This is a genomic window from Paenibacillus uliginis N3/975, assembly GCF_900177425.1.
Classification (GTDB): Bacteria; Bacillota; Bacilli; order Paenibacillales; family Paenibacillaceae; genus Paenibacillus_AQ; species Paenibacillus_AQ uliginis.
On record NZ_LT840184.1, the window covers coordinates 5755129 to 5812799 of the forward strand.

50 protein-coding genes and 1 pseudogene (2 of these 51 only partly in view) are annotated in these 57671 nt (G+C 45.2%); 15 read left to right on the forward strand and 36 right to left on the reverse strand.

From position 1 onward, the window contains the following. The 9 genes from B9N86_RS26865 to B9N86_RS26905 form a co-directional block, all read left to right on the forward strand. On the forward strand, positions 1-1210 hold the 3' end of the coding sequence (locus tag B9N86_RS26865) for a hybrid sensor histidine kinase/response regulator (protein WP_208916112.1). It extends 1820 nt beyond the left edge of the window; 1210 of the gene's 3030 nt are visible here — the last part of the coding sequence; the start codon falls outside the window, past its left edge; the stop codon is at positions 1208-1210. 285 nt (positions 1211-1495) lie between these two features. Continuing rightward, entirely contained in the window at positions 1496-2224 is a 729-nt protein-coding gene (locus B9N86_RS26870) for an amino acid ABC transporter ATP-binding protein (protein ID WP_210190620.1), read from the forward strand. Positions 2225-2255: 31 nt separating this feature from the next. After that, on the forward strand, positions 2256-3062 hold the full coding sequence (locus B9N86_RS26875; RefSeq protein ID WP_208916113.1) for an ABC transporter substrate-binding protein: 807 nt from the start codon (positions 2256-2258) through the stop codon (positions 3060-3062). Positions 3063-3168: 106 nt separating this feature from the next. Further along, positions 3169-3831 carry an amino acid ABC transporter permease gene (locus B9N86_RS26880; protein ID WP_244562860.1) on the forward strand — a complete coding sequence of 221 codons (663 nt, stop codon included), beginning with the start codon at positions 3169-3171 and terminating at the stop codon, positions 3829-3831. Positions 3832-3910: 79 nt separating this feature from the next. After that, on the forward strand, positions 3911-4561 hold the full coding sequence (locus B9N86_RS26885) for an amino acid ABC transporter permease (protein ID WP_208916114.1): 651 nt from the start codon (positions 3911-3913) through the stop codon (positions 4559-4561). A gap of 125 nt (positions 4562-4686) precedes the next feature. Beyond that, positions 4687-5802, forward strand: a complete 1116-nt coding sequence (locus tag B9N86_RS26890; RefSeq protein WP_208916115.1) for a GGDEF domain-containing protein — start codon at positions 4687-4689, stop codon at positions 5800-5802. Positions 5803-5876: 74 nt separating this feature from the next. Further along, positions 5877-6917: a serine hydrolase domain-containing protein gene (locus B9N86_RS26895; protein ID WP_208916116.1), complete on the forward strand. Its 1041-nt coding sequence runs from the start codon at positions 5877-5879 to the stop codon at positions 6915-6917. A gap of 47 nt (positions 6918-6964) precedes the next feature. After that, positions 6965-7462: a hypothetical protein gene (locus B9N86_RS26900; protein WP_208916117.1), complete on the forward strand. Its 498-nt coding sequence runs from the start codon at positions 6965-6967 to the stop codon at positions 7460-7462. A gap of 143 nt (positions 7463-7605) precedes the next feature. After that, entirely contained in the window at positions 7606-8040 is a 435-nt protein-coding gene (locus B9N86_RS26905) for a DUF6376 family protein (RefSeq protein ID WP_208916118.1), read from the forward strand. A gap of 43 nt (positions 8041-8083) precedes the next feature. Here B9N86_RS26905 and B9N86_RS26910 read toward each other — a convergent pair whose 3' ends face one another. The 5 genes from B9N86_RS26910 to B9N86_RS26925 form a co-directional block, all read right to left on the reverse strand. After that, positions 8084-8506 carry a DUF1801 domain-containing protein gene (locus tag B9N86_RS26910; RefSeq protein WP_208916119.1) on the reverse strand — a complete coding sequence of 141 codons (423 nt, stop codon included), beginning with the start codon at positions 8504-8506 and terminating at the stop codon, positions 8084-8086. Between the two features lie 35 nt (positions 8507-8541). Continuing rightward, complete coding sequence (locus tag B9N86_RS26915; protein WP_208916120.1) at positions 8542-8880, reverse strand: hypothetical protein; 339 nt, start codon at positions 8878-8880, stop codon at positions 8542-8544. Between the two features lie 29 nt (positions 8881-8909). Next, complete coding sequence (locus tag B9N86_RS26920; protein WP_342193422.1) at positions 8910-9707, reverse strand: phosphotransferase enzyme family protein; 798 nt, start codon at positions 9705-9707, stop codon at positions 8910-8912. Next, complete coding sequence (locus tag B9N86_RS30510; RefSeq protein WP_244562861.1) at positions 9704-9952, reverse strand: hypothetical protein; 249 nt, start codon at positions 9950-9952, stop codon at positions 9704-9706. Before B9N86_RS30510 ends, B9N86_RS26920 begins: the two co-directional genes overlap by 4 nt. Before the next feature lie 136 nt (positions 9953-10088). Then, entirely contained in the window at positions 10089-10358 is a 270-nt protein-coding gene (locus tag B9N86_RS26925; RefSeq protein WP_208916121.1) for a CD3324 family protein, read from the reverse strand. A gap of 313 nt (positions 10359-10671) precedes the next feature. Between B9N86_RS26925 and B9N86_RS26930 the strand changes: the two genes are divergently transcribed. Both B9N86_RS26930 and B9N86_RS26935 read left to right on the forward strand, forming a co-directional pair. Then, positions 10672-11205: a sigma-70 family RNA polymerase sigma factor gene (locus tag B9N86_RS26930; RefSeq protein ID WP_208916122.1), complete on the forward strand. Its 534-nt coding sequence runs from the start codon at positions 10672-10674 to the stop codon at positions 11203-11205. Then, positions 11202-12290, forward strand: coding sequence for a DUF4179 domain-containing protein (locus tag B9N86_RS26935; RefSeq protein ID WP_208916123.1), 1089 nt, complete (start codon positions 11202-11204; stop codon positions 12288-12290). Before B9N86_RS26930 ends, B9N86_RS26935 begins: the two co-directional genes overlap by 4 nt. Positions 12291-12363: 73 nt before the next feature. On the opposite strand, the gene B9N86_RS26940 is transcribed toward B9N86_RS26935, so the two are convergent. The 28 genes and pseudogenes from B9N86_RS26940 to B9N86_RS27075 form a co-directional block, all read right to left on the reverse strand. Then, positions 12364-14271, reverse strand: a complete 1908-nt coding sequence (locus B9N86_RS26940; protein ID WP_208916124.1) for a M56 family metallopeptidase — start codon at positions 14269-14271, stop codon at positions 12364-12366. Continuing rightward, complete coding sequence (locus tag B9N86_RS26945) at positions 14268-14681, reverse strand: BlaI/MecI/CopY family transcriptional regulator (protein WP_208916125.1); 414 nt, start codon at positions 14679-14681, stop codon at positions 14268-14270. Before B9N86_RS26945 ends, B9N86_RS26940 begins: the two co-directional genes overlap by 4 nt. A gap of 185 nt (positions 14682-14866) precedes the next feature. Then, positions 14867-15604: a hypothetical protein gene (locus tag B9N86_RS26950; protein ID WP_208916126.1), complete on the reverse strand. Its 738-nt coding sequence runs from the start codon at positions 15602-15604 to the stop codon at positions 14867-14869. Positions 15605-15867: 263 nt separating this feature from the next. Next, the gene (locus B9N86_RS26955; RefSeq protein WP_208916127.1) at positions 15868-16692 is read right to left on the reverse strand and encodes a class I SAM-dependent methyltransferase; all 825 of its coding nucleotides are present in this window, start codon (positions 16690-16692) and stop codon (positions 15868-15870) included. Between the two features lie 174 nt (positions 16693-16866). Next, entirely contained in the window at positions 16867-17271 is a 405-nt protein-coding gene (locus B9N86_RS26960; protein WP_208916128.1) for a DoxX family protein, read from the reverse strand. Positions 17272-17632: 361 nt separating this feature from the next. Further along, positions 17633-18424 carry an SDR family oxidoreductase UcpA gene (ucpA, locus tag B9N86_RS26965; RefSeq protein WP_208916129.1) on the reverse strand — a complete coding sequence of 264 codons (792 nt, stop codon included), beginning with the start codon at positions 18422-18424 and terminating at the stop codon, positions 17633-17635. Positions 18425-18516: 92 nt separating this feature from the next. Continuing rightward, positions 18517-19068 (reverse strand): DinB family protein, encoded by a 552-nt coding sequence (locus B9N86_RS26970; protein WP_208916130.1) that lies wholly within the window; start codon positions 19066-19068, stop codon positions 18517-18519. 302 nt (positions 19069-19370) lie between these two features. Then, a complete protein-coding gene (locus B9N86_RS26975) occupies positions 19371-22013 on the reverse strand; it encodes an RCC1 domain-containing protein (protein ID WP_208916131.1) in 2643 nt (880 codons plus the stop codon). Between the two features lie 270 nt (positions 22014-22283). Beyond that, positions 22284-23174, reverse strand: a complete 891-nt coding sequence (locus tag B9N86_RS26980) for an AraC family transcriptional regulator (protein WP_208920840.1) — start codon at positions 23172-23174, stop codon at positions 22284-22286. A 183-nt stretch (positions 23175-23357) separates the two neighbouring features. Beyond that, positions 23358-24500 (reverse strand): serine hydrolase domain-containing protein, encoded by a 1143-nt coding sequence (locus tag B9N86_RS26985; protein WP_208916132.1) that lies wholly within the window; start codon positions 24498-24500, stop codon positions 23358-23360. Positions 24501-24697: 197 nt separating this feature from the next. Beyond that, on the reverse strand, positions 24698-25921 hold the full coding sequence (locus B9N86_RS26990; RefSeq protein ID WP_208916133.1) for a family 8 glycosyl hydrolase: 1224 nt from the start codon (positions 25919-25921) through the stop codon (positions 24698-24700). A gap of 335 nt (positions 25922-26256) precedes the next feature. Next, positions 26257-26493: a DUF6953 family protein gene (locus B9N86_RS26995; RefSeq protein WP_208916134.1), complete on the reverse strand. Its 237-nt coding sequence runs from the start codon at positions 26491-26493 to the stop codon at positions 26257-26259. A gap of 337 nt (positions 26494-26830) precedes the next feature. Then, positions 26831-28382: pseudogene (locus B9N86_RS27000) on the reverse strand (FAD-dependent oxidoreductase). 298 nt (positions 28383-28680) lie between these two features. Further along, the gene (locus B9N86_RS27005) at positions 28681-29679 is read right to left on the reverse strand and encodes a zinc-dependent alcohol dehydrogenase (RefSeq protein ID WP_208916135.1); all 999 of its coding nucleotides are present in this window, start codon (positions 29677-29679) and stop codon (positions 28681-28683) included. 22 nt (positions 29680-29701) lie between these two features. After that, complete coding sequence (locus tag B9N86_RS27010; RefSeq protein ID WP_244562862.1) at positions 29702-31930, reverse strand: helix-turn-helix domain-containing protein; 2229 nt, start codon at positions 31928-31930, stop codon at positions 29702-29704. Between the two features lie 71 nt (positions 31931-32001). Beyond that, positions 32002-32874 carry a carbohydrate ABC transporter permease gene (locus B9N86_RS27015; protein ID WP_208916137.1) on the reverse strand — a complete coding sequence of 291 codons (873 nt, stop codon included), beginning with the start codon at positions 32872-32874 and terminating at the stop codon, positions 32002-32004. After that, complete coding sequence (locus B9N86_RS27020; RefSeq protein ID WP_208916138.1) at positions 32868-33836, reverse strand: ABC transporter permease; 969 nt, start codon at positions 33834-33836, stop codon at positions 32868-32870. The genes B9N86_RS27015 and B9N86_RS27020 overlap by 7 nt, the downstream gene beginning before the upstream one ends. 97 nt (positions 33837-33933) lie before the next feature. Beyond that, positions 33934-35544 (reverse strand): extracellular solute-binding protein, encoded by a 1611-nt coding sequence (locus B9N86_RS27025; RefSeq protein WP_208916139.1) that lies wholly within the window; start codon positions 35542-35544, stop codon positions 33934-33936. Between the two features lie 539 nt (positions 35545-36083). After that, the gene (locus tag B9N86_RS27030; protein WP_244563175.1) at positions 36084-36962 is read right to left on the reverse strand and encodes a sugar phosphate isomerase/epimerase family protein; all 879 of its coding nucleotides are present in this window, start codon (positions 36960-36962) and stop codon (positions 36084-36086) included. Positions 36963-36999: 37 nt separating this feature from the next. Then, a complete protein-coding gene (locus B9N86_RS27035) occupies positions 37000-38061 on the reverse strand; it encodes a Gfo/Idh/MocA family protein (RefSeq protein ID WP_208916141.1) in 1062 nt (353 codons plus the stop codon). A 36-nt stretch (positions 38062-38097) separates the two neighbouring features. Then, a complete protein-coding gene (locus B9N86_RS27040) occupies positions 38098-39000 on the reverse strand; it encodes a Gfo/Idh/MocA family protein (RefSeq protein WP_208916142.1) in 903 nt (300 codons plus the stop codon). Continuing rightward, positions 38997-39935 (reverse strand): L-serine ammonia-lyase, iron-sulfur-dependent, subunit alpha, encoded by a 939-nt coding sequence (gene sdaAA / locus B9N86_RS27045; protein ID WP_208916143.1) that lies wholly within the window; start codon positions 39933-39935, stop codon positions 38997-38999. The genes B9N86_RS27040 and sdaAA overlap by 4 nt, the downstream gene beginning before the upstream one ends. Continuing rightward, complete coding sequence (gene sdaAB / locus B9N86_RS27050; protein ID WP_208916144.1) at positions 39932-40618, reverse strand: L-serine ammonia-lyase, iron-sulfur-dependent subunit beta; 687 nt, start codon at positions 40616-40618, stop codon at positions 39932-39934. The genes sdaAA and sdaAB overlap by 4 nt, the downstream gene beginning before the upstream one ends. 41 nt (positions 40619-40659) lie before the next feature. Beyond that, a complete protein-coding gene (locus B9N86_RS27055) occupies positions 40660-41727 on the reverse strand; it encodes a dihydrodipicolinate synthase family protein (RefSeq protein ID WP_208916145.1) in 1068 nt (355 codons plus the stop codon). Beyond that, the gene (locus B9N86_RS27060; protein WP_208916146.1) at positions 41728-42744 is read right to left on the reverse strand and encodes an NAD-dependent epimerase/dehydratase family protein; all 1017 of its coding nucleotides are present in this window, start codon (positions 42742-42744) and stop codon (positions 41728-41730) included. Between the two features lie 165 nt (positions 42745-42909). Beyond that, a complete protein-coding gene (locus tag B9N86_RS27065) occupies positions 42910-44247 on the reverse strand; it encodes a hypothetical protein (RefSeq protein ID WP_208916147.1) in 1338 nt (445 codons plus the stop codon). Positions 44248-44519: 272 nt separating this feature from the next. Beyond that, a complete protein-coding gene (locus tag B9N86_RS27070; protein WP_208916148.1) occupies positions 44520-45506 on the reverse strand; it encodes a 3-oxoacyl-[acyl-carrier-protein] synthase III C-terminal domain-containing protein in 987 nt (328 codons plus the stop codon). A gap of 25 nt (positions 45507-45531) precedes the next feature. After that, complete coding sequence (locus B9N86_RS27075; RefSeq protein ID WP_208916149.1) at positions 45532-45882, reverse strand: hypothetical protein; 351 nt, start codon at positions 45880-45882, stop codon at positions 45532-45534. Between the two features lie 264 nt (positions 45883-46146). Between B9N86_RS27075 and B9N86_RS27080 the strand changes: the two genes are divergently transcribed. Both B9N86_RS27080 and B9N86_RS27085 read left to right on the forward strand, forming a co-directional pair. Then, positions 46147-47019: an AraC family transcriptional regulator gene (locus B9N86_RS27080; RefSeq protein ID WP_208916150.1), complete on the forward strand. Its 873-nt coding sequence runs from the start codon at positions 46147-46149 to the stop codon at positions 47017-47019. Positions 47020-47397: 378 nt separating this feature from the next. Next, the gene (locus B9N86_RS27085; protein WP_208916151.1) at positions 47398-50160 is read left to right on the forward strand and encodes an S-layer homology domain-containing protein; all 2763 of its coding nucleotides are present in this window, start codon (positions 47398-47400) and stop codon (positions 50158-50160) included. Between the two features lie 154 nt (positions 50161-50314). On the opposite strand, the gene B9N86_RS27090 is transcribed toward B9N86_RS27085, so the two are convergent. Continuing rightward, entirely contained in the window at positions 50315-52123 is a 1809-nt protein-coding gene (locus B9N86_RS27090; RefSeq protein WP_208916152.1) for a LamG-like jellyroll fold domain-containing protein, read from the reverse strand. A 192-nt stretch (positions 52124-52315) separates the two neighbouring features. Between B9N86_RS27090 and B9N86_RS27095 the strand changes: the two genes are divergently transcribed. Then, entirely contained in the window at positions 52316-53254 is a 939-nt protein-coding gene (locus tag B9N86_RS27095; RefSeq protein ID WP_208916153.1) for a cation diffusion facilitator family transporter, read from the forward strand. Positions 53255-53313: 59 nt separating this feature from the next. On the opposite strand, the gene B9N86_RS27100 is transcribed toward B9N86_RS27095, so the two are convergent. Both B9N86_RS27100 and B9N86_RS27105 read right to left on the reverse strand, forming a co-directional pair. After that, positions 53314-54942: an ATP-binding protein gene (locus tag B9N86_RS27100; protein WP_208916154.1), complete on the reverse strand. Its 1629-nt coding sequence runs from the start codon at positions 54940-54942 to the stop codon at positions 53314-53316. A gap of 116 nt (positions 54943-55058) precedes the next feature. Further along, positions 55059-56162, reverse strand: coding sequence for a glycosyltransferase (locus B9N86_RS27105; protein ID WP_208920842.1), 1104 nt, complete (start codon positions 56160-56162; stop codon positions 55059-55061). A gap of 603 nt (positions 56163-56765) precedes the next feature. On the opposite strand from B9N86_RS27105, the gene B9N86_RS27110 reads away from it, so the two are divergent. Continuing rightward, positions 56766-57671, forward strand: the 5' portion of a protein-coding gene (locus tag B9N86_RS27110) for a hypothetical protein (protein ID WP_208916155.1). It continues 81 nt past the right edge of the window; only the first 906 of its 987 coding nucleotides appear in the window; it begins with the start codon at positions 56766-56768; its stop codon lies off the right edge, out of view.

Below are 57671 nucleotides of genomic sequence, written 5' to 3' on the forward strand. Positions count from 1 at the left end.
AGGATTAGGATTGAATGTTTCTGAACAGCTGATTGAATTGCATGGAGGCAGTTTACAGATCAAGTCGGAAGTAGGCATAGGTACCAAGTATATTTTTACACTTCCCTTAGTGAACGAACAGGATCAAAAAAGTGAAGAAATAAAAATGGATTTACATGAGAACGTTGATGATGAACAAGATGAACACCTAATCTCAAAAAAGACACGTCATATTTTGGTAGTTGACGATGACCCAAGTAATTTAAAAATGATAAGTGGTATCTTTCCAGCTGCTCAATATAAAGTTGTGACTGTGACTAGCGGAACAGCGGCATTGAAATTATTAGATGTTACGGAATGGGATTTATTAATTGTAGATGTGACGATGCCATATATATCAGGCTATGAGTTAACAGCGTTGATTAGAGATCGCTATTCGATCATTGAACTCCCAATTTTACTATTAACATCGAGAAACTATACTGAGGATGTCAATGTTGGATTTACTTTGGGTGCCAATGATTACGTTGCGAAGCCGATCAATGCACTTGAGTTAAAATCACGTAGTATTGCACTAATTAATCTAAAACAGTCCATAAATGAAAAACATTATATGGAATCAGCATGGCTTCAGGCACAGATTCGTCCCCATTTTATATTCAATACATTAAATGCAATTTCATCTCTTAGTACAATAGATTCGGATAGGATGGATATTTTAATAGAAAAGTTCGGAGAGTACTTGTATGGCAGCTTTAAAGAAGAAAATTTAAAACGTGTAATTCCCATTGAAAATGAACTTAATCTCGTAAAATCCTATCTATATATAGAAAGTGAAAGATTTGGAGATCGCATACAGGTTAAATGGGAAGTAGATGACCCTATTACTGTAGAGATTCCGCCGCTCTGTATTCAAACGTTAGTAGAAAATGCGGTTCGTCATGGAATCCTTAGCAAGGGTGGTGGAACCATTTGTATAAGGATTGCAAATTATAAGGATTTCACCAAAATAGAAATTATTGATGATGGCGTAGGTATGGACAGTAAACAAGTAAGTAAAGTCTATGATGATGAAAATACGTTTGGAAAAGGTATTGGCTTGATCAATACGAATAGACGTCTTAAAAGGCTATATGGTACGGGCTTAAAAATTAAAAGTACCCCCAATATAGGTACAACTGTAGAATTCATAGTCCCCAAAAATACGACATCCGCAACAATACATGTATGAATCGACGGATATTTCATAACAAAGGCGCCCTCCTGAACTTGGAGGGCGCTTTTGTTAATCTCGTTAAAATCGCTGAACCAGCCCGGTTAATCTGACACTAGTTCTCATAAACAGAACGCTTTAATTACTCCAAACGACCTTATGCAACTTATTTTTTCACGGCAAAAGGTTATGGAACAAGCTACGTCAACCATACCAGTGTTAAAAGGGCCTGGCACCCGATTTGATCATGCTTGCGCCTTTAGAACAGCCATATTTAGCTTAGCCGTTAAGGGGGGATTACCATTGATTGAATTCACCGGTGTTCAAAAATACTTCGGCCGGTTCCATGTGCTGCAAGACATTAACCTGACGATCCAGCATGGCGAAGTTGTTGTTATTATTGGTCCTTCGGGCTCCGGCAAGAGTACCCTGCTTCGATGTATTAATCGGCTAGAGCAGATTACCGAGGGTAGCTTGGTCGTGAACGGAATATCTCTTCTTGACAAAAAGATCGACATCAACCGCTTCCGCCGTGAAATCGGCATGGTCTTTCAGCATTTCAACCTTTATCCGCACATGAAGGTGATTGACAACATTGTTTTGGCACCGGTGAAGGTTCTCGGAATGACAAAGGAAAAAGCGACGGAGACGGCCATGTCGTACTTGAAAAGAGTCGGCATTGCCGACAAAGCGGACAGCTATCCGTCCCAGTTGTCCGGAGGCCAGCAGCAGCGAGTAGCGATTGCGAGAGGACTCGCGATGAACCCTAAAATCATGCTGTTTGACGAGCCGACCTCAGCCCTAGATCCTGAAATGATCGGTGAGGTGCTGGATGTTATGCGTTCTCTGGCGCATCAAGGAATGACGATGGTTATCGTCACGCATGAAATGGGCTTTGCACGCGAGGTAGCGGACCGCGTCATCTTTATGGATGAAGGCAGAATTGTGGAAGACACCGCATCCGGCTCCTTCTTCGACAACCCGGAAGAAGAACGGGCACGGGCATTTCTCAGCCGGTTGATTCACCACTAACACACATGATTTTTGAAAGGGGACATGAAGAATGAGTATATACAAAAGGCGAGGTATTCGGTGGGCGGCCGCCATTCTATCACTGCTCGTGGCACTGGCTATTTCAGGATGTGGAGATAAGGCACCGGATACACTGGACGCGATTAAGAAACGGGGAAAAGTGATCGCTGGCGTCAAATATGACACCAAGCTGTTCGGTTTGCAGGATCCCGCGACCGGAAAAGTAGAAGGTTTTGATATTGATATTGCCAAAGCATTAGCCAAAAAAGTACTCGGTGACGAAACCAAAGTAGAACTCAAGGAAGTGACGTCCAAAACTCGAATCCCTCTGCTCCAAAATGGTGACATTGATCTTATAATCGCCACGATGACCATTAATGAGGAACGAAAAAAGCAGGTCGACTTCAGCGACGTATATTTCGAAGCCGGGCAATCACTGCTTGTGAAGAAAGGAAGCCCGATTCAAGGACTAGAGAGCTTGACGAAGGACTCCAAGGTACTCGCTGTTAAAGGGTCCACCTCGGCGAAAAACATCCGCGAGAAAGCCCCGGATGCTACCGTTCTGGAATTCGAGAACTATCAGGATGCCTTTACTGCGCTTAAGGCCGGCCAAGGTGATGCGCTCACCACAGATAATTCCATCCTGCTTGGCATGCAGCAGCAGGACTCCAATTATGTGCTTGTGGGAGGCAACTTTACCGATGAACCGTATGGCATTGCGATCCGGAAGGGAGATACTGAGTTCGTAAACACCGTCAATGAGCTGCTCAAGGAAATGAAGGACAGCGGTGAATATGACAAGTTATACGAGCAATGGATGGGTATAAAGCCTGAATAATTTTTAGCACACACGCATCCATATTGTATTAAATAATCGCGGGAGCCGGGTGTTCCCGTGATGTTCCTTCCTATGAGTTAGAGACGGAAAGGAGGTTGCCTGGACCTTGAGTCGTTTATGGGATATTAATGTGTTGTTCAATCATTGGGACCGGTTCATTGAAGGCTTCGGAAATACGATCTGGATCAGCTTAATGGCACTCGTCGGCAGCCTGGTGCTTGGTACAATTATAGCCGTCATGCGAATTTCACCAATACGGTTGCTTAATATTGTTGGAACCACCTATGTGGAGTTTATCCGCAACATACCGCTGCTCATCGTGGTCTTCTTTTTCTATCTTGGCCTTCCTTCTCTCGGTATTCCACTGGGCGGCTTCATCTCCGGCACGCTGGGATTAACCGTCTATACATCCTCTTTTATAGCTGAATCCATCCGTGCAGGCATTCAAGCTGTTCCTGCTGGACAATCGGAAGCCGCCCGTTCATCCGGGCTGAGTTACCTCCAAAACATGCACCATATCGTACTTCCTCAAGCGATCAAAATCGTCCTCCCAGCCATTGGCAACCAACTCATCAATTTGGTGAAAAACTCATCCATATTGAGTGTAGTTGCAGGTCTCGATCTCATGTACTATGCCGATCTTATCAATTCCGACACCTTCCTCCCAATCACGGTTTATATCATTGTCGCCCTATTCTATCTCGTACTTACCGTGCCTCTCAGCTTTGCTGTTCATTATTTGGAACGCCGATTTGCCAGAAGCTCCTAGGTTTCGTTAATACCGTCTGCAACCCAAGAAACCTACTATCAAATCATCGGCCTACATTTAAAAAGGAGGCAACAAGCAAATGGATTTTATCGGTGCATATTCCTGGCCCAACCTGCGTTATCTTCTGCATGGGTTTCTGATTACGCTGCAGGTTGCCGGCTTGTCTATTGTGTTCAGCTTCGTGATCGGAACCTTGCTTGGCACTGTACGATATACCCGTGCACCTGTCATTTCTCGCCTCACCGCGTTTGTTGTAGACATCATTCGTAACCTTCCGCTCCTGTTAATCATCTTCTTCATCGGAATTGTTCTGCCACAAACGGGTATAAAGATTCCCGTGTTCTGGGCTGCAGTGATCGGTCTTAGTATCTTTGAAGGGGCCATGGTGGCAGAAATTGTCCGTAGTGGTCTGGTGTCTGTCGATAAGGGACAGATTGAAGCTGCCAGGTCTTCTGGTCTAAGTTATTTTCAGACACTGCGGCACGTCGTGATGCCTCTTGCCTTGCGCCGTATGTCTCCTCCACTGGTGAGTCAATTTATCTCTCTGCTGAAGGATTCGTCCCTTGCAGTCATCATCTCCTTACCGGAATTGATGCATAATATACAGATTCTGAGCGGATCAAACTATAGGTACGTCATCCCCGCGCTCCTTCTGGCTTCCGTGTTGTATTTCACTGTTAATTATTTGCTGTCCATTGCCGCAAGACGCTTAGAGGCCAGACAACCTTAGAGCCTTAGTAAATTATATAGATTATTCTCAGACCCTATATTACAATGAATATATCAGTGGTCATATTTTACAATAATTAACAATTTATTTCCGTTAACCGAGCGGTGAGGGTGGTGAGATCAACAATGAGCGAGGTCCAGTGGAAGGATGACCGTCGGAGCGTGTGGAACCGCAAAATCATGAATTTTTATTGGGCTATCGTCCTTGTTTCACTGCTTGCGGATTTTGTGGCCTTGTTCATTACGACGCGCTATCAGGTGTTCGATCTGAGCGATATCCTCGTCCTTAATATGATGATCCCCTTCGTGATTCAGCTTGTGATTATGGGAAGCAGTGAATTTATTATCCGATGGTTGAAAAGGGAGAGCCCCTACCTCATTATTTTGACCGGCACCGCCCTCTCAACCGTCCTGATTATCTGTAACGAAACGGTGGATGGAATCAAATATTTACTCTTGCTTCCCATGATCATATCTCTGTTCTTCGATAAGCAGCGGAAACTAGTCTTTGCACTGGTTGCCAATGCTGTAGTTACCACTGCGTTCTATACAATTAAACCAGTGCTTCTTAAACTAGATGATATTTACGGGCTTATCTCTTATATATTTGTTATGCTGGGGGCCTTTGTTATTCTATACGAGCTTCTGAATCGTGGAAAAGAAATTAACAGACATTTAAGCAAATCCATGAAGTCAGAACAGGATTTGCTCATCCGGACGGTGATCATGGACCGACAGACCAAGTATGACGCCCTGACGGATATGTATAATCATAAGACGTTTCATGAATATCTGGACAATCTGATTGTCCAAAGCGATAAATATGAGCTGCCACTGCAATTGGCCATTATCGACATCGACAATTTCAAACATGTAAACGATACGTTCGGACATGCCGTAGGTGATGTGATCCTTGGGCGCGTGTCCAGGGTCATAAAGCAGGCGATTCTGTCTCCAGACGATATTACAGCAAGATTTGGCGGGGAGGAATTCGCCGTGATTTTTACGGACAAGACCCCTCAGCAAGCGTTCGATACGATCGAACGCATCCGGACACAGATTGAGACCCTGAGCCATCATGAGATGAACGGCAAGAACGTAACTGTTAGCATCGGCCTGGCGTCTTACCGCTACGGCACAGGCAAGGCCGCTATTTTCTCGGAAGCCGATTCCATGCTGTATGCAGCCAAACGTAGCGGAAAAAACCAGACAATCACACAATTGCAGCATACAGCTGTATAACCCGCAAGTCGATCCTTAAGTCGTAGGAGGACATCCTTGCGGGTTTTTAATTACATACTGAGGAGGTAAAATCCATGACTAATCGTTTAATGTCACGTATCGAAAATGTTCAAAAGAACAATTCATTCTCCGGAACGATCCTTGTTAAACATAAGAATGACGCTCTTGTCCACGCCGGCTATGGTCATGCCAATCGGGCAGAACAATTGAACAATCATACAGGTACACGTTACGGTATTGCATCCGGATGCAAAATTTTCACAGCCACTGCCATTTGCCAGCTTGTAGAAGAAGGTAAACTTTCTTTGGCTACCAGGCTGAGTGAATGCCTTGACGTAGAGTTTCCTCACTTCAACGAGAACATCACGATACACCACCTTCTGACGCACACATCCGGTGTACCTGATTATTTTGATGAAGAAGTAATGGATGACTTTGAGGAATTATGGATTGAGAGGCCTATGTACCATATGCGCCGATTGCACGATTTCCTGCCGCTGTTTCAAGATGGGCATATGAAGTTTGCGCCGGGCGAACGGTTTCACTACAACAACGCAGGGTTCATCCTGCTTGGATTAATCATCGAGAACGTCAGTGGTTTGAAGTTTACAGACTATGTACAATCACATATTTTTGATAAGGCAGGAATGACGGATTCCGGTTATTTCGCACTCGATGCCCTTCCAGGAAATACGGCAACCGGTTACGTTGATCTTGAAGACGGTACGTGGAAAACAAATATGTATTCGCTGCCGGTACAAGGTGGTTCTGACGGTGGGGCTTTTGTTACAGCGGAAGATATGCTCCGATTCTGGGACGCGCTTATGAACCGCAAGCTATTAGGAGAAACACTTACTACAAAATTACTTACACCTCATGCCGAAAGCGAAGACGGTGATTTCTACGGTTACGGCGTATGGATTGGAAAGAAAGACGAAAGTGTGTTTAAGTATCATGTGATGGGCTATGATCCTGGAGTGTGCTTTCATTCGGCTTACTATCCTGCTTCAGACATCAAGCTTGCGGTATGCGCCAATATCTCTATGGGCGCCTTCGATATGATGAGGGAAATAGAAGATGAACTGCTGAATTATCGTTCCTACTGCAACCCTTGAATTACATTTTTCGTCAGAAAAGAAAATGGATTCATAAAGGGGAGTTAATGATGAAAAGGGGAATAAAGTTACTAGCTGCTGCATGTGCTTTAAGTCTGATGTTTGCTTTTCGTGTGCCGGAAGCTTCAGCCTTGAAGTGTGCTGCTCCGCCGAAACCTGTGACGGAAGAAATGGCTTATTCCGCACTGACATTTAAAGGCACACTCGTCTCCGAAACGTCTAATTCTTCAACCTTCCGGGTGTCCACGTGGTGGAAAGGTGATTCCTCACAAGCAACGGTTACGCTGAAGGCAAATATATGGATCAAATTTGAACTAGGAGAGGAATATATTGTATTTGTAGGTAAACAAAACGGAGAGCTGAGTCCTAACTTGTGCGGCAACACGGCTCTTTCCTCAGATTTAGATGTCAAACCATTGGGTCCGGGAACTCCCGTCTTATCTCCTCCTGAATTAGAAAACCTTGCGTTAGAAGCTACCACCTTAGGGACCATCATCGTGAGTATCATGGGCTTAATTGGCGTGATCCGCAGCCGATTGTTCTGACAATAGCAAGCCACTTTAAGCCTTATGTCATTTTCAACAAACGGTTAAACTGGGTAACCATTAGGGATTGGGTCGAACCAATCCTTCTTTCTTACGTAGTAGAAGATTAAGAAACATCATTTTTGTGACCAGGAGGTTTTCGCATGAAATTAAGATGGCTCGGCATTACACTTGCGCTCATTCTGTTATCCGGTTGTTCCTTGGTAGAGGAAGTGAACAATTCTTTGGACTACACAGAGCAAGCCACCTCGTTTATTAACGAAGCGTCTCAGTTTGCAGGCAGCATCCCTGATCTGGCACAAGAGGCCGTGAGCAATAGCAATGCTATGGAAAAGCTAACCGAGCAGTTGGACAACATGAAGGCCCGCATCTCTGAATTTAACGGGCTGGAAGCTCCTGCGTTTGCCAAGGACATTCACGAGCAGCTTGCAGGCTACAATGAAACGCTAAGCCAACAAATTGACGACTACAAAGAACAAATCCAAAATGGCGTGACCGATTTCAAAAACACGGAAATGTCCCAAACACTGGACAAAATTCAAGAGACGATGGACCAGATACGCAGCTTAGCTCCCTAATCCTTAGCGCCTCCTGCGACCAGCATTTCTACGGATGTTCTATCTATTGATTCGGATACGTTTTTTTCAGGAAATCTACGGACTGGTTAATCAACGCTTTTAAAACTTCCGTATCAATATCCGCAACCTTGTTAATGTACACGCACGCTTTTCCAGCTGTATGCTTTCCGAAATCCTTCAACAAAGCCTCACGCTCTGTATTACCGGTTGCGAAGTATAAGCTGATTTTGGCCTTACGGGGTGAAAAACCTACCAACGGCGCATCGCCTTCGTGACCGGATTCATATTTATAATGATAGGCACCAAATCCAATAATGGTCGGTCCCCACATCTTCGCCTCATAACCTGTTGTGTCCGTAAAAATATCCAGCAATTTGTACGCGTCCTCACGTTTTTTGGGATTATCGACATTTTCAATAAACTCAAGAACACTGTTGTCTGTTTGCTTCGTCTTTAACTCGTACATGATTAACCTCTTCTCTTCATTTCGTAGTAAGTATTTCAGCATTCAAATGACGGGAAGTCATATCTAGATAACTGCCGATGAAACATCCGCTCCCACATTTCCCATTGTTCAGCAGACAAATCCCCGACGATCTGAAGTCCTGATGGTTCAACCGATGCATATAAGTATACGGCTGAGCCCTCTTCTTCTCCATACCACATTGGACACGCATTGTCTTTTACAATATATTGCGGCAAGGAACGGTATACTTCTCCGAGATGTTGCCAGGTCACATCTTTAAAGTCATGAAATTCTAAGCAATATACACGATCTATCGAGACGTTTCCATTCTCATCTGGCGTAATTTCACGATTGTCATAAAAACATATATTCACATCAAACACCTCAGCTATACCCTATTTTCTTACGTATTCCTATCCATAACAGATGGAATCCCCGGCATGACGGGTTCAATCCCTTCAAACAAAAATGAAATGTCATTCAAATATTGTCTAATGTACGCCTGGGCGTAAGGTTGTTCATGAATCAGACTGGACGTCTCCCTCGGATCTGAGGAATGGTGGCAGTAGTTCTCAATCATAACCATGACAAAGAAACATTCCAGATGCCGGACATAGCCTCTTTCAAGTCTCCTTATACTCTCATAGCCTTGGATATACTTCCTTCGAAGCTTCGGATTAAGCTCTAATAACGCACCTGCTATATCGTACAAAAAATATCCATATCCACACATTCCAAAATCAATCGGTGCAGGCAGTTCTTCGCTGAACACGATATTCCCCGAGTGCAAATCACCGTGAATGAGGCCGTAGTTATCATCGTTTGAACTCATGGCAGAGAGATCCGATCGTATCTTCTCAGCCGCCACTTGATATAAACCCCATCCTTCACTTGATAAAAAACAAGAATAATACCGTTCCAGCCTCGCCATCTTTGTCCTGAAACTGTCAATATCCCATGCAGGCCGAACAAAATCGGCCGGAGGATTGAAATCCATCGTAGCTTGATGAAGCTTCCCCATCAACAGCCCCATTTGAAAAGCGTGATCATCCGTTATCTCCTTCAGATGCTCTCCCTCAACCCAGTGCATTATCGTGACATAGGGACGATGGTATCCCTCATCGGTGTCCACTTCCAACACATAAGAGCCATCACGGCTGGCCACTCCAACAGGCACACTCAGATCCTCCAACTTGTTCAATTCTTGAAGAAATACAAGCTCGGAACGAATTTCCTCTTGCTCATCCGATCCGAATGAATCCGCAGCAAATAGACTTGCGTGGGACTTGCCTCTATTTTATACGTAATCGTGTCCGATAGGCCAATAAATTGAATCTTTTCCCATGCCACGTCATACTGCTGAAGTGCCGTTAAAGCGATTTTCCCCGCCCGAATTAACAAATCTCTTCGGTGATCATCCGTATCATATTGAAAAAATGGTTTCATCTGTTCTCCTCCTTAGGTAGTTTACCTGCTACCATTGTGAGGTCATTGTATTCCGAAAAATATATAGCAAACGGTTTAAAAAATGTTTTACACAAAAAAGCCACGTCAGAATAATTCCAACGTGACCTCTGAACACTTATTTTTTGGAATAAATGATTTTCTTAATGCTGTCGATGGACAGGCAAAATTGATCCGACAATTGATTCATCGTAACACCGTAAGAATATTGCTGGCGGATCTTATCGTTCCTATGGTTCAGGTATGTTCTGCTTCCTGTATTTTCGCCCCACTTCTTGCGTAATCCTTTCGGCTTAGGGACGTATACGATACCGCCGCCATGGACATATTTCTGAATTTCCTTCAGCAACTCTGCCGGAAATATTTCATCTGCATTGATATACTTCATTCTAGACTCTGCTCCTTAAGAAAATAGTTGATTTTCAAGGCAGCAAAGTTTGCAAAATAAATCAAAATCACCCTATGTGAATTCAGCGGTCATTTTTAATCAGCTCCATACAAACAACCGCCGTTGTTTATATTGCAAACCTGCATGGAGCAAACCTTAAACCTTCCCATAACGATCCTCCTTTTGTGGAATTATCTCTCAATTATATAATACAGACAGGGTTTGTAACCTTCTGGAAGATCCGGCCATCTAATTAATGAATTTAATCATTAAATATATCGATCATTAACCCTTTGAAGGGAGGTTTTTACTTTTGGAATTTGAGCAGGAATTAGAGGTTGAGCGCGCTCAGAAAGGAAGTCATGAGGCGTTTATCCATCTCACAAAGCCACTAGAGTTACAGATGTACAACATAGCGAAGGCGATTGTCAGACAGGATGAGGATTGTGCCGATGCAATGCAAGAAGCCATATTGAAAGCCTACAAATCGATTGCTAATTTAAGAAATCCGTCTTTTTTCAAAACATGGCTGTTCCGCATCCTCATTAACGAATGCAATACGATTCTCCGCAAACGCAGTAATGTGGTATCCCTGTTCGGCCATGAGGACGCACAAAGCTCTACACCGAACACAGATTTGAACATAGACCTACGCGAAGCCGTGTACAGATTGGAAGAAGTGTCTCGAACAATCGTTATTTTACACTATTTTCGTGATTTACCTTTACGTCAGATTGCAGAAATGCTCGATTTGAATGAAAGCACTGTTAAAACACGTCTCCATAGAGCCCGGACAACGTTGTCACAGTGGCTGGCTAATCACAGGGAAAGGAAGATTAACGTATGAACAATGACCTTACTCACGAGCTTGAGCAGTTAAAACAAGAAGTGCAGGAATTGCCTAAAATGATCCGGTCACGTCTCGACAGTACTTATCAAAGCTTGGAAGAAGGTTCGCACCTTAATCAGAAAAAACAATCCGTACGAAAAAAACGGCGTTTCGCTGGCATCCTGGCCGCAACTGCCGCATCAACATTGCTTATTATCGGATCGGGTTTCATCTCCCCTGTGATGGCCGAAACGCTTAAAAATATACCGGTTGTTGGTAGTCTTTTCATAAAGGCAGGGGATGAAGGCCTTAAAAAAGCAAGCAAGCAGGGACTAACAACGCATGCAAATCAGAGTGTAACTCATGAAGGAACTACACTAAGCATTTCAGAGCTGCTGTACGACGGAAGCCGCATTTCCATGGTCCTGACGCGAGAAACTAGTGATGGTAAGAATGAAACGTTTAGAGATTGGTGGGACCATATCGATGATAAAAATCAAGCGAGTTATATACGATTCTTTGTAGATGACAAAGAATTAAATGTTGGCTATACAATGTCTTACACAGGCGAGGATGCAAAGAATTCTACCATCATAACCTTGTCTCCAGACAGCTTGCCTGATGAATTCAAATGGAATGTCGTGATCTGGGATATAAAAACCGAGCAGCAGTTCAAACTCATCATTCCGGTTAAAAAGAATACAACGAATAATGTGATTCTGAAGCCGGAAGAACTAAAATCACATGACAATATTAATATGACGATCAAGAAGCTCGAGATAACCCCGGCTACGATGCGGTTGGAACTAACGATTACAGGTAAACCAGGACAGGACATCAAAGAAATTGAAGAAGCGATTCCTAGTCAATATAAAATAATGGGTTCCATTGATATTAATTATGATGTAATGAATGATAAAGGCGAACTTGCCGGATCCATCGGTGGAAATGGATACGGATCCGATGGTATTTATGAATACACCTTCATGTTTGAGCCATTCCGGGCTCTACCGCAATCGATCACCATTAAACCGTACGTTCAAAAGGGTGAGCAGAAAGAATATATACCAGAACTTGAATTCCAGTTGTCTGTTCCAAAATAAATAAAACAAGCAGCCTGTCACTTTGAATATGACAGGCTGCTTTGCGTTTAATCGATTCGGTTATTCAAAAATATTATTCCTTTACCGCTGCTTTCAGAATTTCAATTTTTTGTTCCTTAGGCATATCTGTGGTGGTTGAAATACTGTATTCGAATTTGTCGGTGTGCCAAAAAACATATTTTGGATAGATATGCGCCGGGAAGTCATCTTCAAAGAAACCTTTCTTCTTGCTTCCCTCTGAATCCAATGTATATTTAGAAATGGCTAATATGTCTTTTCCGTTCGTATACTCAAGACGGATGGTTGCCGCCTCTTTCCAATCTATCTTTTTCACGTAGATCGGTTTTCCGCTCTTTTTACCTTCGGCTCTTACTTCATCAATGAACTTTCCTTCTGTTGGACCTTCAATTCTCGCTTTGGAGAATTTATATCCCTCTGGGAGATTTGAAGGGTGCTCCAAGATGGAGCCCTCCAAAGTAGAAGCTTTTTTCAAGTAGTCCTCGTATGAGGTGTAATGATCTATCCCTCCCCAATAGCTTAGATCAAGTCCGCTGTTCAAGTCTTTATATTTATGATACAAGACATACATATCACCCGACTCTTGGGTTAGCTCCTTAACTCGATTGATCTCACTTTCGATAAGCTTTTTTTCCTCTGCAGGTATAGCTTTGGCTGCTTCCGCTGCTTTTTTAACAGCTTTTTCGTGTTCTTTCTTGTAGCTCTCAAGATTCTCCGAAGAAGCCATGATTTCCTTAGGAAGGCTATAATTCAGCTGATTATTCACAGCGGATTTTGAATCCTGTTCCAATTGAACGGAAGCCGCTTGTGGATCGCTCTTTGCATCGCTTTCCTTAGCATTAACCAGCGTCACGCTGCCAAGCGCCAGAATCATCGTCATCCCCAAAATGGACAGGCGATAAGATTTTTTGTTAAAGTGTTTGATCATTGTAAGTCTCCTTTTCATTTGTTTATGCGTGGCGGACAGGCCGGCAAGCCCCGGCTGATGATGGTTTCCTGAAAAATATTCCAGCACATGGATGATCGTTTGCCCGTATGCATTGTTTTGCTCCGAGCTCATCCGATCCAGCATGCATGCATCGCAGGCCATCTCTTGATCCTGCCTTGCTTTATGTACGGCAAGCCATAATAATGGATTAAACCAATGAAGGATCAGAATAATGTGCATGATCCAATTCACCGCCACATCCCAGCGCCGTATATGGGCGAACTCATGTGCCAAAATATATTGAATTTGTTCCTTTTTCAACGTGACAAGCAAATTAGGGGAAATAACAACCGCAGGTTTATAAAAACCGACCACGGCAGGTCCGGGAATGCTCTCCGACGCCACAAACCGCACTTTACGCTTCACGCCCAATAGCTGCTTCGTCTCATGAAACAATGCCGATAAAAGAGGCGTTTCAATAGAGCGGCCTGCGCGCAGGGCTTGTTTCAATCGAAGGTGGTCGTATACCGTTTTCGCTGCAAGAAGCAGCACACCCGCAAGCCAAACCGACATCAGTATACTGGTGAAGCCTATTTGCTTGAACCCGCTCCACCAGAAGTACGTTTTCTGCGTGTTTCCTGATTCACGAGGCGGAATTGGCGCTTCCCCCGTTTCCCTTATAAGGCTGTTTCTCTCTACTATGAAAGATTGCTCTACATGAGCTGCGCTCTCGGCCCCTGATCCTTTCCACAAATTATGCCAGAACGACGAACCTTGAGTTTGCTGATGAATACTGGGTACTATGCCCTCAAGAGAAAAAACATTATACAGGCTAAGCGAAGATTCCGGTGCCCAAGGAAGCAGCAAGCGGATTACTACAGGAACCCAAAGCAAATACTTCCATCTGGCTTCGAGCTTGTTTTTCATTAAAAATTGCAGGATGAGGACAAGGACAATCAGGATACCGGCCATGAATGATCCACGGATTATCCATTCAAAAAAAGATAATAAACTTGCATGCAATGAAGGACTCATCTCGTATCTCTCTTTTCCGGTTCACCGTAGCTGCCGTTTTCGTCAAATAGAGCCTTCAGATCTTCGATTTCCTGCGCATTCAGCTTTTTATCCTCTAAGAAATTGGCCAGCATCGGCTTTAATGCCCCGCCATACAGCTTTTTCATAAAGGATTTGGTTTCGGATCGTAGGTATTCCTGCTCGCTGATGAGAGGATAAAACAGTTGGGTACGCTTCGAGTTCGTTTCCAGCTTCGCCCCCGCCGCTTCCTTCTGCACCAATCGGCTGAGGAGCGTCCGGGTCGTATTCGGGCTCCAACCCATTTGATCCGTCATTTGCTTTACGACCTCACTAGATGGGCAATCCGGATTTGTCCATAAGACGCGCATGATTTCCAGTTCTGCATCCGTAATCGATGGTATTTGATTCATGCATGAAACCTCCAAAGTCAATTCACTTAGACTACATATGTAGTTACAATATATGCTACATTTGTAGTTTGGTAATGTCAACATGTTTTGGTAGAGAAAAATATCTCGTTTTGTTACATGCAAAAATGTTTCACACCGCCTGTTGGAACGATGATCTACAAAAGAACCCTATTTGGCTCAAAATATTATTTTTTTACCGCTGCTTTCAGAATTTCAATTTTTTGTTCCTTAGGCATATCTGTGGTGGTTGAAATACTGTATTCGAATTTGTCGGTGTGCCAAAAAACATATTTTGGATAGATATGCGCCGGGAAATCACCTTCAAAGAAACCTTTCTTCTTGCTTCCCTCTGAATCCAATGTATATTTAGAAATGGCCAGCGTGTCTTTCCCGTTCGTATACTCAAGACGGATGGTTGCCGCCTCTTTCCAATCTATCTTTTTTACGTAGATGGGTTTTCCACTTTTTTTACCTTCGGCTCTCACTTCATCAATGAACTTTCCTTTTGTTGGACCTTCAATTCTCGCTTTGGAAAACTTATATCCCTTTGGCAGGTTGGGAGGCTGTGCCAAGATGGAGCCTTCCAAGGTAGAAGCTTTCTTCAAATAATCCTCGTATGTGGTGTAATGTTCGATCCCTCCCCAAAAGCTTATATCGAATCCGTTATTCAATTCCTTGTATTTATGATACAAGACAAACACATCATCCGATTTTTCAGCCTGCTCTTTAACCCTATTCATCTCATTTTCGATAAACTTTTTGTCCTCTGCAGGTATAGCTTTGGTTGATTTGGCTGCTTTTTTCACAGCGGTTTTTGGGGCCGCCGTCTGGGAGGATGCCGCCTCCGCCGCGAGGTTTACGGAAGAACCCAGTAATAAAATGCTGCTTAGTGTTGCGATTGCTACTTTTGTTGCTGCTTTCATTCTGTAATACTCCTCTCCTATGAGTTATAATTTGATAAAACTACAGCTGTAGTTACTAGTTAATACTACAATTGTAGTTCGATAATGTCAACATGGTTTGTGAAGAAAAAAATTTTCGCTTTTGTTACATGCAAAAATGACCCGCATGATGAATTTATGCAGATGTTCAAAAAGGGGTATACGGACGATAAGGTTTCCGTTAGCGGTAGTACAAGGCATCGACATCCGAATATGGTGTTTGAGGTCGCTCAAAAGCCTAGCTTTCAGCTAGGCTTTTTGCGGGCAATCATTTTTGTCATCGCATGCTGGTGCGGAATACCGGATGAATTGCAGTCGAATATTACTTCGGAGCTGTCTTGGATCAACCAGTCATGATAATGCGTAAGCAATTCTCCGGAAATCCACTTATACGCATTCGGTTCATTTTCAGGTGGTGGAGCTATAAACGGTTTATTCACAAAAACATTAAATACATGGATACCGTTCGGATTCGTAAATTGCTTGTAATTGCTGAAAATCTCATCCCTGTAATCTGGCTTGATGTAGTGCAAAACACCGCTAGAATAGATAATGTCGAAGCTGCAATCTAATCGGTGATCCAAAATATCAGCTTTAAAAACATGAATAGGTACACCGATCTTATCTGCAAGTCGCTTCGCCTTCTCAATACCGGCATCAGAGACGTCAAATGCAGTTACATCATATCCATTCCTGGCAAAAAACACGGCATCCTTCCCCTCACCGCAGCCAATGTCCAGCAGTTTCAGATGTCTTGTTGGCGGCATCAGTTCAAGCACCTGGTAGCATGTTCGTGACGGCTCAAGTCCCCAATAGTATTCAGGTGTCTTATATTCTTGCTCATAAATAGTGATTGGTTTATCACTCGAAACATATCCTAAAAGCTTGTCGACGCTCACCCCCAACACCTGAGATAATGCCGGCAAAATGGATATGTCGGGCATCGTTTGAGCCGTTTCCCACTTGGACACCGCCTGATAGGTGATCCCGAGAATCTGTGCAAGCCCCTCCTGTGTTAATCCTTTTTCTTTACGATAAATGTTAATGTTTTTAGCCAGTTTTTCTTTCATTCGTTATCACTCCCTATAGCTCAAGTTTATTAATGATATAAGGCGTGCACAATAACTTCACAATTGATTTTGGCTGGGATTCAACCCAGAGTTGAATTCAGAGCATAAAAAAAGAGTAGTACAAAGCGTTATCCATACTTTGTACTACTCCATTTATCAAATTTTTAGTTAGTCTCAGTTAAAAATAACGGCATCCAGCGAGTATGCTCCTGCACCCATCAAGGCAACAGCCAGAGCAACAGCTATAATAAGAAGGTTAAACTCATATCCATTTGCTGTTGCCCAGTACCCGTTCTTGCCGTGTACTTTGACGATGGCTCCAAGCATTGCAAGGATAATCAGCGCAGCACCAAGGATTGTCAGAAATCCGGATGCAAACAGCAATCCGCCAACAAACTCCATCAGGCCAGCCAGCACTGCCATTGTGACACCAGGCTTAATGCCAATCGACTCCATCCAGCCGCCGGTTCCTTTTGGACCGTAACCGCCGAACCAACCGAACAATTTCTGTGCACCGTGCGCGATGAACGACAAACCGAGCACCAGACGAAGAATAAGCAATCCTAATTCCATATTCATTATTAATTCCTCCATTAAATTTTGAGTTTAGTTTGTTCACCAAAAAAATCTCGATGTTAAGATATATGTCCAAAAATAGCTTCGATTTCTGATCGATTATGAGCTATTAACGAGCTATTCAAAGCTACAACTTATTCATTTCGAAACTTACCCCTTTCAACTAGCTTACTTTAATAAAGTTAATAACCTTGATATTAAGATACTTTATTTATACTCCTCTGTCAACCCTAATATGCCTAAATCATTTTTTGAACACAGAACAAAAACATCCGCTGAATCCAGCGGATGTTTGCAAAACCCAATATGTTTTTCGATTAAACAACTTATCAATTTCAATACTACCTAAGTCAGCCTATGTTAGTTAGACCCCTACAGATGTCGTTTCCGGCAATGTACTGCCACCATCAATCACAACTTGTGTGCCGGTAATATAACTGGACTCATCCGATGCAAGGAATGCAGCCAGTTCGCCAACTTCTTCCGGCTTTCCTAATCGTTTCAGCGGAACAGCGTTCGCAATTCCTTCGATGACCGATTCCGGATTGTCGGGATTCGATTCTTTTCCAATCTGCTGCGCCATTGGTGTATATATGTAACCCGGGCAAATGGCATTCACATTAATTTGATGCTCGGCCATCTCTGCTGCGAGTGAACGGGTGAATCCGATAATCGCCGATTTCGTAGTTGCATAGGCTACTTCGCCTGGATCGGCAACCATATATCCGGTAACGGACGACATATTCACGATTTTACCGTACTTTTTCTCGATCATATAAGGAATTACAGCTTTTGAAACGTTCCATACACCGTTGATATTCACTTGAATATGGAAGTCACGGGTATCGTTTGGCATCTCAGGGAAGTTCCCCAGTCGAATGACCCCGGCATTGTTGACTAGCACATCAATATTACCGAATCTCGCATGTACTTCAGCTACCGTATTTTTTACTTCATCGAAATTCGTCACATCTACTTTAAAACCTGCAGCTTGAAAACCTTCCGTCTCAATAGCTTTTGCCGATTCAAACACCTTGTCATCGCGGTCAAACAGCATAACATGAGCTCCATGCTTAGCTAATACTCTCGCAATCCCTTCTCCGATGCCCATTGCGGAACCGGTAACAATAGCAGTTTTTCCATCCAGTTTTTTCATCGCAAATCCTCCAGTTTTAATGAGACAAAATTTTTATAAAAGCTTGTCTATCTATAGCGTAGCATAACTATATAGACAAAGAAAATTTTGGATCAAAACAGTTTGAGATAGTTGTTTTCAATAATGATAAAATGATGTTTCTCATGTATAGCCAGAAGCTGAACTGCCTGAATTAGATTAGGATACTTAGCTATCGGATCCAAAAACACAAGGTGTCCCGCGATATCTTCTTCAATATTTTTAACTAAAGCTTCCATTTCATTTGTCTCGTTTAACAGCAATTGCTTTAATTCTCTCCCATTCATAGAATATCGTATCTTTTTTGGTGGTATCAAAATCCAAGGGGCGTACATCCCTCTTCCCTTTTTTTCTTTAAATTCTGTGTATATGTCATGTATTTCAGTTGCAAACTGCTTATTTCTTTTCATTTTGGCATATGGAATGAGTACGAAAGAGAATTTGGTTGCGAACTTAAGCATTCTTAAAATTAAATATAAGTGATATACATGCTCTCCAACTGACCATTTTCCATCTTCTTTTCGATCCCATAGTTTTTCTTGTGACAGTGATTGTATCTTGGGCATAAAATGACATCTTTGCTCAGTTAATGTTTGAAAATGTTTTGCTATACTTTCAGATTTCATTTACTAGAGTCCCCCGTAATTATAATATCGCGAATAACAAAATCATCTTCTTGTCATGCGGAATCCTGTTCTCATGAATTATATTCCTCCTTAAATTGAGGAATAATTTGTAACCTAAACTCGTTATTCCAAGTATACAGAATTACACCTTGGAGTGTCCAAGTTCATTCGGGAATTAAAAACAACAAAGGCGCACAGATTGCTGTCATCCCTTATGTGCCAAATATTTTGTCAGAAAAAAACATCCACTGAATCCAGCGGATGTTAGTAAGCTCCATATATTTTCCCTTTAAACAATATATCTATTTCACGGTAAACCCTGCCGGGGTTAACACTCGCTGCGGAGACTCATAAAACTCCTTGACTCCAATACCAAGCTGACCAAACTTATTGTTATACCCGTACACCCACAGTTTCCCTCCACGAATCCAATACATATTACGATTAGCCGTTTCAACAAAGGATACATTCTGATACAATTTTTCACTCTTTGTTACAACTGCCGTGTATCCGAAAAAGAGCATCTCATTGTTCTTTGTTATAAGCAAACCCCCGTCACTGCTCAGTGACATCGACTTTACATTCAGATTTTTACCTACCGAGGTTAATTCTCTTTCGGTGATCCGGATAGGTTTATCTGAAATTTTAACCGGTTTAGACATTCGCGATGGTACACGATCATCCAGTTGTCTGGCAGTATTGTCCCCCCATGCCCACAGGTCATCTTGCCGGTCTCTAGCAACCAGATAATCCCCATTTGCTTGTGCGGATGCCACATCCACAATATTTTTAAATCCGGGCATAACCTTGGCCTGCGTCTTTCCACGAATAATGCTGTTTTTCCAGTACCACAGCGTACCATCCTTTTTCACGGCATACCCACGAAAGCCTCCCATAGATACTGCTTTTACATCACTAATTTCGATTTTACGGTAATGATTATGCACATATTGCTCGGCCCCGCTATTATTCCAGGCAACGCCACCCAACTGATACACATTTCCGTTTTTAGTTAAAACTGCAACAGACCGCTCATACACCTGAATGTCGGCGATAGGCTCAGGCATGAGATCTATAAGTGTAGGAGTCCCGGTTACTTTTTTAATTCCGAGCCAGTTAAGATCGCCCCATCCGTACAATTCCCCCTTCTTGTTCAGAAGCAGGGAAAAGTTTTGTCCCGCCTCTAGCTTATTTACATCTTTAAAGACACCCAAGGAAACAGGCGATAAAATTTCTGCCGCAGACCCTTCCTTGATCTGATTTTTCCGGTTATCTCCCCAACCATACACCGTTCCATTGTTGCTTAGAGCCAATACATGTGACTCACTAGCCGCGACGCTGACAGGGGAAGGCACCTTGATTACACTAGGCTCGTAGGGAATCGCCATACTTGAACTTACGCCTAGCTGGCCTGAATTGTTAGCGCCCCAACTCATCAGAGCACCATCATTCCTAATGCCTAAATAGTGATCTGAGTCGGAGGTTGAAGAGTTACCGTAAGTGATGGCTCCCATATCATTTAGATCTGAGTATGCCTTACTACTTAGTGATGACGACCCTGTATCCCATGAATAGAAACGACCATTGTTTTTTAATACAACGGGGCTATCCTTAAAAATCCCAACCACACCATCGGCTATCTTCCCTGGAATTTGTACAAACACTTTATCCGTATCTATGTATGACCAGAACTCAAAGGATTCACTAATGAAAGTCGGGCGTCCGTTCAGAAGACTTATCTCTTTCATGGCTGGAAGGTCCTTAAGCTTCTGTGGAGTCACGGTGTCCACTCTTTCATGAAAATAACTTTCTGATCCATCTTTGTTTTTCTTGGTGATATTCCCCTGTTGTTTGGAGCTTAAAATAATACTCATGTCTCCCCATGCCCAAACAGCACCGGATTTATCAAGTGCCATGTAGTTGTCTCCATAGAGGCTGTGGTAGCCAATATGTATTTGTTCTATATTGCTCAGCTGCTTCACTGTCGTCAGTTTTACACTAGGCTTAACTATCTTTCCTGTACCTGTGGAGGCTGAGGTTTTGCTTATTTCCCATTTATAGACCGTACCATTCTTGTTCAGAATCAGACCATTTCCATCTGAATCCACGGCGATCTGCGTCGCACCCTTCATTTCGGTAACTTTTATAGGAGTTTCTGATTGCCCATAAATCCCCCATACCCACACGATCCCTTGTTCTGTCAACGTTCCGGCAGCAGCACCGTTAGCCGTAATTTGCTTCACATTCTTTATCGATTCTACTTTCTTAGGAAGGCGCCACTGGGTTGCTTTGCTCGTATATTTCTCACCGGTCAATTCCGGTGGAACATTCCCCCATGCCCACAATGAGCCCTTTCCATCGACAGCATAGGAGGTTCTGTCTCCTGCAGCAAATTTATTCTTGTTCTTTATCGTTTGCTGCCATAGAGGCTCCGAATTTCCCGGTACAGCCGGTGCCTCTTTTTCCAAGTCAGAGTCATCTTTATATAACTCATACCAATCCGGCTTATCATACAGATCAGATCTGTCACGGACAGGGATTGGAAACGTTGTTGTATATCCGGACTCTTTTCCATGAGCGTTCATTAATGTAATCCCAATTTCTTTATTTATGACCTTGTTTCTGTCTACCGGTGGGGTAACTAAAGAAAAGTATCCCTTCTTATTCACAAGTGCAGATGTTTCGGAAAGGGTGGTGCTCACATATTTCAAACCGGTTCCTTCTTTGACGAATTCACCTGTTGAAATAATAATCTTGACCTGTTCACCGATAACATCCGGAGCCAGCCCTTGAACACTCAGAGATTCATCGTCATTCTGTGTAACATCAAACGTATAGATGGCCTCTTCAGCATGAACTTTCGCCAGGCTGCTTCCATCCAGCATAAAACTCAATAGAAACACAAATACCATTGCCATCTTCAATATTGCAGCCTTGCTCCTCAAAAAGATCACTCCTGTTCGACAACTCTTTGTTATATGAATCAATTATTGTATCGGTTTAATGCATGTCTTTCTTTATAGTTCAGGGCATAACAAAAACATTATCGACGCACCTCAAAGAAGACAGACCGCATTTAGTGGTAGTTTTTCTTGCGAGATAAAGATGTAGTTACTCCGAAGCTTATACTTTCTTAATCTTAACAAAAAAGCGCACAGACTTTGTCTGCACGCTGCTTATAATTATGAATCGCTCTAGTTCACTTATAGTTCTGGCTATGCCCGCTTGATAACAGGGATATAAATTTCCATCACCGCTCCGGTCTCTTCATGACAACGCTCATCATAGAACTCAAACTCCACTTTACCAGCAGCGTATTCATAGCCTGAACGAGGAAACCAATCCTCAAAAATATACTTCCACGTTCCGGCAACGGTCTTCACAAATTCCCCATCCGCGTAATCCGCAGGCGGTGTCGTAAACACCGCATAGGTTGCCTCCGGCACTACTCCTTGGAAGAGCCCTTCCTCCTCAGGGGGCAGCTCATCTCCCTTCACTGCGGCTACATAGGTAAATCTTCCGGTATCCATATCAACAGGAAAACACACAAAGTACTCACCGTGTTCCTTTGGCTGAACCATCTCATACAGCTTGGCTTCAAGCCCGGTAATGTCAAAATGGTTCCAAAATGCCGGGATTTCACGGTCTTTGCGGTTGCTCTCATATGTTGTTTCAAGCGCATAACCGATAATACTGAACGCAGGCTTGCTAATGATTTTCGGCTCCAATATGATGCCTCCTGACAATTGCAGTTTTTTATATAGGGTTAGATCAACCTTACCCGGAATTTGACCACTCGAATGCTTGCGATACTGCTCAGGGGAGCAGTCATATACTTTCCGAAACGCTTTGCTGAACCCTGCATGTGTCTCAAATCCATAATCCATGGCAATATCAATCACTCGCTTTCCACGAGCCAATTGGGCTGCAGCATGAGCGAGACGTCTTCTTCTGACATACTCCATCACAGGCAGACCGACATATGCGGCAAACAGCCTGTAGAAATGGTATGGTGAAAAGCCTGCGATATCCGCCAAGTCATCCACCGTGATTTTGTCTTGAAGGTGTTCCTCTATATAATCAATACTCTTCTGAAAACACTCCATGTAACTCACGTGCGCGCCTCCCCCCGATCGGTAACTGTTATTGTATCATCACCCGATATCACTGGCTGTTCTAAATTTGTCATCTTCATTGAACCCAAAAAGCAGAGATCCGTTTAGGACCTCTGCTTCTGCAATACCCTAATTTTCAATTCTACGTTAAACAATCTACCCAGCGGCCCTACCTTACATCAGGCTAGACCATATAATCTGTTTCGTGCCGAGTATAGACTCCGGAATCCAGGAATATATGGAAGGTACGAACAGGACGACAACAATCTTCTCGACCGGATCCACAAACAGTCCAGATCTTCCTGCTCCCTCCAGCTGAAACGTCCCTGGAGATTCGAAGGAAAGATGATCAATCGCAAGGTCAAGGCCCAGGGCATGGCCCTTGTCTTTGATCTTGCCGCCCCAGTGATAAGCCGGGACATTGAACAAGTGCCGCCGCGTTAACAGCTCAACCGACTTTCTTCCGAGAATACGCTGACCCTCGAAGGTTCCCCCATCTAACAGCATTTGCCCGAACCTCCACAGATCATACAGGGATGAGTATAGGCCACTGTCCGAGCGCGGAGGCTGGATGGAATCGCCATATTGTTCAGTGAGCTTCGTAACATCCCTCTCATCGACCGTGCATACCTCCTGATGGAGTTGTGATGGCACGTCAAAAAAGGTCCGGCTCATCCCAAGCGGCTGCAAAATATGCTCTATTACATAGTCCTCATACCTTTGGCCGGATATACGGGAGATGATTTCACCAAGCAGAGCAAAGCCTACTGTGGAATAATTGTAGGCTTCGCCCGGCTCGCAAACGACGGGGCCTTGAAGCACTTTGACGATCCAATCCTCCGTACCTCCGGCACCCCACCACTCTCTGGGAAATGGCTCATTGTAATAGCCCGTCACCGGCATAATACCGGACGTATGCGTCAATAGATGAAACAGCGTAATTCCCTGATGCATCGGATTGTTGAACTCATCCAAAATCGTAGCCACCGGCTGATCAATGTACAGCTTTCCGTCCTCGATCAGCTTCACGATGGAAACACTGGTAAACGCTTTTGTGATGGAAGATAGCTTGCGCAAGGAGTCCGGCTGCAGCTCTCCCTGACCCGTCGTTCCATGAAGTGTGCCCATGGATCTCCACGCTGCGATCTTTCCCTCATGTGCTACAAGATAACTGGCTGCTTGAATCTTCTTTTGCGACATCAGACCTTGAAAATGTTGATCCAGCTTATTGAGCTGTCTGGAATCCATATGCACCTCCTCGGGTGCTGCACTCAAGGGGCCCTCCAGTACTCGCCAATTGCTCTGCAAAATGCTCATCCATTCTCCCCGCCTTCCTGATATTAGAAACTTTGGACATATTTTAACGAACAAATCTCTTGGCGTCTATATCGATCTTTCGTATTTCATTTCTTAGTATAAAAAATCATTTATTTGTATTCATTCGCCGTGTAAAAAGAGCGGAATCACACCTCCCGGCCCGATTTCCGCTCTCTCAATCACTTTTACAGTACGAATCAATAGGCCCACCAATTGCCTGACATCACGATCATTGAGAACAGCTTGATGCTCTCTTCAAAATAACCTTCCGGCGTAGCATTCACTGTATAATTCCATACAGAATTGAGCCAGCTCTGATTCGAGGAGGATGTCATGGCACTTACACCAAACGGAGCGTAAAATGCTCCACTGTTGTATGTAACAATCGCTGATCCGTTCAAGTCATACCCGGCACGAACGTTGGCCGGATTGCTGCTTGTAGCGTTTTTAATGAAGCTATTCATTTTGTTTATTTGGCTCAACGCACGGTTATCACCGGTCAACAGATAATCTGTTGTGATCCGCCATGGTGTACGCGAGGAGTTATAATAGTACTTTCCATCTTTATCTCCTTCAAGAAAATCAGACGCAGCCGGTTCATAATTGCTGCCTGACATTACAACGAAATCTGGAAGCAACCCGGTATTGGGACTGTAGCTGCTGTGTATCGAGTTGATAATCGTAAAAGTCTTGTCCACTACATTAGTCCACCGGGTATCGCCTGTTGCTTTCTGGAATCCCTTCAGATGGTTAAGCATAAAGTCGGAAGGGCGTGTGGCCGTATCATACGTACCGCTTGTCGCCCAGTCGCCAAGACGCAAGGTCCATTGTGACGAATTCACATCGTTGCTCATTATCGCATTAATGATATCCTTAGCCGCTTGCAAGTAATTGATCGATTCGTTACTCCCCCATTGACGGTCTGCCAGAAGCAAAGCATATGCGATATCCATATCGCCATCCGTTGCGGAGTTGGCTCCATCGATATTTTGGAAGCTGCTGTTCTGTTTCCAGGCCATCAGATAAGGATTATTGTCACTTGGGTGAGCTTTATAATATTGATATAGACCGTCAAAATAAGCCTGGGCACCATTATCATAACCGGCCATCAGCACCGAAAACAGCATACCGTAACCATGCGCTTCCGATACCGTCTCCCCGGCGGAATTGTATTTCACATAGTATTTCCCGGTACCCGCTGGCTTCAGAAAAGATGATTTCCATGTGTTCCATTTTCTCTTAACCGCGTCATCCATCGTACTTTGCGATACATGATTCGGTTTAATCGATCCACTTACATAGGTCGTATGCTGTGGGAAAGGCTTATATCCAGCAAATGACATACCGGCTGGAAATATCAAGGCAGCTGTACAGAATAATAGAAGGGTTTTACGAAAAATGGAATTCCCGCGTTTGCTCATCAACGATCCGCTCCTTTAGGTTGATAGTAGTTAAACTTCATACCATAATCCGGCGCAGCTTGTGCGAATATGGACATCACCTCCTCTAAAGACGGTTGTGATTCTTGGAGCAGAGCATACTTTTCACATAAATAAAAGATTTACTCGGACGAGTATATGAAGTAACCAGTGGGGTGTAGAACTCAGGTGGTATTAAAAGAGTGGAAATTCGATCACATTCTATGAATTCGATATATGTAAGTGTTTTCATTATATTTTATATGTATATTTTTGTAAACTAATAACCGATGGCACAGTGTCCACCGGTTACTTCATTCACAGATTCAGGTTGTAGTTCACGTCCAAGCCCATAAAAAGCCATCTCGGTCCCATGCAATCCGGCCACCGTGCAGCTTCCGAAAAGCCTTTTTCACGTCTTTGGACAAGGACGAATTTCCGTTCTCGTTCACAAATACAAACTGTTCTCCGAAATGTGCCTTTACGTACTCTATGGCATCCTCTTGCCGCAGCGTTCCTGTAAATTTGATTTCCTTCACCATCCACTCTGCGACTTCCTGTGCTGTCACTTCCATGAGGATCACCTCCCTGCAATAGTCCTACTCTCGATTAATTACATGATACCTTATTTCATTAAGCAACACATTAAATTAAATTTATTAAATTATTAAGACCTCTCTTACCATTTAATTTCATAAAAAACTTCACAGAACCCCCTCCTGCTTTTACTCTTGCACTTTCCGCATTTGAGTTGAATCACAACTTTTTATAACACACTGAGAAGTATTTACTTATCCCTATTAATGGGAATCGCGAGGAAGTAGGACCTCCCGTTCCAATTAACTGATCATGCAGAAAACCACTAAACCTGATGTTTAGTGGTTTTTTGATAAATAGATCGGACTGACGTGGTTAAACCGCATGAATGGATGGCCACTTCAGCTCAACACCGGCATTCACAAGAATGCGCTGCAGTGCTTCCAAATGCTCCGGCGTATTGCGGACATCTCTTGGCTTGTTCTGGTGCTCAGTACAGTAAGCTGCCAGGTAGCCCGCCGATTCCCCGATATCCCATTCTACGGGATGCAGCCGGTAGCAGCCATTCGTAATATGGGTCGTGCCGATATTCTTGCAGGCGGCAATCAGGTTGTTCACCCGAACCGGAATCAGACTGCCCAGCGGAATTTCGAACGGCAGACTCGATATATCGATGTACGTCCGCAGCCCTGTGCTTGGGTGCAGGTCGATCCGATAGCAGCCAACGCCCACGGAATCGAAGAAGTCTTCCGCTTTCCCGTCAGGTCTGTAGTCCGCCGCAACATGCTGCTCAAGAACGGTAAACTCCGCTTTAATTCTGCGGGACTCACGGATATATGGCATTTTGGCAAACCCGTCTGGTGTGCCGGCAATGTCCGGCCGCAAGCGCAGGCCAGGATAGCCCTTCCCTCCATCCGGACGCGGTGCTTCGGTCTGCATCCAATACAGGAGTGACAGACTCAGTTCTTTCGCCCGGGCAAGATGCTGCTCCCTCTCTTCCGGCGTTACATCAATAATTGAGCCCAACCAGTAGTCATTCGCCGGCCAGTTCACCACCGTTACGTTACTATCGAAGGTTCCCTCCACGAAATTTTCCCGGTTCACCAGCTGTCTGTAATTCCAAAGCGAGAACGACTTTCCGTCCGGGAATAGACTATATGTGACAGGCTCCAGTGTATGCGGTACAAGTCCAACCCAGCTGAGCTGTTTATCCGGCCAGAAATCCGCTTGATATTCCTTCCAGAAATCGTACCCACTAGGCTGTTCAATCGTATGATCCTCGCCCTCGCAATAATCCATCACGAAGCACCAGGTCAGTGCTTGCATATCCTGTGGATCTGCTTCGCCAGGTAGCGCATGAGGCTCGCCTGTCTATTTCATGGATTCCGAACCGGTTACGTATTCAACACCCGCCAGAGGAAACAGATCGCCCTCTTCCGTTGCATCCAGTATATAAGCACCGGACAATATGACAATTTCTCCCGTATCTTTGTTCTGTACATGAACAGCGGTGATGTCATCGCCTTGAGTGTCCGCCTTGACAGGTACATGCTCCGTCAAGACAATCAGCTTGCCGCTATGAATATACGGAGCCATCATGTCCCGAAGCACCTCCAGTGCTGCTCTTGGCTCATGGGCAACGGCGCTCACCATCGCGCTGCCGGGGTTAAAGTGTATCGCATCGCGGGATTCTGGTGTGACCGGAAAGTTATCTTTGTAATAATTCCGGACCCGGGTGCGGTACTCCCGATAACTGGCTGTGGATCCAAAACGCTCAATCCAAGGATGTTCGTCTGGAGGAACCACTTGACTCGTAATCTGTCCGCCAAGCCAGTCGGTCTCTTCCGTCAGGATGACATGTTTACCGGACTTAGCTGCCGCCCAATCCGCCGCCAATAATGATAATATCTGCATTGCGATGATGCATTTGCACTAACACCTCCGTATCCACTCCGCAAGAAGTTTCGTAGCGGAGTGAGTAGCTTTTACCAACCTTATAAGTTGAACTAAGATAATTCTTACCAACTACAACGGAGAAGGCGGAATCATTCTGGAGAAGCGAGCGGTCGCCCGAAAGCTTTTCATAGGAAAGCTCGCACCGGAAGCATAAGCTGTCCCTGGATTTTAACAATTACATCAAAATTTAGAAGAAATCCGGAGACAACAGCGATTGGAAGAATGATCCGCATACGTAGTGATGAAAAGCTGAAAATTTATAATTCAACTTATTTACCATATTTGAAGACCGTACCCATAATCGTCGAAGAAGGCCCGTATTGATCGTAAGCTTCCTGCGCGCTTTCGAACGGAATAATCCGGGAAATAAGCGACTTCATGGAAATCCGCTTTTCTGCAAGGAGCCGAATGTATTCAGCAACATTTCGTCCTTCCGTCCAGCGTACGAATCCAATCGGGTAGTCTTTATTTTCCAATTCATAGCCTGTGTCATACCGTCCCGGCCCTCCGGCCCGAGATATAAGAACCTGCGCCTCTTTACCGAACATGAGTCCACGGGAGAAATTCATCGTCAGGTCTCCAACGATAACGATCTTTCCTTTATTACGGATCCATTTCAGAGAGGAATTGATCAGTTCTTCTCCCGAACCGCTTGCGCACAGAATAACACTATCGGCTCCATAGCCACTTGTGATTGCAGCAATCTGATTCTCGAGCTCTTCTTGGCTGTCGTACACATGATCAATCTGCTGCTTCATACTTAAAACGCGTTCCTTGTTCAGGTCATAACCGAACACCTGATTCGCAGCGGCTGATGATATTTGTGCAATGATTTGGCCCAAAATACCAAGTCCTACGACTACGGCCGACTCACCGAAACGGAGATCCGCTACGCGTAAAGCGTGAATAGCAATCGCCCCCAGACCTGCAAAAGCAGCCTCTTCGGGACTTACATGATCGGGCACAACAGCCGTCAAGTTGGATGGTACAGCAAGTTCTTCGGCATGGCGCACATAGGGTGCTCCATAGCAAGCAACTCGCTGACCAACCTGCAGACCAGTCACCTGCTCACCAATCTCTACAATAATTCCAACAGCACTATAACCAATAACGACCTTCTGATCGGACGCCATTTTAATGATCGACATTTCGGTCCCAGGACTGATAGCGGAATATTCGGTACGTATTCTTACATGCCCCGCCGGAAGGGATGGCCTCTCTGTATTTGTTATCAAAACCTTCCCGTGCTGCGCAGCAATCGCTTTCATATATGGCTCCCTCCTATCCACCCTAGTTTGCGGTTTTCTTGCGATATTCGCTTGGTGACACGCCACAATATTTTTTGAACGTTGTTGTAAACGTCGAAGAGTTCGTATATCCTGTCTTTTCGCCAATTTCGGCAATGCTCAGATCGGTATTTTTAAGATATTCTCTGGCATGAGACAACCGCACCTTATTCAGGTACTCCACGTAGTTCACACCAAAGGTCTTTTTGAAATAGTTCGAAAAATATTTGGAGCTCGTATCCAGCACCTCTGCCATATGATCCAGATACAGGTTTTCCATGTAATGAAGCTCAATGTATTGGGATATGAACGCCGGGTTCAGCTTGCTCTTCGGATCGTAGTTCCTCATAGCCGCAATCCGCCGCAACCCATCCATCAAGAGAGCACGGATTTCCTGATAATTAAAGGCATCGTGCAGCTTCCCGATAAATTCCGTTTCGATTCGGAACAGTTCTTGACGGTTCTCTTCCGAAGCATTGGTCTGTCTGAGCATAATGAAAAACATCGTTTGTGCAATATGTACCATCTGGTGATGATGAATGCGCAAGGATGCATTCTCCTCAATGATAGTATCGACAATGTCCATGGCTTCGTCTGTTTTGCCGGTCATCAGGCAGTTCGACAGCTTCTCTAACTGTTGGAGAGGAAAATGAATGTCCGGGACAAATCGGATCGCCTCCGTATCTGTCACCCACTCTTTCGTGTTGACGTTTCGGTATAGAAATCCGTTCTGGATATCCTGATAGGCTTCCTGGCAGTTGCTGATTTTGGACTCAAACGCCCTGCTGACGCAGCCCCAAACTCTGAAAGAGGTAAAGGTATCCCCTTTGGTTTGCAGTATATAACTCTCAAAACTCTTCAGTACTTTTTTCCGATCCGACGGATGTTCAATCCCAATCAGAACGAGAAATTGAAGATGGTCCTCATGGAACACGACCGCATGATCTATACTCTCCTGCACGCCGGCTTCGATTATTTCCGTAATTTCTTCTACCGAGAGATCAGTCTGCTCTCCCGCACCTTCCTGCGGAATTAATTGTATAGCTGCCATCACAAAGTGTCTGCACTGAAATAAATAGGCGTACTGGTTCTGCATCTGCATTTCGTATTCTCTCGAATGCGCATACCCGTCTAGTGCCTGCAGAAACACACCTCGGCGTATTTCCTCGTCTACCAGATTCATTTGGCTTTTAAGAGATTCGTTCTCCCGCTGCACCTTTAGAATTCCACTGTGAATTTTAACAAAGTCATTCCCTTTTACATTGGATCCTCCGAGTTGCAGCAAAATGTTTTTGACCGGTCTGTAAAGATAAATACTCAGAAGAACGGACAATACAACAGCCAGCAAAATCGCCCCGTACATGATCCAAAGGTTGGCGTTTGACACGGAATCGATGTTTTGGAATTTGTAAGGAAGCTTGTTGATATAAATAAATCCGTTAGATTCGGATTTGTAGAAATTGTACTCATAATTCTCACGCGTCAGAGACGCCTCACTGGACGGATTGAAATAAACATCATTCAATATGTCAACCAGATCAAGGTCCTTCTCTGTGCTGAGTATGACATTGCGATTTGCATCCAGTACGATCAGGGATGCCCCCGGAATCATCGCCTTTAAATTAATACTGTTCAGCAATTTATTCACGTCGATCAGGACCATTAATTTCTTATTAGACATCTTGATTTTACTGCTGTCCACAGCGACAATCAGATTACGTTTATTTGCTCCGTTAATATCAGAGTACACTTCGGCCGGAAATACGGTGAAATCGTGATCTGACCTGATAAAGTTATTCCAGAATCCAGAATTGTATTTACCGGTCGTATATTTCCGGTCGAAAAGTACTTCCATACTGCTTGTTCCCTGGGTTGTTATTGCCAGGTTGTAGTCATAAGTGATGATCGCATCTTCCACAAAGTCCAAAGTGGAGACCATCCTCGCCAGACTGTCCTGCAGGGAGATAACCTTCTCCATATCGTTCTTGCCTTCACTGTCGCTGATCTGTCCGTAAGGTAACGCATGAATGTTAAACATCAGGTTGTTAATCGATGCAAAGCTGGAGTCAAACGACTGGATGATATTTTTGATGACCATCCTGTTGTTTTCCGTGACTTTCTCGTAAATTCCGGTAATTGAATTCTTGTAGACCATATAGTTGAATATAAACATGATGCCGACGACCAGCTGTAGAGCGAAAAAAATCTGAAGCAGCCCTCTATTAGCGATCAATCGATTCAATATGGATCACCTCTCTTGATGTCCCTTCATATTCACCATGTTATACCCAAGCGAGCTTTACGTCACCCTTTTTCAGAACCGAGCATAACGCCTTTGGCAAAATACTTTTGCGCGAAAGGATAAAGCAGAAGAACCGGAATCATCGACAGAACGATCGTTGCGTTCTTCATAGCCTGCGGAGCCAACGCGGCGGCGTCGACGAGATTCGTGTTGTTGCTGCTGTCCGCAAAGATTAGCATATCCCTCAGAACTACCTGAAGAGGATACATCTTCGCGTCGTTTAAATAAATGAGCGGAATGAAAAAACTATTCCAATGGCCCATAAAGTAGAACAGTCCAATTGAAGCAAGCGCCGGTTTTGAAAGCGGAATCACGATCTGGAACAGAATACGGTATTCCGATGCACCATCCACCACAGCAGCTTCCCGAAGCGATTCCGACATATTCTCATAGAAACTTTTTAAAATGATCAATTCAAACGTCCAAATGGCATTTGGCAGCACAAGCGCCCAGACGGTGTCAATCAGACCCAACTCCTGAACGATGAGGTAGTTCGGAATGATGCCGGGGTTCAGGAACATCGTAAGAATGATGGCCAGCAAGAAAAATTTTCGTCCAAAGAAATCCTTACGAGCTAGCGGATAAGCTGCAACAGCCGTAAACAACAGATTGATCGTTGTTCCAAGTGTTGTATAGAAGATGGTGTTTAAATATGCGCGTGGGATCCGTTCATCATGAAGCACCTGCGAATACGCATCCAGGTTGAAGCCTTTCGGGAACAACGTTACCGTGCCTTGCAGAACGGATGCCGTGTCGCTGAAGGAAACCGCCGTAATATAAATGATTGGATACAGGATAACGATCGAGAGACACAGCAGGATGATCCCGTTGACGACAGAGAACAGCGAGATGTTTTTCAATTTTTTGGTTACCACAGACCATTCCCTCCGATCTTTTTACTCAGGAAGTTCGAGGAGAACAGCAGTACCATGGCTACTACGGCTTCGAACAGTCCGACGGCCGCGGCATAGCTGTAGTTGGCCTCCAAAATACCTTTCCGGTAAACGAAGGTAGAGAACACGTCCGCCACTTCGTACGTCATCGGATTATAGAGCAAGAGAACCTTTTCATAACCGATACGCAGCATCTGGCCGGTCTTCAAAATGAACATGATGATGATTGTTGGCATGAGGGCCGGAATTGTGATTTTAAAAATCATATGGCGCCGCTTGGCGCCGTCCACCTTGGCCGCTTCATAAAGCGAAGGGCTGATGCCTGCAATGGCCGCCATGTAAACAATTGCTTCATATCCGGTATTCGTCCAAATGTCAGAAGCGATATAAACGGGACGGAACCATGCCGGATCAATCAGAAAATATGTTTTCTCAAAGCCTATTAAAGCAAGCAGCTGGTTGATAATCCCATTGTTTGGCGACAGGAAGTCAATCAGCATACTGCTGATGATAACTACGGACAGGAACGAAGGTAGGTAGCTGATCGTCTGTACCGATTTTTTGAACCATTTGAGCCGTACCTCGTTCAGCAGAATAGCTAGAATGATCGGAAAAGGGAATGAAAAAATGAGCGTGAGCACACCTAAAGTAAGGGTGTTCTTAAACAACAGCCAGAAATCCGGACCAGTGAAAAAGTTGGTGAAATGTTTCAAACCGACCCACGGGCTTTCCATAATACCGGTAAATACGCTGTAATCCTTAAAAGCAATAAGCATGCCGTACAAAGGTCCATAACGGAAAATCAGATAAAATAAAAAGCACGGAATAAACAGGATCAGCAGCTGTCTGTCGCGTTTCATATGCTGAAATGCCGTTAGCTTGCGACCTGCACCCGCCTTTTTGGGTGGTCTTGCCTTGCTTGTTTCTATGCCGGCGCGTGCCATAATGTTGCCTCCTTTAGATGATGAGCAGCACCCGGCCAAGACCGAATGCTGCTGTCACCCTATTATTACCAATCAATTTGCAGCAGGGCTGCTGTTATTATTTTGTGGCTGCGTCAAAACGCTGTTGGGCGGCGTTGAAAATCTCGGCCATCTTATCGGCACCTTGTTTAGCGGCTGTTTTTTGCCACTCAGCCCATTTTGCGTCCCCGTAGTTTTTGTTCAGAACATATTTCGAGTTGAACTCGTTGGAACTTTTCTCAAGATTGACCTGAAGCTCGGCAAGTATAGCGGATTCGGCATCCGTAAAATTCAATACCGGATCCAGCGGCTCGAAGCTGTTCGCATTCATGCGTTTGTCTTGGGCTTCCTGTTCTTTCTCAGTGAAGTTGTAATAAACACTACGTCTGTCAGGGTTTAGGTACATGCCTTCCAGCCACAGACCGTATCTGTCCTCCAGCACACTGATATCAACCAAAGGAACGTCGGTCAGCTCTGGATATACGACTTTGTCGCCCTCCATTTTGAATGTTTCGCCTTCCACACCCATAGTGACAAGCGTAGCGCCAGATGGGCTAGTCAGGTAATCCAGCAACTTCAGGGCAGCTTCCTTTTTATCATTATTCGTTACAGCAATACCAAAGCTGGCATCAATTTTTGGAAGACTCATGCCGTTACCTGCTGGTCCGACCGGATTCCCGTATCTCAAATCGTATTTAGGATTCGTGTCTTTAATTTGGTTGTAGAACATGTCAAGACGTCCGATCCAGTCGTATGTTACAAACGCTTTATTACTTGTTGTCATTTTGGACGTCCAGCTTTCCTGGGTATCGGTCAGGAATTCAGGATCCAGCAATCCTTCATTGTAAAGTTTTTTCATGAAGTCCAGCATCTCTTTATGTTCAGGTTGAATGCTTGCAAACTTCCAAACCTTAGCGGATTCATCATAATACATCGGATAGTTTGTACCGCTGATTCCCCAGCCGTACGACCACTCGCGAAAAATAAATTCTTTGTACTTGGAAGCGTAAGGATAAGAATCAGGGTACTTTTCTTTCAGTGCTTTCAAAGCCTGGTAGAATTCATCCGTATTGGTCCATTCTTTAATGCCCACTTCGTCAAAAATATCCTTCCGGTACATAAAACCATGGTTTACATCCCGGTTCAGGTTGTGAATCGGCCACGAATACAAATTCCCCTCCTCGTCGCCGTAAGAGGAAAGCACCCATGGGTTTTCTTCCATGTATAATTTCTTGAAGTTCGGAAGCATATCGACATACTCATTAATGGCTACAACGGCTTTTTGCTTGCCAATTTTCTTCAGCTCATCCGGAAAGAGTCCGTGAAAAATATCCGGCAGTTTACCCGAAGCCACAACCACTCTTATTTTGTCTTTGTAGGTTGCCTTGGAATAGGCCTGGAAGTCAACGGTAATCCCCGTACGCTTCTCGATTTCTTTGGCGATGAGCGAAGTGTTGATATCGGTTTTGTCACTCGGCAGCATCCAAGTGATTTTGGTTGGTTTGTCAACCAACGGCAGTGTCAAACCACCTGTATCTCCATATTGGTTAGGATCTGCCGGTGTTGTCGTTTCTTTAGGTGGGGTTTCTGTGCCTTTTTCAGGAGTGGCCTCTTTTCCTCCGCCACAAGCAGCAAGAAGCGATGCAAACATCGTTAAAACCAGTGCCATACTAAACCACTTTTTTGACATTTCTGTTCCTCCCTAAATTGATCATGCTTAATAATAAATGAAAATTTGTACTGGATACTTTTTGAGTAACCCCCGTCATTTCATTCCAACAACTCATAAAACTTTAGAATTATATCTGAAATTCTATCGAGCTGCCCCCTTTCTTTTGTCGAGCCATCCCGCACTGTTTTGGTCGAAATACATCAAATGTACAACCGCCCATATTTGATTGCGAGATTCAATTTTTCTACCCACCCACATCATAAAAGCGCTTTCAGTTTTGGTAAAGAATCGTATTTCACCAACCTGTTGTTTCCTGCTCTGTTTTTAATCAAAAACACAAAAAAAGGCTATGTATCAAGGGTTTATAGCGTGTAGAAAAATCTAAAGAGGTAGAAATACAAAAAAACAGAAGGGATTTCATCGTGAAATCCCTCCTCAAAACAGCTCTTTTTTGTCTTTCAATCTTTCACCAATCTCCCTCCCAATGGAAGGTTGAATTTGCAATCCAGTCAAGATGTAAAATTCAAAAGTCGAGCCATTCATTCTGAACGGAATTTTTAACGGTATGTGCGAATAAACTGAACCGCTTTCCGGATATCTTCTTCCGGCTGATTGCCAACTTCTCTTTCAATCGTCAGATACCCTTTATAACCGATATCATTCAGCGCCTGGAAATAGCCATCAAAATCAACCTTGCCTTCACCCAAAGGCACTTCGGCAAATAACTCGCCCGATGTAACGAGTTGAGCAACTTTTTCATGATCCATACCATCAAAGCCAAGAGCCCCATATACAATCCGCGGATCTACAAAATCGCGGTTACGGACGCCATCCTTTACATGGGTATGAACAATGTAGTCCTTCAAGATATGTACACCTTGAGCTGGATCATCGCCGGTGACCATAACCATATTTGCCGGATCAAAGTTGACCGATACGCCTTTGCCAGAGAGTGTATCCAAAAATGATTTCAAATGGGCAGCCGGTTCGGGGCCTGTCTCAATCGCAAAATAGGCATTCATGGAGCTTGCATACTGACACAGTTCCTCACATGCCGACTGCATCACGCTGTACACTTCACTGTCCTTATCATCAGGCACAATTCCGATATGCGTCGTAACAACATTCGTTCCCAGCTCCATAGCGAGATCCAGGATACGTTTGGATTTTTCGATTTTTTGCGCGTTTACAGTCTTGTCCTGGAAACCGTGTCCGCCAAGATCGCCGCAAAGTGCGGAGATCTCAAGTCTGAGTCCGTCCAAAGCGGATTTCAGATCCTTTTTGGCCGCGGGTGTCAGAACAGCTGGATCCATCTCACCTTTAACCGCGTATATTTGTACACCCTCAGCTCCAACTTCCTTTGCCTTCTTCAAGCCTTCATACACACCTACGCCGAAGCTGTCTACGATCACTCCGATTTTGTTCGTTAATTTCACCACTCCGTATTCCTCCCCAGGTGTTATTTCACATTCATTATTTAAAAGTAATCTCCTTGCCTGTTTCAGCAGACTCATAGATTGCACACAGGATTTTCATCATTTCCACGCCATCTTCCACTGGGCTGAGTGTTGTCTTCGTGCCAAGGATGCTCTCTGCAAAGGTCGCCACCTCGTTGTTAAAAGCGCCGATGAAATTAAACGTACTGTTATCAATCTGCGGCTCAAAGTTCAGGATGGTATTATGCTTCTCCGTCACAATGGACAGCTCAGGTTCAAGCTCGGCCCCGCCTTTGTCACCGTACAGCTTCACGGAGAGCTCGTCCTGCTTCGCATGCAGCGTAAAGCTCACATCCACCATCAGAGAAGCACCGTTCTCAAAACGGATAAGAGCATTTGCCATATCCTCAACTGAGTTTTTGGAGGAATCATAATCTGCCGCTTGATAGAAAGATAAGTGCTCTACGTTGGAACGGTTGCCGAGACGATTGTACGTGTTACCTGTAACAGATACCACTTTCGGTTTACCCATCAGGTACCAGCAAATATCGATAACATGGACTCCAAGGTCGATCAGCGGCCCGCCGCCGGAGCGCTCTACATCGGCAAACCAGCCGCCCGGGTTCCCGAGCCGGCGAAGGCAGGATGCTTTCGCGTAATAAATTTCACCGAGATCCGATGCATCGATGAATTTTTTCAATATTTGTGTATTTTCCGCATAACGTCTGACGAATCCAACCTGAAGAATTTTTCCGCTTTTGCGAACGGCTTCCTCAACACGCAGCGCATCATCCACGGTTTTGCATAGCGGCTTCTCCACCAGTACATGTTTCCCCGCTTCCAGCGCGGCAATGCTGATTTCAGCATGCGAATTGTTCCAAGTGCAGATGCTGACCGCATCAATTTCAGGCAGTGCCAGCAGCTCATGATAATCGGTAAATACCTTGGATGCGCCAAATTCCTTTGCCTTTTGCTCGGCACGTTCTTGGTTCAGATCACAAACCGCATAGATTTCCGTATCCTGATGAGCGGCGTAACCTCCTAAATGATACTGGGATATCGATCCTGCACCGATAACGCCAATCTTTAATTTCCCCATCGCCTAGTTCCTCCTCAGCTAATTCATCTACATGACTTATAGTTTTACAGTGCAGCCCGTTGTTCTGCTCTCTTCCGCAGCCTCAAGGAATCGAATAATTTCAACGGATTGCTCGAACGGAAGAACCGTCTTTCCGGATGCAAACATTGGCATAACCTGCTCCAGCAGATCCGCATAGAACGGTTTGCCAGACGCCGCAGCATCCACGTAGTCACTTCCGGTCGTACGGTGAATCAAAGCACCGAACATAAAATTACCACCGCGGTTTCCGCGTACCGTGCCGATTCGTCCGTCATCCCAGGTTCCCGTAATCAGCTCATGGACTTCAGTAGAAGACACAATTACCTCCCGGCAGCCCGGTCCCATGATGGCAAAGAGCATTTCCGCTGCATGAATTCCATACCAAAAATAATAAGATTGAGTACTTTCTACTTCCATCGGACCATGAACATCCGCTCCGATAACATTGCCCTTCCCTTCACGGTCAAGCTCCTGAGTCAAGCTGACCGCATACCGAAGAGAAGAGGAACTCATGACCGGAACGCCGTGCCTTGCGGCAATTGCGCCGATCTCTTCCGCTTCGGATGATTGCAGTGCCAATGGCTTATCTATAAATACAGGCTTTCCGTAAGGAGCTATCTTTCGAAACAAGTCTAGATGCACCCGGCCGTCAGCTGACAGCAGCATGAGGGCATCACAGTGCTCTGCGACCTCCTCCGGTGTATCCATAATCCGAACACCGTATTTCTGCTTGATATCTTCCGTAAAGCCGTTAACCCGTGAAATACTTAGTGAGAAATCCGGTGATCCGCCCGGATATGCCGCAACGACACGGGCCCCCGGAACATGGTAAGCATCTTCTGTATCATGCAGTAACCGTGTAAATGCCAGGGCATGTGAGGTATCAAGACCAATCAAGCCAATCCGGAGTGAGTTCATTTCGACTCATCCTCCTTCTTCTTGGTGCTCTTGGCGCCTTTCTCCTTCACGTTCTTGCCGTCCTTGCCGTACAGATCCTTTAAAATCTTTTTTCCTGTAGGAGTCTGCGCAAGTCCGCCCTTAGCCGTTTCCCTATGTTTAGCAGGCATCGCCGTTCCGACCTCAAGCATAACCCCAACCACTTCATCGGACGGAATAACGCTGCGGACGCCAGCAAGCGCCATATCTGCAGCAGCAAGTGCCGTTACAGCACCAAAGCCGTTTCGAACAATACACGGAATTTCTACAAGCCCGCCTACTGGATCACAAATCAGCCCGAGGGAATTTTTAAGAGCCAGACCGACAGCGTGCACCGCCTGCTCCGGTGTTCCGCCTCTCAGCTCCGTGAGCGCACCGGCTGCCATGCCGATGGCTGAACCAACCTCAGCCTGACAGCCGCCCTCGGCACCGGATATGAACGAATTGTTCGCGATGACATATCCAATAGCACCAGCACTGAACAACCCCATGACGAGATGCTCATCTTCCCAAGCGAACCTTTCCTGTGCACTGACAAAAACGCCAGGTATGATGCCGCATGACCCAGCCGTCGGTGTGGCTACAATACGACCCATAGAGGCGTTCACTTCAGATACGGACAAAGCATAAGCCATCGCGGTACAGGCTTCTGTTCCAAGGGAAGAAACGCCTCCTAGCATATACTCGTTGACACGCACCGCGTCACCGCCGGTTAAACCGCTCCGAGACAGAACAGGCTCATGGATTCCACGATGAACCGCTTCTTTCATGATGTTGTAATAGTCTGCCATCATCTTGAAAGTTTCCTCTTCACTCTTCCCGGTCTCCTTAGCCTGCTCACGGAGCATCAGCTGTCCGATCGTGACCCCGTCCTCGCGGCAGCATTCCGTCAGCTGCTGTAATGTAGAGAACTTCATTCTGTAACCTCCTCTGACGTCAAATCCGCAAATACGACACGATGGACATTGCCCAATCCGCGAATATGCTCCATGAGACCATGAGGCACCGCTTCATCCGTCTCCAAGACCGTAACAGCTTCCCCGCCTCTGCCTTTGCGGTCTACGTCCATATATCCGATGTTTACGCCTCCACCGTCCAATATTCGGGTGATATGAGCGACCATTCCCGGCGTGTCCTTATGAAATACGACCAATACCGGATAGTTCATCGTAAATTTCACATCAAAACCGTTAACACCCAAAATCTCAACATTGCCGCCTCCGATGGAAGCACCGGCAACAACATCTTCCCGGCCTTCCTTATCTTTCAGCTTCAACATCACCGTATTCGGGTGAAAAGCAACATTCTGAGCCGTCTTGAATGTGAGAGCCATTCCTGCAGCTTCTGCAAGATCGATTGAATTTCGAATGCGCATATCATCTGTAGCAAAATCCATCAAACCGCCAACGACCGCCAGATCGGTCCCGTGTCCACGATAGGTCTCGGCAAAAGAACCATAGAACACGATCTCCGCTTGTTCGGGAAACGCTCCAAAAATGCGCCGCGCTGCCCTGCCTATTCGCACAGCGCCCGCTGTATGGGAGCTGGACGGACCTACCATACTCGGTCCAATAATTGAAAACACATCTTTAAAACGCACAAGCGTTTCCCCCGTTCATCAAATTATTACAGCTAAACTATTTATTCAGCCAGCCACTTTTCCAAATGCTCTTTAACAAAATCATCATCGTTGAGATGAGGATAATCTCTGTACACACGGTCAATCTCTTCTGACTGTCCCGGTGACAATGTTTCATTCGGGTTCAAACACCAGGTACCTTCGAGCAGTCCCTGGCGACGAAGAACTTCATGAATACCCGGAATGCATCCGTGGAATTGGTGCGCCGGATCAAAGAAAGCCGCATTGCAATCCGTAACCTCAACGTTTCGTGTCAGCCATTCCGGAGGGATAGCCCCTCTGCGTACCTGCTTGATCTCCTCCAGCTGCTCTACCGCTTTACGGGTCCAGACGGCCCAGTGACCGAGCAGACCTCCGATCATCGGCTTTTCAACGATTTTACCGTCCACATTGAAACGGTAAGTTGTGAGCAGGTCATTGATGATATTATCATCATTACCCGTATAAAGGGAAATTTCATCCCTCCGGCTAGAATAACAAACCGCACGTGCCACATCAATCGTCTGATAACGGTTAAATGGTGCCATCTTTATCGCCACGACATTCGGAATTTCTGCAAATTGGCACCAGAAGTCGAAGCTGAAGATTTTTCCGCCGACGGAAGGCTGCAGATAGAACCCGATTACCGGCATAATGTCTGCAATAACTTTCGTTCTCTTCAAAATGTCCAGCTCACTCATGTCAGCCAGTCCGCCCATACTTAGCAGAGCAGCGTCATATCCAAGATTGCGGGCAATCTGGGCTTCATTCACAGCCTGCTCCGTAGGTCCGCAAACACCAGCTACCATAATATATGGTCTGTCCAGCTTCGCCCGTTCCGTCTCTTCCGCCGCAAGACGAAGTACCGGTTCATACAGATCAATGCCCTTATCACGGATTTCAAATTGAGTGGAGTGTACCCCTACCGCTATGCCGCCTGCACCGGATGCTGCATAATACCGTGACAGAGCCCGCTGACGGCGCTCATCCAGTTTGCGATTACTATCGAGTGCAAGAGGGTGCGCCGGGATAACAAGGCCTTCTGCAAGTGCCTTTGCTTTTTCTGGTGACAATCTGTTTGCTTCAATCACTTAGAATTTCCCCTTTCTCTCTTGGAAATGTGTTGGTTTGTTCCATGTATCTCCGCCGGATTGTATCCACTCTGCCGTCCAATCGATCATTTGCAGCAGCGATACTTTCGGATAACCGAACAGCTGATGGGATTTCGTTGCATTGTTCAGCAGAGCCGTCTCGGATTCCGTGCCCGTGAAATTAACTTCTTTCCCCATACGTTTGGCCAGTTCCTCGGCAGCCCAGCGGATAGACATCGTTTCCGGTCCGGTAATGTTAATGATCTCCGGCGGGTTGCTGCAGTGCTTCAGGCAGCGCAGCGCCATTTCGTTGGCATCTCCCTGCCAGATCACGTTCGCGTGTCCCATTGCAAGATTGATCGGACGATCTTCGTTGATGGATTTAGCCAGCTCCAGCAGAACCCCGTAACGCATGTCAATCGCATAGTTCAGACGGTAGATCGTCATTGGTGTTCCATTTTGATGGGAGAAATACTCGAAGACACGCTCTCTTCCAAGACACGATTGTGCGTACTCACCGAGCGGCTCAGGAGACACAGCTTCATTTACGCCGCCGCTCCCTACTGGTGAAAACGGATACACATTACCTGAGGAGAATACGACGATTTTTGAATTTTTGTATTTCTCAGCCACACGGCCCGGCAGATAAGAGTTCATTGCCCATGTAAAATACTCACGGCCCGTTGTGCCAAACTTGTTACCTGCCATATAAATCACGTTAGCCGCATCCGGCAGCTTCTGCAGCTCTTCATCATTCAATAAATCGCATGAGATCGTTTCGATTCCGGCCTCTTCCAGTTCACGTCTTGCGTCGGCATTGGAGAACCGGGATACACCGATAATCCGTTTATTTAATCCGCCTTCTCTGACAGCATTGGCAGCCAGTCTTGCCAGACTCGGACCCATCTTGCCGCCGACGCCAAGAATCAGGATATCTCCTTCTATCGTACTCAAATCGGCAATCAACTGTTCTGATGGCTCAGCAAGCTTTGCTTCTAATTCCGCAACGGTTTTCATGTCCAATCATCTCCTTCTGATTACGTTTCCTCTTCATCATAACGAGAGAATATATATAAAGACAAATCTTTAAATCGTCTTTAAATAGAAGAATGCTTTTCCGTCACCGGCGGTTATGAGACACCCTTCGTCCACATTCACATTTAGGGACAAAGGGCCACAACATCACAAATCCTTCTGCAAAAAGGTAAACAGGAAAATTTGTCTCGGCCTTCCCCTCGGAACCTTCTCCAGTCCGGATATTTCAACCAGATCATTGTCGATCCAGAGCAGCAGCAGACGGTGAGCACTTCTCACTGTAATGTCCAGCAGATTCGCGAGCTCGTGAACCTTATATTCACATTTACCAAACCGGGCGCGCTGATGAAGCAGCTTGCTCAAATAGGCGCTCGTCATGCCGGCATCCTCCGCACGTTTAATAAGGGCTGCATCGGTAAAGGACAACACATCCTGTACAGGATCTGCCATCTCCAGCGGACCGATGAGCGTGCCGTCTTCACGGACGATAAAGCAGGCGTTCCCCCCCGCTTCCTTCGCCTTTCTCATCGCGATGCGGGCATTCGTGCCGGCAGCACTAGCTGTCCGTCCAAATCCCATGCCTATACTGAGTGAAATACCGTGCGACTTGTTGACGTCCTTGGCGAGAGGAATGGTCTTATACCCCCCGGTTTCCCTCTCAAATATTCCCCGCGTTGTAAAGAACAGATACTCATCACCGCCCATGTGGGTGAGATATCCATCCAGCGATTCTACATAGTCCAGCACCATTCGGTGAATATCCAGCTTCAGCTTCTGAACCTCATGCTCATTGTTCCGTTTCAGAGCTTGTGTGCCGAAATCGTCTACATTAATCATGCCGACCACAATCTGTCCTTCTTTACTCCGACGTGACGCGGTTGACAGCAACGCCCTCTCCAGAGAAACAATGATGTCTTGATCCGAAGGAAGCAGCCATACGTTCGGTATACCTCTGCGGCTCAGCTCATGTGCCGCTGCCTCCATTCCGGTAAAAGCAATCGAGCAATTTCCCGAATTGTAGTTCTCTTCATGAAAGTCGGCGAGTTTATTTTTGGACGTATACGCCGGTCCGTCGTAAATCATACTCTCCACATCCGTAATATCCATATCCTTCAGCGTTCGTCTCACCATGGCTTCGGTCAATGTATCCACAGAGATGCCTCTGTTCAGTTTCCCTGTATGCCGGGCATAAAAAAGCGCTTTATACAATCCGGCATCCGTGACTGGAACATGATGCACAGGTATCGCAATCGTCATCTGTTCTTTAACCTTCCGGTGAGACAACGGATCGGAAAGAATCAGCACCTCCACTTCCCCGCTGATCCGCTCCGCAAGAACTGGGGCTTCATCTTCATGCTGAAATATCAGCGGCACAGGCGCAAATGAAGGAAATGTCTCAATAACCCTCATGATCTTATCCACTATCGTTTGAGGGCCGATAATTCCAATGCGGATCTGTTGGACTACTTTATTTCTATCTGTCATTGAATGCTCACTCCCGCATATTCCCTATTGGGTCGCCACCGTTAACAGGCGGTACCATCTACCTAAATCATACCTCTTCATGCAGATTTATCAAGCTTCAGAAATCAATGATAAGTTGCCTGTTAGTGGTCGCCAGTTTCAATTCCATCACTTTTTGCGGAGCTTCCGGTGTCGTGAGCTCACCGGTTATGATAAGTCTTAATTATCAATTTAGGATAAAATTAAGGCAGTCGCTGGCTTCATGAAGCCAGCGACTGCCTTAATTTATATCTTTAATACTTCCAGAGCATGGCCACCAGCTGAAAACCACAGCCAATGGTCCAGAAACAAACGGTATCACCGCGCTGAATCCGCCCGCTTTCAATGCCTTCATAAAGTGCAATGAACGGACTGCTAGTTCCGGTATATCCAAAGCGGTCACCAACGTAAACAATTTGGGAATCATCCAGTTCAAGATGCTCCTGGATCTTCAGAATATTACCCATGGAAAACTGTGAGAAGCAGTAAGCCTTCACGTCCTGAGCGGTTAAACCATTTCGACTCAGCAGCTTGTCCAGCAGCGTAAAGGTCGGTGGCATTGCCAGATGCCCGTCGAAAGGCAGCCACTGAATCGACTTGCCGTCCGCTTCCTCCTTCACCATCTTTGCCAGTCCCTGTGCCGGATACATAATTTTCTCCGGAAGGATGGAATGTGTGGAGTACTGGCAATCGATTAAGCCCTCTTCCTCTTCACTCTGCTCAAGAATGACAGCACATGCCGCATCTCCATAGTTGGCATACGTGATTTCATCTTCGGAGTTGCAGAGCAATGTATTGTAGTCAGAACCGATAACGAGCGCTCTTTTACAGTCCGGATTACCACTCATGTAACGACTGGCATGGTCAACGGCAACCGTCATCCCAGCACAGTTCGCATTGGAATCCATCACAAGGGCATCAGACTTCCCTTGAATGGCAGCATGCACAAACATCGCATTAGACGGATACGTCGTTTCTGGCACCTGGGTTGAGAACATGATCATATCCATATCTTCTCCGGTCAAACCTGCCTTCGCAAGCACTCTACGCGCAGCTTCGATCCCCATCGTCAGACCATTTTCCGTATCATTGTCGATGACATAACGACTCTCCCGTCCCATGAACTCCAGGAAATTCGTTATATCTTTACCCTTCGCCTTGTAATGAGAAATATAAAATTCATTATCTATCGAATGATTCGGATGATAGATATCGATTGATTTCAACCGAATACGCTGCATATATAACAGCTCCATTCCAATCTGTTTATTTTACGATTACTTCGATATTCGTCAGTCCCGCCATTCGAGCGACACGTCCCAACTGCATCTTTATAATCGATTGTGACTCGGTTACGATAAAGTTCACTTTAGCAAAACCAGTTTCTTTATATCTTGTAAAGGACCCCTGCAATTTATCAACTTCACCGGGTGTCAGCAAATCCATCATTCTGCAGTCCACTTCAAGCAAATACTGTGATGCGTCAATGGATGAAGTCTTAGTCACATAATCATTTACAAAATCCTCATAATCCTGTGCAGTAAATGTACCACTTACCATCATCTCCATGGTCTTCGTTGCTTTATTGATTTCGATGCTGAAAGCTTTCTGGGTCATTTCAATTTCCCTGCCTTTCTCCAATAATGATATATTCCTGCTGTTAACTGCACTCAATATTACTTTATAAGTACAGTTCCCTATAAGGGTATTCCTCTTATTTATCGGACAATTCACGCTCATTCTTAACCTTGTATTGATCATTTTCAACAACCTGCATCCCCTTTGAAGCAAAAAGGATATGACTGCATTTCCTCGAATCTAATGTATAAAGCAACGCGGAACAACAAGCTTACAATCAGCGGCAGGAGGTGCTCATCCGCTATGCGACGCCTTTATATTGATATCGTTCATTCACCGCCGCAGGGACAAATGGACCTGAGTCTACTGTTTTTCGGCAAGGAGGAATGTGTGCCAGGTCACTCCTGGGGACCGGGTCTGCGTGATTCCTACATCCTTCATTACGTCCACAGCGGCTGCGGTGTTTTCACCATACATGATCAGACTTACCGCCTGCATGCAGGACAAGGGTTTCTGATTCCGCCAGGCGTTCTTGTATACTATTGTGCCGATGAACAAGATCCGTGGACATACTCCTGGTTCGGTTTTCGGGGACTTCATGCAAAGTCCCTTCTGCAAAGATCACATTTGTCATCACATCATCCTATCTTTCAGGTTGCCTACATGAGCAAAACCGAAGCCACGGAGAGGGGGTCTGTTACCGGATTCGAAACTTATCATGATGAACTGATGGCAGCCCGCGAGGAAAGAAGCCGTGATGTGCTCAGCCTGAGTATCCTGTACCGGTTAATGGCCGAGTTAATTCAGAGTTCTCCGGAAGCGCTGGCACAGCCTAAGCCCTCGGTTTCAAAGGAAGCCTATGTACGGCAAGCCATTGAATTTATCGAGAATAATTACAGCCAGAGGATCAGCGTTATGGACATCGCACGCTCCGTCGGGCTGGACCGGACCTACTTGTCAGGCCTCTTCAAATCGCAGTTCGGCTTGTCCCTTCAGACATTTTTGCTGGAATACCGGATGAACCGTGCAGCTGAGTTGCTGCAGAACAAGGAGCTGTCGATCAGTGATATTTCAAGATCCGTCGGATACATTGATCCGTTTCTCTTCTCAAAAATGTTCAAAAAAGTGACCGGCTTATCGCCTCGCCATATGAGAAATGGAGAGAGATATAAATAAAAAATCACCCCATCCATCGATTGGAGTGATTCATGACATGTATGCTTAAGCAGATTAATATTTCAGGACTTACCGACAAATCGGGTGGTTAGTGAGGAGCGACTCGATCTAAAATGGGATTTTTTCACTCTCGGCGTACGGGAACGCCGGGGGTTATTTTTTTGGAAGATTAATTATTGACCGTGGAAAGTTACTATATTATGAATTATTTGGTGAAAGTAAAACCTTCTACTCCTTTTAACCGATAAATAATTTGAGAAATAATAGAAAAAGAGAGGGATCAGATTGAAAAACGAGGACAGCTATCAGCTGCCCGTTTGGGAAACCGGGAAGCAGAATTCTGAGATGAACAAGAAAATTTCTAGGTGGAGGTCGACAATGAAACGATTAATGGCAGCTCTGTTAAGCCTTATGTTAATCCTCACGGCTCATTCAGGTTCGGTGCAAGCCAAGGGGAATGACATAAGTGCTGTTAGCGAACAGGAATATACACGTATCGGCGAGGATTACGACATTCTTGACGACAACATACTACTGGCGAAAAACGATGGATCCGTATGGACTTGGGTCATAAATAAAGATTCTTTAAAAACTTTAGATTGCTATATAGCTGAAATGTTCCAAATTCCGGGCTTGCAGGATGTGAAGCAATTTAGGTACAAATCGCATGGGGAGAATAGTAGAGCTATTATTAACTACGTTGCGTTAAAAAAGGATGGAACCGTATGGTATTGGGACTCCAAAATCACTGAAACCGACGATACTATTATACATAGTCCTATGAATACTCCTTCGCTTATCAAAGATTTGAATCACGTAACTTCACTCGTCGCCGATTTTTTCGACAGCTCTAACTTCAAGACCTTGTTCGTATTAAAATCAGACGGCTCGGTTTGGAGCTGGGGAAGCGAAATGGGGGGTGCCTCATCGATTCCGATTCAATCGAAGCTGCTTGATGATGTCGCATCCATACGCTCGGCGAACGGTTTCGCATACGCGGTTAAAAAAGATGGTTCGGTTTGGAGATGGAGCACAAGTGAGTACCTTCCGTATAATATCTCTAAAAGCAAAGGTCCAGAGCAGGTCAAGGGTCTTAATGATATCGTCAACATAGAGGTGGGCTCTTATCCAAACTTTGCTTACAAGAAAGACGGCTCGGTCTGGTCCTGGTCGGCGTATAACCCTGCAAGTGTTCCCGAACAATTACATGGAGCAGCAGGCGCACGAAGTATTGTTGAATTTAGCATGATGTTGCAAGATCAATTTATTGATCCCATTTATGCTTTGCGAACGGATGATCAGCTTTGGTCCGTGTACAACGACGATAAAGTGTTCCCCGGGCTTACGGATATCGCCTCCGTACACAATAAGGTCAAGGACAGGTATTCTAAATGGTATTATGCATTGAAAAAGGATCAGACCTTGTGGGCGTGGGAAGATAATATTTATTCCTTGCCAAAGCTTGTTGTGTTCACGAAAGAAACGGCAGCTGGCAATCGCTCGGGGACAGCAACCCAACCAACCGGTAATCGAACTGTAGTAAAAAACCAACCGACGGGTAGTCGTCCTGAAACAACAGACCAACCAACTGCTGGTCGCTCAGAGACTAAAGCTCAACCTGTTATACGGACTTCGCCGGAAATTAGCCTTTTTCCGTTTATCACGATGCTGAAGCCTGGTGAACAACAGACTATTACCGCAAGCAATGTGCTTCCTGGAACCAAGATAACGTACACTATTGGCGATCCAAGCATAGGAACCTTATCGAATGTGAATGGCATACCGATCGTAACCGCGAATAAATCCGGACAAACTATTGTACGGGCAACCGCAACCAGGGCCGGTTTTCCGGACGAGACCGCCTACTTCTTGTTGTATATCGTTGAAGGCAGCATGCTGTCCGATACGTATTTCACTGCCGTCCGGTCTATCCCTGACGCTGACAAGAAGAATTCGGTTATCGTGGAGGGTCTGACTCAAGCGGGAGAGCTTGTGATCACGGCCGCAAGCAGCGAAAAGCCGACTCCCGTTAACGGCCAGCTCCTCATAACGCCCGAACTGATTGACCGCTTAGCCGGCAATGCGTCAAAGGCGAAGTCAGCGGTAAAGCAGGCGCTGTCGGAGAACAGGATTGCGCTTGCGAGAGAGTTAATCGTGAATGCAGAAATTTTGCCCTCGCCCGGACAAAATGAATATATTTTCAAGCTGTACAAGGATAGCTTAGTTGGTCGGAAGGATATCGACTATATTACCGTTCTTGCGGGGGATGCGAAGTTGGTGCTGAATGTTGCGACCGCAGATCGCCTGTTCGATTCGCTTCCGGTGATTGTGATTCGTCTGGTCAAAGAAAATAACGGCGGATATCGCGTACAATTTTCAGATGAACAAGGTCAGGAGCTTCCGAACATATCAAGTAACATCCTGCTCATTCTGCCTGCAAAGCAGACGAATGCGACACATACCAGTGTGTTCTATTCAAATGGAAAAAAGCCGCGGCCGATCGGCGGAAAGTTCAATCCGTCCCAAAACGGCATGGAAGCGGAAATCAACCGTTCCGGGGCGTATTTCGTGGACGAAAATTCCAAGTCGTTTCCTGATGTTGACGATCGAGATCCAGAGCTGCAGCAAGCGGTACAGTTTCTGGCCTCCAAAGGTATCGTTACCGGGAAAGACAATGGCAATTTTGAACCTGATTCCCTGCTCACCCGCGCAGAGTTCACGGCCATGCTTGTAAGAGCTTTTTATGCTTTGGATGAAACGGCGACGGAGAGTTTCTCAGACGTGCATCCGTCGCAATGGCATCATCCATATATCGCTTCATCCGAAAAAAAGCATATCGTCGAAGGTTATCCAGATGGCACGTTTAAGCCGGATCATACGATATCCCGGGAAGAAATGACCGCGATCGGCGCAAGATCCCTGCATGAAAAGAAACATTATTTTTACCCTACGAATACAGAGGATTACCTGAACCAATTCGTGGACAAAGAAACGATATCCAATTGGGCCAAGCCAACGATGTCCTTGGCTGTGAAGCAGCGCTTGATCGATGTTCCCGCTGATAAACGGATTAAAGCTCGCGAGGCTGTCACGCGCGGGGAAGCTGCCCGAATGCTGTACCGGCTTTATTTGCAGCTTTGACCACAGGCCCGAAAAAACGGAAAGAAAATAAAGAAGCACAGATAATTACAGAAAAAAATGCCCTCCCGACTTCCATAGGAAAGCGGGAGGGCGTTTATATATACTTCACGTATTAGTCAGGAGACACAGGACTTAGCCGCTCTATCTGACTCAATTATTTCAAGAAATCCTTCTTGTCCAGGGCACGATCCACAAGGCGAACCTCACTGATCCATCCGTTGAATACGCCGTCCAATTTATTAGCGTAATGACTTGCACCGACCATCCATGGCTGGTCAACTGAAGCGAGTCCGTAAGCTCTTGTGTCTGGGTTTCGCAGAACCTCGACACCATCAATATACATTGTGGTCGAAGTCCGATCATTCACAATCGAGATATGATGCCAGTTGTCATCCATCTCCCAGGACCAGTTAGTCTGCTCGCTGTCGTAATTCACAGGATACACAGCCCACTGGATTTCACGCAGGCTGGAGACGGACATCGTAGCCAATGGCGCATCCGCTTCTCCAGCCATTTTTCCGGCATCCTTCCCGGTTCCAAGACGTCCTAAAATGCCCATCCAGGAGTGCTTGTCGCTTTGAAAATCAGGACTGAGCTTCACAATCGCTTCTACGGTATATCCATTCTCAAAGTTTTGTTTATTTAACGGTGCGTTATCCGAGGTCTGCAAATAAGACCCTTTCTCCTGTGTTTTATCACCAAAGAAGCGGATGCCTGAGCGACTTTGCGGATTTTGGGCATTCCCCTTGTACCAGATCAAATCCTCCGCTGCAGCATTGCCTGCATCCTTGCGGTACAGATCGTTTCCTTGATTGGTTAAGTCTCGCACGACGGGGGTTCCGTTACCTGCAACAGCCTGACCCTCAGTGGCGGTACGATTTTCAAAACGCCAGTGTGCCTGCGTACCTTCTACACTCGGAACTTCCTTGTCAACTTGAATGGCTGGCTGGAATCCGGAAAACCGCTCTTCAAAATCCATGGAAATGGTAAAATCATTAAAATCATCGACCAGCTTTTCCTCATCAAAAATCGTTCTTTGGCTCTCCGGCATCTTCATCACCCAAGGGGAGAACGATTCGACATGAATGCGGTTTTTGGCCATATCGAATTCTAGCGTTCTCATCAATCCGTTGCCACCGTGAAAAGCACTTTGGTAATCCACGACCATCATGACCACATCGTTGCCCTTGTCATTCTTCATTACCTTATGAGCATAGCCGTGATGATGACCGTTGACCGTTAAGAAAATCTGATCATTCTTCTTGATCAGCGTGTCCCACAAGTACTGACCATGGTCAGTCATGACCGCTTTCTTCTTATCACCCGATATGTTAAGCAATTGGTGAGTAAATAGCATAACCGGATAGTCTGGATGCTTGTCGATAACCTCCTGAGCCCACTTCAAAGATTCCTCAGACGCTCTCCAATCCAGGAACAGAGTAATATATTTCTTGCCCGCCCCTTCAAATATGTAGTAGGAGTTAAAACCATTCTCCGAGTGACCGCCAAAGCCCGGAATCGACTTCATCCTTCCGGCAGAAAAATAGTTCAAAAATGGCTCATTCTTCAGATCACGTTCATTATCTTTTTGGCTCGGATCCAAGACATCATGATTGCCTGCCAGATATCCGTAAGGAATCTTGGCCTTATCTAGAACCTGCATTACCTCATCTGCGTTTTGCCACTCATAGCCTTCGTTAACTCTGTCAACTATATCCCCCAGATGCGAGGTGAATACGATGTTCTCCTGTTCAGCATTTTTCTTGACCCATTGTGTCTGCGACATAGAGATTTCATTTTTATAACGAGCATATTTTTGCGTATCCGGCAAAATAGCGACCTTGAAGCTATCGCTCTCCTCTAAAGCACCAGACTTGGCTGTTACCGGGCTGGTGTCTGCGAAAATCCCTATGATCAGCATGGCTGACAACAGGATAGCTAAAGCTCTTCTAAATGGTTTCATTCTGAGTTGTCCCTCCAAAATTAAGATATGGGATAATCTTAGAATTAAAATGTTATCGGAGCATAAACAGAATTGCCGTTTTTGGTTAAACCGGATTTTTAGGTTTTACCCTGTTGACAAATTGCTTACCGATAGTTAATAATTTATATGAGCAACTGATCATATATAAATAAAGGTTTGGAGGAACAAGGTATGAGCCATTCACATAGTCACGATCATCATGGACACAATCACGGACATCAGCATGCGCATGGACACGGAGGCAAAAATAACGCCAAAGGACTTACGATCGCATTAATCATTACAGGCAGTATTATGGTATTGGAATTCTTCGGCGGACTGATTACGAACAGCCTGGCCCTTCTCTCTGATTCCGGACACATGCTCAGTGATGTCGCAGCTCTTGCGCTTAGCCTGGTCGCAATGTGGTTTGCCACCCGGCCGGCTTCACCTAGTAAGACTTACGGCTTTTTCCGGTTTGAGATTTTAGCCGCCCTCTTCAATGGCATCTCTCTCTTTGTCATCGCCGGATTTATTTGCTGGGAGGCCTACGGGCGCTTCATGGAGCCCCCAACTGTCGCCAGCGGCTCCATGATGCTGATCGCCTTCATTGGACTACTTGCCAATCTGCTCAGTGCATGGTCCTTAATGCGGAAGAGTGACATTAAAGACAATATTAACGTCCGCAGCGCATACCTTCATGTTATCGGGGATGCCCTCGGCTCTGTAGGTGCCATTGTGGCTGGTCTTCTGATGTGGCTATTCGGATGGTATATTGCGGATCCGATCGTGAGTGTGTTTGTCGCCCTGCTCATCCTGAGAGGGGCATGGAATGTGATCAAAACAACCATTCACGTTCTCATGGAAGGCTCCCCTGCTTCGGTTGATCAAGAGCAGGTTATTCAGACCCTTATGGAAATTGACGGCGTGGTAGATGTGCACGACCTGCACATCTGGACCATTACTTCCGGACTTGATTCCCTGAGTTGCCACCTCACCATTACGGACCACGCTAACAGCCAGCAGGTCCTTCAGGAGGCTATCATACGGATTGAAGAACGATTCAAAATTCAGCACACCACCATTCAGGTTGAGCAATCTCATATCTTACACCCTGAATTCAAAGTGTGAATCCAATGGCTAAAATGTAACAAACGCCGGCGTGTATACGCCGGCGTTTATTAATTCCGTTAGATGGATACGTTGTCATTATTATTCATTTTCAATGGAAAATATATCGTCACCATGGTTCCCTGCCCTACAGCACTGGATAAAGACATTCGACCTTTATGTGTATCCAATATCTTCTGGACAATCATCATACCAAGGCCATTTCCCTCCGGCTTCGTTGTATGGAACGGCTCTCCAATCCGATCCAGTACATCTTCTGTCATACCTGATCCATTGTCGGTGAAGGAGATAACCTGACAGTTGTCTTTCACATCCAGCAAGATGTCAATGTTCCCGCCAAAGGGAAGTGCCTCCATAGAGTTTTTCAAAATATTCAAAAACACCTGCTTAATTTGGTTCCGATCGCAAGTGATCTCCTGGCTGTGAAGACATTCCGTCTGAATCTCCACATGGTTCAGCGCCGCCTGAATTCCGAACACGTTCAACACTTCTTTTAAGATCGTCTCGCACTGCTCTTGCTTAAACTGGACCACTTGAGGCTTGCCCAGAATTAAAAACTCGCTGACAATCATGTTCATCCGCTCGAGCTCTGACATGATCAGATTATAATGACGCAGTTTGGCGTCTTGACTGGATAGCTGCAGCATTCCCTTCACCGTAGTTAGAGGATTACGCACCTCGTGCGCAATACTTACTGCAAGTTGCCCGGCGAACACTAGTTTTTCCGTATTTCGTAGCACTTCCTCGGTATTCTTTATTTCCGTAATATCACGCAGACTTCCTACCACTCCGGTCATAACACGGTTCAGATCATACACGGGCAGCACATCAAGAATGTAATAGTGTACAACTCCGTTTATTGAGATGGATAACTCCTGGCCGATGCATTGATTGCGGTCCTCAATAACCTGTTTAAAATAACAACCTATCTCATTTATTCCGAATACAGGCGCCCCTAGGTAAGCTCTTTTGTTCGCAGAGTTAAGGTTTAATATTTTCATACTGTTTTCGTTCATTTGAACGACATTACCTACCGGATCTGTAATTATCACCCCGTAATAGTTCGTCTCCATCAGCAGTTGGTTCAAAATATGAAGCTGGCTGTTCTGCCTGCGCAGCGTCAACTCCCGCTCCACAGAATCTGAAATCGTACTCAGCAGTGACATCAGATGGGGGTGGGCAAAATCAACATCCGTCATCAAAGAGATCGTTCCTGCAATTGAATCCCTTCCTTCGTAGTAAAAAGGAGCCGAGTAGCAGGCGATACGGTGCAGAGCATCATGATAATGTTCCTTGCCAATCAACTGGAAGGGGCGCCGGCTGAGAAGACATAGATCAATGGAGCTTGTTCCAGCCTCTTCGTTATATCTTACACCTTCTGCAATACCGAGGTGGTTTACGGTTTCTAAAATAGAAGGGTTACCTACAAATTCAAGAACGTATCCCTCATAATCAGTAATCTGAATTAATATCGGGTTGTCAGAAACAGAAGCAAGGAATTTCTCCACAAAATAGTGGATAACTTCAATACAATCCATGTAGATTTTTTGTCTATCTACTAGCTGTTTCTCAGAAAAACGACAGATAAACTTTGGAGGCAGGCTTGGATCTATCCCCTTATTTCTGCATTGTTGTTTGGATTTCCGAATAATCTCCTGATCCGTTAGTCCATCGTATAATCTATTCATATGACATACCCCATTTTTCATGCTGCTGTATAAATCTATCTATCTGATATTCTACCATCCCCGCGTTTATCCTTCACCCCGCTTTTTTTATCAAATCGTATATACTTCCCTGATATTTAGGGGATTAAATGGTGTGTATCACGAAAATAATTGCGATTGTATAGTAAGCTGGGGTGAGTCGGATTCTTTTGCAACGCATACTCATTGTGCTCAAATGCCTTCCTAAAATCTCCGATCCGGTCATAACATAAGCACAGTTGTAAATGAGGATACCATGTAGAAGCGTTCCGATTTGACATGCCCATTGTTTCCGGAGGAGGGATTTCAGTCGCAAGTCGGTACCAGAATACTGCAGTCTCGTATTTCTTCTCTCCAAAAAAATACTCCCCGAGAGCACAGGATACTTCGGGACGCGGTATTTCGTAACGGAGCGCCCGTGTCAAAGATTCAAATCTCTTAGTCTGATTGCCCATATGCGTATAACACTCCGACAATTTCAGACAAGCCTGAATATTGTCTTCAATCCACCCCTCTTCGGTAGTCAGCATCAGGTCATAATAACGGGCAGCTTCCTCGTATAAGGTGTGATCCCTTAGTTCATTGGCAAAGTAGTAAAGATCTCGGGTTGAAAACGTCTCACCAGCTTGCTGTCGCTTGCGGTAAATCTGTAAATTCCGATCCGTATAGGATTTCTGCTTATGGTGGGTAATACAGACATCACTATCCAAAAATGTGCCGTAAGCAGCTAAATATTCATGTACTGCACCAATCCATTGGAAGTTACAGTCTCTTCTCACCAGCCGGTTCCGTCGTAAACTGGTATTTACGTTACCCTCGCCATCAAAGGAAAGGTTATAAGGCATCGTTATCCGATCGATAGACGGGCGTATCATCTGCCTAAGAACCGTAAAACGCTCACGGTCTTGATCCTTCAGAATGTCATCCGCATCCAGCCACAATATGTACTGCTTCGTTGCCTTCGAGAAGGAAAAATTCCGTGCAGCTGCGAAATCGTCAATCCACTGGAAATCGAACACCCGATTCGTGAATTGGTATGCGATTTCTTTCGTCCTATCTGTTGAGCCTGTATCGACTATATTGATTTCGTCCACGATATCTTTAACCGATTGCAGCAACCCTGCGAGCGTTCCCTCCTCTTGACGAACGATCATGCACAAGCTGATTGTAATGTGTGTAGGGTGTTCTTCGTCACGAACCATAAGGTCCTGCTCCGAGTATGCCTCTATGGCTCCAAGAGAATCCTGCGAGTTTATATTCGTAGCACGAGGGGAATCTTTAGCATCTCTTTCTTCTTTCGCGTCTTTCGATAGTTCTTGCTTTTCATAGTATGGAGAAGTTTCCATAAAGGATCCGCTTGAAGGGGAACAATAAACGCCCGCTCCTAATGAGCGGGCGTTTTCCGATGTCTGATCCGTCGATCCGGTACCTACCTCGATCATTTCGTCCACCATGTCTTTAAAACTCGTAAGACAGCCGCCAATCCATTGTTGTTCATCTCTATCCATCATGAACAGTGATAATGTCTTTTCCCGCACAGGCGCCCTCCTTTAAAAAACATGAATCCAACTGCCTGAACCGCAACGGCTGAGGCAGAGCATTCTCTCCTCACAAATTGTATTCAAAGAGGCTATAGAATAGCACACCCCAAATGGACACCTGATTACAAAGGGATACATTCTTCCACCTAGGGATAAGTATCTACAAAATGTAATATTTTACTTTAAAATCTATTATTGTTGAAAAGGGCGCTCATCAGTAATAACAAAACTACCAACATTCGTTAAGGAGGGACTCATATCACAATGGAGTTATGGCTTCCAAAGTGGAGCGAAATGTATTTGCATGTTAAATGGTTTACGAAGGATCATACGTGGATCCCCCAGCCGATGTCTCAGGTTATTAACACATCTTTCCTCTTTTGGCTCGGGTTCACGGTAATCGTACTGCTCCTCTTGGCGTTCTTCCACGATACACTTGAACGTATCCCGTTCATCAGGCGTATTCATGAATGGCTAAATCTATTAAAAAAGCAAGGACAGCTCATCCTCCGTATTGGCCTCGGTTTAGGGCTGCTGCTACAGCTCAGCACAGGGACATACCTATCACCTGAATTCACTCCGGAAGCTCACTGGGTAGACATCGTGCTAATCGCAGCCATTGCGGGATTACTTCACCGAAAAACTTTATTTATTAGCAGTACCGCTATACTCCTGTTGTATATTCACGCCACTTTGGTATACGGCATCTTTCATACCCTCGACTATCTGTTTTATCCAGGAATCGTGTATTACCTGTATGTGTGCACAACACGTTGGAGAGCGACAGCAGCCCCTATCCTGTATATATCCACTGGCTTGTCTCTCGCATGGCTTGCCATGGAGAAGTTGACCATTGCCAAGCTTGCGCACTCACTCATGCATGATTACGGTATTCCCACATTGGGATTTAGTGTCGAGGACTTCGTTCTGATTAGCGCCTTCATCGAAATGGGACTCGCCTGGTCATTTATTGTCGGCTTCATGAACAGATTCACCTCAATTCTGCTGACGGGTGTATTTCTAATGACCACCATGGTGTTCGGTATAAAGGAAATCATCGGACACACCATTATCCACACGCTGCTGATCATGTTTCTCATTGAAGGGAGCGGCGATTATAAAACACCATTTCAGTTTCACCGTTCCTCCATACTACGCGGCCTGTTTGTA

Coding starts and splice junctions, on each gene's coding strand:
- B9N86_RS26875 (WP_208916113.1), top strand. CDS start 2,256: ATGAGTATATACAAAAGGCGAGGTATTCGGTGGGCGGCCGCCATTCTA.
- B9N86_RS26885 (WP_208916114.1), top strand. CDS start 3,911: ATGGATTTTATCGGTGCATATTCCTGGCCCAACCTGCGTTATCTTCTG.
- B9N86_RS26890 (WP_208916115.1), top strand. CDS start 4,687: ATGAGCGAGGTCCAGTGGAAGGATGACCGTCGGAGCGTGTGGAACCGC.
- B9N86_RS26895 (WP_208916116.1), top strand. CDS start 5,877: ATGACTAATCGTTTAATGTCACGTATCGAAAATGTTCAAAAGAACAAT.
- B9N86_RS26900 (WP_208916117.1), top strand. CDS start 6,965: ATGATGAAAAGGGGAATAAAGTTACTAGCTGCTGCATGTGCTTTAAGT.
- B9N86_RS26905 (WP_208916118.1), top strand. CDS start 7,606: ATGAAATTAAGATGGCTCGGCATTACACTTGCGCTCATTCTGTTATCC.
- B9N86_RS26910 (WP_208916119.1), bottom strand. CDS start 8,506: ATGTACGAGTTAAAGACGAAGCAAACAGACAACAGTGTTCTTGAGTTT.
- B9N86_RS30510 (WP_244562861.1), bottom strand. CDS start 9,952: ATGAAACCATTTTTTCAATATGATACGGATGATCACCGAAGAGATTTG.
- B9N86_RS26925 (WP_208916121.1), bottom strand. CDS start 10,358: ATGAAGTATATCAATGCAGATGAAATATTTCCGGCAGAGTTGCTGAAG.
- B9N86_RS26935 (WP_208916123.1), top strand. CDS start 11,202: ATGAACAATGACCTTACTCACGAGCTTGAGCAGTTAAAACAAGAAGTG.
- B9N86_RS26940 (WP_208916124.1), bottom strand. CDS start 14,271: ATGAGTCCTTCATTGCATGCAAGTTTATTATCTTTTTTTGAATGGATA.
- B9N86_RS26945 (WP_208916125.1), bottom strand. CDS start 14,681: ATGAATCAAATACCATCGATTACGGATGCAGAACTGGAAATCATGCGC.
- B9N86_RS26950 (WP_208916126.1), bottom strand. CDS start 15,604: ATGAAAGCAGCAACAAAAGTAGCAATCGCAACACTAAGCAGCATTTTA.
- B9N86_RS26955 (WP_208916127.1), bottom strand. CDS start 16,692: ATGAAAGAAAAACTGGCTAAAAACATTAACATTTATCGTAAAGAAAAA.
- B9N86_RS26960 (WP_208916128.1), bottom strand. CDS start 17,271: ATGAATATGGAATTAGGATTGCTTATTCTTCGTCTGGTGCTCGGTTTG.
- ucpA (WP_208916129.1), bottom strand. CDS start 18,424: ATGAAAAAACTGGATGGAAAAACTGCTATTGTTACCGGTTCCGCAATG.
- B9N86_RS26970 (WP_208916130.1), bottom strand. CDS start 19,068: ATGAAATCTGAAAGTATAGCAAAACATTTTCAAACATTAACTGAGCAA.
- B9N86_RS26980 (WP_208920840.1), bottom strand. CDS start 23,174: ATGGAGTGTTTTCAGAAGAGTATTGATTATATAGAGGAACACCTTCAA.
- B9N86_RS26985 (WP_208916132.1), bottom strand. CDS start 24,500: ATGAGCATTTTGCAGAGCAATTGGCGAGTACTGGAGGGCCCCTTGAGT.
- B9N86_RS26990 (WP_208916133.1), bottom strand. CDS start 25,921: ATGAGCAAACGCGGGAATTCCATTTTTCGTAAAACCCTTCTATTATTC.
- B9N86_RS26995 (WP_208916134.1), bottom strand. CDS start 26,493: ATGGAAGTGACAGCACAGGAAGTCGCAGAGTGGATGGTGAAGGAAATC.
- B9N86_RS27005 (WP_208916135.1), bottom strand. CDS start 29,679: ATGAAAGCGATTGCTGCGCAGCACGGGAAGGTTTTGATAACAAATACA.
- B9N86_RS27020 (WP_208916138.1), bottom strand. CDS start 33,836: ATGGCACGCGCCGGCATAGAAACAAGCAAGGCAAGACCACCCAAAAAG.
- B9N86_RS27025 (WP_208916139.1), bottom strand. CDS start 35,544: ATGTCAAAAAAGTGGTTTAGTATGGCACTGGTTTTAACGATGTTTGCA.
- B9N86_RS27035 (WP_208916141.1), bottom strand. CDS start 38,061: ATGGGGAAATTAAAGATTGGCGTTATCGGTGCAGGATCGATATCCCAG.
- B9N86_RS27040 (WP_208916142.1), bottom strand. CDS start 39,000: ATGAACTCACTCCGGATTGGCTTGATTGGTCTTGATACCTCACATGCC.
- sdaAA (WP_208916143.1), bottom strand. CDS start 39,935: ATGAAGTTCTCTACATTACAGCAGCTGACGGAATGCTGCCGCGAGGAC.
- B9N86_RS27060 (WP_208916146.1), bottom strand. CDS start 42,744: ATGAAAACCGTTGCGGAATTAGAAGCAAAGCTTGCTGAGCCATCAGAA.
- B9N86_RS27065 (WP_208916147.1), bottom strand. CDS start 44,247: ATGACAGATAGAAATAAAGTAGTCCAACAGATCCGCATTGGAATTATC.
- B9N86_RS27070 (WP_208916148.1), bottom strand. CDS start 45,506: ATGCAGCGTATTCGGTTGAAATCAATCGATATCTATCATCCGAATCAT.
- B9N86_RS27075 (WP_208916149.1), bottom strand. CDS start 45,882: ATGACCCAGAAAGCTTTCAGCATCGAAATCAATAAAGCAACGAAGACC.
- B9N86_RS27080 (WP_208916150.1), top strand. CDS start 46,147: ATGCGACGCCTTTATATTGATATCGTTCATTCACCGCCGCAGGGACAA.
- B9N86_RS27085 (WP_208916151.1), top strand. CDS start 47,398: ATGAAACGATTAATGGCAGCTCTGTTAAGCCTTATGTTAATCCTCACG.
- B9N86_RS27090 (WP_208916152.1), bottom strand. CDS start 52,123: ATGAAACCATTTAGAAGAGCTTTAGCTATCCTGTTGTCAGCCATGCTG.
- B9N86_RS27095 (WP_208916153.1), top strand. CDS start 52,316: ATGAGCCATTCACATAGTCACGATCATCATGGACACAATCACGGACAT.
- B9N86_RS27100 (WP_208916154.1), bottom strand. CDS start 54,942: ATGAATAGATTATACGATGGACTAACGGATCAGGAGATTATTCGGAAA.
- B9N86_RS27105 (WP_208920842.1), bottom strand. CDS start 56,162: ATGGTTCGTGACGAAGAACACCCTACACACATTACAATCAGCTTGTGC.